The 57,671-nt window shown below is 43.7% G+C and carries 43 protein-coding genes and 1 CRISPR repeat array (2 of these 44 running past the window's edge); of the genes, 35 read left to right on the top strand and 8 right to left on the bottom strand.

Annotation, left to right across the window (positions count from 1 at the left end):
- The 4 genes from ADH67_RS02180 to wecB all read right to left on the bottom strand — a co-directional run.
- Positions 1 to 13: the start of an ABC transporter permease gene (locus ADH67_RS02180; RefSeq protein ID WP_084081410.1), read on the bottom strand. 791 nt of this gene lie to the left of the window's left edge; 13 of the gene's 804 nt are visible here — the first part of the coding sequence; its start codon is at positions 11 to 13; the stop codon falls past the left edge of the window.
- A 205-nt stretch (positions 14 to 218) separates the two neighbouring features.
- Complete coding sequence (locus tag ADH67_RS02175; protein ID WP_066591201.1) at positions 219 to 2,498, bottom strand: glycosyltransferase; 2,280 nt, start codon at positions 2,496 to 2,498, stop codon at positions 219 to 221.
- A 162-nt stretch (positions 2,499 to 2,660) separates the two neighbouring features.
- The gene (locus ADH67_RS02170) at positions 2,661 to 3,953 is read right to left on the bottom strand and encodes a glycosyltransferase (protein WP_066591200.1); all 1,293 of its coding nucleotides are present in this window, start codon (positions 3,951 to 3,953) and stop codon (positions 2,661 to 2,663) included.
- 3 nt (positions 3,954 to 3,956) lie between these two features.
- The gene (gene wecB, locus ADH67_RS02165; protein WP_236578448.1) at positions 3,957 to 5,237 is read right to left on the bottom strand and encodes a non-hydrolyzing UDP-N-acetylglucosamine 2-epimerase; all 1,281 of its coding nucleotides are present in this window, start codon (positions 5,235 to 5,237) and stop codon (positions 3,957 to 3,959) included.
- A 316-nt stretch (positions 5,238 to 5,553) separates the two neighbouring features.
- Between wecB and ADH67_RS02160 the strand changes: the two genes are divergently transcribed.
- Positions 5,554 to 6,600 carry a glycosyltransferase family 2 protein gene (locus ADH67_RS02160; protein WP_066591199.1) on the top strand — a complete coding sequence of 349 codons (1,047 nt, stop codon included), beginning with the start codon at positions 5,554 to 5,556 and terminating at the stop codon, positions 6,598 to 6,600.
- 571 nt (positions 6,601 to 7,171) lie between these two features.
- On the opposite strand, the gene ADH67_RS02155 is transcribed toward ADH67_RS02160, so the two are convergent.
- On the bottom strand, positions 7,172 to 8,962 hold the full coding sequence (locus tag ADH67_RS02155) for an IS1634 family transposase (RefSeq protein ID WP_066591070.1): 1,791 nt from the start codon (positions 8,960 to 8,962) through the stop codon (positions 7,172 to 7,174).
- 232 nt (positions 8,963 to 9,194) lie between these two features.
- On the opposite strand from ADH67_RS02155, the gene ADH67_RS02150 reads away from it, so the two are divergent.
- Entirely contained in the window at positions 9,195 to 11,030 is a 1,836-nt protein-coding gene (locus tag ADH67_RS02150; protein WP_066591198.1) for an IS1634 family transposase, read from the top strand.
- Between the two features lie 256 nt (positions 11,031 to 11,286).
- On the opposite strand, the gene ADH67_RS02145 is transcribed toward ADH67_RS02150, so the two are convergent.
- From ADH67_RS02145 to ADH67_RS02135, 3 genes are all read right to left on the bottom strand, one after another.
- On the bottom strand, positions 11,287 to 13,086 hold the full coding sequence (locus ADH67_RS02145) for a DUF6020 family protein (protein WP_084081409.1): 1,800 nt from the start codon (positions 13,084 to 13,086) through the stop codon (positions 11,287 to 11,289).
- Positions 13,087 to 13,221: 135 nt separating this feature from the next.
- On the bottom strand, positions 13,222 to 13,611 hold the full coding sequence (locus ADH67_RS13720) for a GtrA family protein (RefSeq protein WP_066591196.1): 390 nt from the start codon (positions 13,609 to 13,611) through the stop codon (positions 13,222 to 13,224).
- Positions 13,598 to 14,767, bottom strand: coding sequence for a glycosyltransferase family 2 protein (locus tag ADH67_RS02135; protein ID WP_308329704.1), 1,170 nt, complete (start codon positions 14,765 to 14,767; stop codon positions 13,598 to 13,600). The genes ADH67_RS13720 and ADH67_RS02135 overlap by 14 nt, the downstream gene beginning before the upstream one ends.
- Before the next feature lie 739 nt (positions 14,768 to 15,506).
- Here ADH67_RS02135 and ADH67_RS02125 point away from each other — a divergent pair.
- The 33 genes from ADH67_RS02125 to ADH67_RS01970 all read left to right on the top strand — a co-directional run.
- The gene (locus tag ADH67_RS02125) at positions 15,507 to 16,490 is read left to right on the top strand and encodes a toprim domain-containing protein (RefSeq protein ID WP_066591193.1); all 984 of its coding nucleotides are present in this window, start codon (positions 15,507 to 15,509) and stop codon (positions 16,488 to 16,490) included.
- Positions 16,491 to 16,698: 208 nt separating this feature from the next.
- Positions 16,699 to 17,721: an AAA family ATPase gene (locus tag ADH67_RS02120; protein ID WP_236578447.1), complete on the top strand. Its 1,023-nt coding sequence runs from the start codon at positions 16,699 to 16,701 to the stop codon at positions 17,719 to 17,721.
- Positions 17,722 to 17,873: 152 nt separating this feature from the next.
- Positions 17,874 to 19,022 (top strand): DUF3150 domain-containing protein, encoded by a 1,149-nt coding sequence (locus tag ADH67_RS02115; RefSeq protein ID WP_066591191.1) that lies wholly within the window; start codon positions 17,874 to 17,876, stop codon positions 19,020 to 19,022.
- A 65-nt stretch (positions 19,023 to 19,087) separates the two neighbouring features.
- Positions 19,088 to 20,710 carry a VWA domain-containing protein gene (locus ADH67_RS02110; protein WP_066591185.1) on the top strand — a complete coding sequence of 541 codons (1,623 nt, stop codon included), beginning with the start codon at positions 19,088 to 19,090 and terminating at the stop codon, positions 20,708 to 20,710.
- Positions 20,711 to 20,926: 216 nt separating this feature from the next.
- Positions 20,927 to 22,108: a hypothetical protein gene (locus tag ADH67_RS02105; RefSeq protein ID WP_143597703.1), complete on the top strand. Its 1,182-nt coding sequence runs from the start codon at positions 20,927 to 20,929 to the stop codon at positions 22,106 to 22,108.
- A gap of 6 nt (positions 22,109 to 22,114) precedes the next feature.
- Entirely contained in the window at positions 22,115 to 27,493 is a 5,379-nt protein-coding gene (locus tag ADH67_RS02100; protein ID WP_066591182.1) for a hypothetical protein, read from the top strand.
- 21 nt (positions 27,494 to 27,514) lie between these two features.
- Complete coding sequence (locus ADH67_RS02095; protein ID WP_066591181.1) at positions 27,515 to 28,312, top strand: hypothetical protein; 798 nt, start codon at positions 27,515 to 27,517, stop codon at positions 28,310 to 28,312.
- Positions 28,309 to 30,297 (top strand): conjugative transfer system coupling protein TraD, encoded by a 1,989-nt coding sequence (gene traD / locus ADH67_RS02090; protein ID WP_066591180.1) that lies wholly within the window; start codon positions 28,309 to 28,311, stop codon positions 30,295 to 30,297. Before ADH67_RS02095 ends, traD begins: the two co-directional genes overlap by 4 nt.
- Complete coding sequence (locus ADH67_RS02085; RefSeq protein WP_066591179.1) at positions 30,294 to 30,893, top strand: IncC plasmid conjugative DNA transfer DtrJ family protein; 600 nt, start codon at positions 30,294 to 30,296, stop codon at positions 30,891 to 30,893. Before traD ends, ADH67_RS02085 begins: the two co-directional genes overlap by 4 nt.
- Before the next feature lie 32 nt (positions 30,894 to 30,925).
- Complete coding sequence (locus ADH67_RS02080) at positions 30,926 to 31,402, top strand: lytic transglycosylase domain-containing protein (RefSeq protein WP_158212612.1); 477 nt, start codon at positions 30,926 to 30,928, stop codon at positions 31,400 to 31,402.
- Positions 31,403 to 31,508: 106 nt separating this feature from the next.
- Positions 31,509 to 31,805: a TraA family conjugative transfer protein gene (traA, locus tag ADH67_RS02075; protein ID WP_066591176.1), complete on the top strand. Its 297-nt coding sequence runs from the start codon at positions 31,509 to 31,511 to the stop codon at positions 31,803 to 31,805.
- A gap of 45 nt (positions 31,806 to 31,850) precedes the next feature.
- Entirely contained in the window at positions 31,851 to 32,144 is a 294-nt protein-coding gene (traL, locus tag ADH67_RS02070) for a type IV conjugative transfer system protein TraL (RefSeq protein ID WP_066591174.1), read from the top strand.
- Between the two features lie 6 nt (positions 32,145 to 32,150).
- Positions 32,151 to 32,744 (top strand): type IV conjugative transfer system protein TraE, encoded by a 594-nt coding sequence (gene traE, locus ADH67_RS02065; protein ID WP_066591172.1) that lies wholly within the window; start codon positions 32,151 to 32,153, stop codon positions 32,742 to 32,744.
- Between the two features lie 2 nt (positions 32,745 to 32,746).
- On the top strand, positions 32,747 to 33,502 hold the full coding sequence (locus ADH67_RS02060; RefSeq protein ID WP_066591170.1) for a TraK domain-containing protein: 756 nt from the start codon (positions 32,747 to 32,749) through the stop codon (positions 33,500 to 33,502).
- Positions 33,499 to 34,731, top strand: a complete 1,233-nt coding sequence (locus tag ADH67_RS02055; RefSeq protein ID WP_066591168.1) for a TraB/VirB10 family protein — start codon at positions 33,499 to 33,501, stop codon at positions 34,729 to 34,731. Before ADH67_RS02060 ends, ADH67_RS02055 begins: the two co-directional genes overlap by 4 nt.
- Before the next feature lie 11 nt (positions 34,732 to 34,742).
- The gene (locus tag ADH67_RS02050) at positions 34,743 to 35,597 is read left to right on the top strand and encodes a DsbC family protein (protein WP_066591166.1); all 855 of its coding nucleotides are present in this window, start codon (positions 34,743 to 34,745) and stop codon (positions 35,595 to 35,597) included.
- Positions 35,594 to 36,235: a type IV conjugative transfer system lipoprotein TraV gene (traV, locus tag ADH67_RS02045; RefSeq protein WP_084081408.1), complete on the top strand. Its 642-nt coding sequence runs from the start codon at positions 35,594 to 35,596 to the stop codon at positions 36,233 to 36,235. The genes ADH67_RS02050 and traV overlap by 4 nt, the downstream gene beginning before the upstream one ends.
- The gene (gene traC / locus ADH67_RS02040) at positions 36,232 to 38,952 is read left to right on the top strand and encodes a type IV secretion system protein TraC (protein WP_066591162.1); all 2,721 of its coding nucleotides are present in this window, start codon (positions 36,232 to 36,234) and stop codon (positions 38,950 to 38,952) included. Before traV ends, traC begins: the two co-directional genes overlap by 4 nt.
- Positions 38,949 to 39,440, top strand: coding sequence for a hypothetical protein (locus ADH67_RS02035; protein ID WP_066591161.1), 492 nt, complete (start codon positions 38,949 to 38,951; stop codon positions 39,438 to 39,440). Before traC ends, ADH67_RS02035 begins: the two co-directional genes overlap by 4 nt.
- Positions 39,437 to 39,949, top strand: coding sequence for a signal peptidase I (gene lepB, locus ADH67_RS02030; RefSeq protein WP_066591158.1), 513 nt, complete (start codon positions 39,437 to 39,439; stop codon positions 39,947 to 39,949). The genes ADH67_RS02035 and lepB overlap by 4 nt, the downstream gene beginning before the upstream one ends.
- A gap of 13 nt (positions 39,950 to 39,962) precedes the next feature.
- Positions 39,963 to 40,724 (top strand): conjugal transfer protein TraW, encoded by a 762-nt coding sequence (locus ADH67_RS02025; RefSeq protein WP_236578446.1) that lies wholly within the window; start codon positions 39,963 to 39,965, stop codon positions 40,722 to 40,724.
- An 8-nt stretch (positions 40,725 to 40,732) separates the two neighbouring features.
- Positions 40,733 to 41,749, top strand: coding sequence for a TraU family protein (locus tag ADH67_RS02020; protein WP_066591156.1), 1,017 nt, complete (start codon positions 40,733 to 40,735; stop codon positions 41,747 to 41,749).
- Between the two features lie 3 nt (positions 41,750 to 41,752).
- On the top strand, positions 41,753 to 42,379 hold the full coding sequence (locus ADH67_RS02015; RefSeq protein ID WP_066591154.1) for a TrbC family F-type conjugative pilus assembly protein: 627 nt from the start codon (positions 41,753 to 41,755) through the stop codon (positions 42,377 to 42,379).
- Between the two features lie 2 nt (positions 42,380 to 42,381).
- Positions 42,382 to 43,662, top strand: coding sequence for a hypothetical protein (locus ADH67_RS02010; RefSeq protein ID WP_066591153.1), 1,281 nt, complete (start codon positions 42,382 to 42,384; stop codon positions 43,660 to 43,662).
- The gene (locus ADH67_RS02005; RefSeq protein WP_158212611.1) at positions 43,659 to 45,974 is read left to right on the top strand and encodes a conjugal transfer protein TraN; all 2,316 of its coding nucleotides are present in this window, start codon (positions 43,659 to 43,661) and stop codon (positions 45,972 to 45,974) included. The genes ADH67_RS02010 and ADH67_RS02005 overlap by 4 nt, the downstream gene beginning before the upstream one ends.
- Positions 45,975 to 45,992: 18 nt before the next feature.
- Positions 45,993 to 46,835: a conjugal transfer protein TraF gene (locus tag ADH67_RS02000; protein WP_066591152.1), complete on the top strand. Its 843-nt coding sequence runs from the start codon at positions 45,993 to 45,995 to the stop codon at positions 46,833 to 46,835.
- Positions 46,836 to 46,840: 5 nt separating this feature from the next.
- On the top strand, positions 46,841 to 48,274 hold the full coding sequence (locus tag ADH67_RS01995; protein WP_157108087.1) for a conjugal transfer protein TraH: 1,434 nt from the start codon (positions 46,841 to 46,843) through the stop codon (positions 48,272 to 48,274).
- Positions 48,274 to 51,165, top strand: a complete 2,892-nt coding sequence (locus tag ADH67_RS01990; protein ID WP_066591151.1) for a conjugal transfer protein TraG N-terminal domain-containing protein — start codon at positions 48,274 to 48,276, stop codon at positions 51,163 to 51,165. Before ADH67_RS01995 ends, ADH67_RS01990 begins: the two co-directional genes overlap by 1 nt.
- Before the next feature lie 268 nt (positions 51,166 to 51,433).
- Positions 51,434 to 51,610 carry an mRNA interferase gene (locus ADH67_RS13160; protein WP_099421375.1) on the top strand — a complete coding sequence of 59 codons (177 nt, stop codon included), beginning with the start codon at positions 51,434 to 51,436 and terminating at the stop codon, positions 51,608 to 51,610.
- A 63-nt stretch (positions 51,611 to 51,673) separates the two neighbouring features.
- Positions 51,674 to 52,099, top strand: a complete 426-nt coding sequence (locus ADH67_RS01985) for a type II toxin-antitoxin system HicB family antitoxin (RefSeq protein ID WP_066591150.1) — start codon at positions 51,674 to 51,676, stop codon at positions 52,097 to 52,099.
- Positions 52,100 to 52,129: 30 nt separating this feature from the next.
- Positions 52,130 to 52,667: a CRISPR direct-repeat array (repeat unit 37 nt; unit sequence GTTTCAGTTGAAAGATGTAAGTTTGTGCAATTGAAAC).
- A gap of 847 nt (positions 52,668 to 53,514) precedes the next feature.
- On the top strand, positions 53,515 to 54,903 hold the full coding sequence (dcuC, locus tag ADH67_RS01980) for a C4-dicarboxylate transporter DcuC (protein ID WP_066591148.1): 1,389 nt from the start codon (positions 53,515 to 53,517) through the stop codon (positions 54,901 to 54,903).
- Between the two features lie 9 nt (positions 54,904 to 54,912).
- A complete protein-coding gene (locus ADH67_RS01975; RefSeq protein ID WP_066591146.1) occupies positions 54,913 to 56,709 on the top strand; it encodes a M3 family oligoendopeptidase in 1,797 nt (598 codons plus the stop codon).
- A gap of 12 nt (positions 56,710 to 56,721) precedes the next feature.
- On the top strand, positions 56,722 to 57,671 hold the 5' portion of the coding sequence (locus tag ADH67_RS01970; RefSeq protein WP_066591144.1) for a porin. It continues 196 nt past the right edge of the window; only the first 950 of its 1,146 coding nucleotides appear in the window; it begins with the start codon at positions 56,722 to 56,724; its stop codon lies beyond the right edge, outside the window.

Here is a 57,671-nt window from a genome sequence, read left to right as displayed (position 1 = left end):
TTAATTTGATCATTAGCAGTTATAAAAAAAGATTACCAGTAAAGCGCACATTCTACCTCTCCCAATGAGAGAGGCCTTTAAATCGGATGGGCGTCCTTCGCCATTGCAAAAAAACGCCCAAAAAGCCATCTTAATTGTTTTGAAAACGATGGCTAAATGTTATGAGTTACACAGTTTGGCCGACACATCTCTAAAAATTGAGACTATACCCAATACTCTTATTTTATACGAGCAACCATATTTTCAAAATCTTTAAAATCATAAGAATTTAGGTTATTTCTCTTCCACCAAGATAGAAGATCTTGAGCTTCGCTTTTATCTTCTGTAAGAGAAAACCAGAAATAAGACTGCTCATACAATATGTTATTCAAGTATTTCTTTAGAACTTCGTTGTTTTGCAACGAATAGTATTCTCTTATCTTTTTCAGAATCGTCAAATTCATGTTGGCTCTTTTTTTCGCAACTGTGATATCCACGCTCTGCCCCGGACGTCCAACAAGATAGTCATAAAGAAATATATTCTGATATTGAACTTTTTTTACATTATGTAGAGGATATGTAATAAATTCCTGATCCACATAAAAAGAATTCTCAGAAATTTTTCTACCCATTTTTTTGAGAATTTCTGTTCTATAAGTAATTGAGTGCATATGTGCGTAAGAGGTAAAGCCTAACAATGAAAGCATGCTATTGTAAAAATCAGAACTTTCGTAAGTCTTGCCTTCTTCAAGTCTCTCACTGTAAGAAACACCTAATGTGACGTTTCCAGATTCATCAAACCTCCGATAGTTTGTCACAATTAAATCGGCATCCGATTTATATAGAAAAAGTAAATGCTGAAGTAGAGAGATTGGTGACAAAAAATCATCCGCATCTACGAGTTTGAAAAATTTACCTGTTGATGCTGCAATCCCTGCATTTATACAAGATCCATGGCCACCATTTTCTTTTGTTATAACCTTTAGATTATCGAACCTTTGAAGTTGTCCTTTAAGAATTTCCGGGGTGTAATCCTTAGAACCATCATTAACCGCAATAATTTCTATCAATTTAGCGAAACACGGATGGGCAAGAACATCCAAGCTCCGTGTAATGTACTTATCCATGTTATAAGTAGGAATCACAATCGAAAGAAGTGGTTGCTCTAAAGATAAAGGGAAACTTTCTCTATATCTCTTTTCGAAGAGCTCCATGATTTCGGCGCCCCTGCTCCTCCACGAGTTCGCGGCCGCACACTCCTTTAGTTTATTCTTAAAGTCACTATCTTTTGACAAACTCAATGCCTTCTCAACATCCTTTAAGAATTGTTCATGGCTGTAAGAGACAAAAACAGGTGGATACTTTTCGCACTCAGGTAAGCCAGACGCAACCACAGGAATTCCTTGAGCCATATGCTCAAACATTTTCACAGGTGAAACAGTCTTGGATAATTCATAATCCCTAAAAGGAACGATAGCCACGGCAAAATACTGACTAAAGTATTTCAAATTTGAATACTTTTGAGCAGGGACAATCGTCACATTTTTGATCTCTGAAACTTTGCTTTTTGCGAACGCTCCATGCCCTTGCTCATAATCGTAGCCGATCATCACAACTTGACATTCTGGAAAATTCGTTGCGACTTTACGGATTAACTCATAATCTAACCACGAAGCAAAACCTCCATAAAAACCGACAATGGGTCTTTTTTCTTTGACCAAAGAGGCAATCTCCTGAGGTAATACCTTCAAGGTTTCGTTATTTACCTCCCAATCCTCTATTTTTGCCGCGTTTGGAGATAAAATAACATTACCTTTCCTTCTTTCTTTCACTTTTTCATACAGCAAATCAGCCGTCGTAAGAACTATAACGTCCTCATCCTTGAGAATCTGGCTATGCCTGTCTAAGATAGTCTGATTAATAGAGTGAAAAATTTCTGGAGAAAGTTCATCATGCATCTCGTACATGAACTCAAATCCTAGCTCCTTAATAAAACTAATTTCCTCTAATGTCATTCCTGGCTCTGTTGCAATAATCTGATAGAACTTAAATCCATTAAACTCCTGAGCAACTATTTCCAACAATTCTTTTACGAAAGCTCGAGAATCTACATTAAAGAGAACTAAATTTTTGTTAATGAACTTTAAAGAGGAAGTTGTGTCTCCAGAGAAAGCTTGATTAGCTCCACATAAAACTAGATATCCCTTCTCCATAAAGTATTCTGCTATATGATGGCTTCTTTGTTTTACACAATCAAACCATCCAATGCATTGGGAACCTTGAACATACACCCCTCTGTAGTTGCCGGTATGAAGCATCTGAATAAGGTTTGTCAAATTGAAAAAATCTTTCGGGTGCAGAACATTCTCAGGAAGTTTTGGCAGCTCCTCGATCCTTTGCCCGTCCTCTAAAATTCTCTTAGCGATTTGTTTTTTTATATAATTTTTCCCTTTTCGAGCAAGAAGTGGGAAACCTCCAGTTCGCACTGTACGAATACTTTTAGCAATCAATTGCTTCATCGTTGAACCTTTTTTCTTTATTTGAATAATCTAAATATGACCTTATATCATTGATTTTGGATGCTTTTGTTAGCCTATAAGTTTCCTCGAAGTTTTTAAGAATAATTAAAGATAGCTTCGGAAAGATTACTTATTCTATAAATTTTGCAGCAGTTAAAAAGCTTACACTTTGAATTGCTCTTCTTTCAAAAAAGCAAGAAGTTGCTTGGCTCTTGCGTTCCAACTATTGCATCGAGCTTCTTCATTCAATATTTTGCGATACCACAGTTCATTTTTAAGTTGAAGTGCATATTCAAGCTTTTTTATAAATCCGTCATGAGTTTGAGAAACCAAACACGACCTATATTTCAAAACTTCTGATGTTTCTGTTGAAACTATCGGTTTTCCAAGTGCCATGTATTCAAAGAGTTTTATAGGGGAAACACAATTTGACAACTCAGACTGTTCAAAGGGAATAATAGAAATGTCATAAGCCTGTGCCGCTTGAGGGAGAAAATCGTAATCCACAGGTCCGGCATAGAATACATTCTGAGAAGATAAGAGTCCGCTTTTTTTTAAAGAATCATCATATTGTTGGCCTATTATCAACAAAAAGTAGTCACCGGTTTTTGAGATCTTCTTTAACAAGTCATAATCTATCCATTTTGCCAAGGCGCCATGATATCCAATAACCGGCAAATTATGCGAATTTCTACCTTTTAACTCTTTATAAAAAGCTGAATTTTTATTAGGTTTGTCAGAGCTTTTCCAATGCTCCAAATTCACACCATTTGGTGACAGCAACACATTTGCTCTATTAATACTTACTTCTTTTTTTAGCGCATCAGCAGTACAGCAAACAAAGATACCTTCATCTTGAAGAATCCTTTTATGCCGTTCATAAATCTTTTCTGGAATATCCCCCGAAATATTTTCATGAAACGGATCAATATATTCATATAATATTGAAAAACCCATTTCTTTGAATCTGTTCACATCTTCAATTGAAAAAGTAAAATCGGTGGATTGCAATCTAACTATTACCTTTTTAGTTTGCGCCGAACATAATTTTTCAATATCTTTTACTAATGGTCGAATATATGGGTTAATTAAGATATGGTGAGGTGAAATCTTTCTTACGAATCGCACATTATCTACCTGAGGCAAAGATCCCGATATAACTAAGCCGTCCAATTTAGAAAACTCTGTAGCGATCTGCCGATACCGCTGCACCAGTCTTCCATTCCATTCGAGCTTACCAGCAGAATAATCAACGAATTCATATCTGGAAGAGAATAATGACTCTAAGTCTTCCTTATTAAAAAAAAATGGATAACACAAATTATCCAGAGCAGTCCTTAGTCTTAGCACAAGACGATTAAACGCAACTTGAATTATAGATATCCCATACCTATCGTATCTTCTTTTAACCTGACGATAGGCGTGAGAAATCTTTCTGGCACTAATACTTTTCATTAACTATGATCTAATGTGTTTCTCTAGGAAATTTACGATCTGTTTAGAGGCAGTCCCATCGCCAAAAGGACTTGGAATGGCTGCTATCCTCGCATGCTCTTTTAAGTCAACCAAAAATTTATTGGCCGTACTAAAGATTCTACTGGCATCTGTTCCTACAAGAAGATTGACCCCTGCCTCAACCCCTTCAGGACGTTCGGTAACATCTCGCATAACCAACACAGGCTTTCCAAGAGATGGAGCTTCCTCCTGTATTCCTCCTGAGTCAGTAAGGACAAGATATGATTTATTTACAAGATAAACAAAGGTCTCATAATCCAAAGGATCAATAAGAATAATCCCTTTATGATTATTTAAGTGAGCAAATACCACTTTCCTCACATTTGGATTTAAATGGACCGGATAAACTATTCTATCTTCAGGGAAAGCCGCTGAAAGTTTTTCAATTGCCGCACAAATATGTTCAAAGCCGTCCCCGAAACTCTCCCTTCTGTGGGCAGTCACTAAAATGATTCGTCTATTTTGTGATATAGCGTCTTCAATCTCTAGAGGTAGCTTGGGGGGTTCTTTCTCTAACTTTGCACACATCCATTTCAAAGAATCAATTACCGTATTGCCACTTACAAGGATTTTGTCTTCCGGGATACCCTCCGACAATAGATTATTTTTAGACAACGATGTCGGTGCAAAGTGCCAAGTTGCAACTAATCCAGTTATTTTCCTATTCAGCTCCTCAGGAAAAGGAGAGTAAATATTGTGGCTTCTGAGTCCAGCTTCAACGTGTCCTACAGGAATACGACGATAAAAAGCAACTAAACTAGCTACTTGAACTGTAGTTGTGTCACCCTGAACCAAAATGCAATCCGGCTCTTCCTTCTCAAGAAGACCGTCTATGGCCTCAAAAAGGCGTGCACTCATCCCGCTAAGTGACTGGCCTGACGTCATAACTTTCAAGTCAATATCTGGAGCTAAGTCAAATGAAGTAAGAGCCTGTGCAAGCATTTCTTTATGTTGCCCAGATGACACGAGAATTGGATTAAAACCTTTCCTCAACTTCAATTCTTTGTAAACAGGAGCCATTTTGATAGCTTCTGGTCGCGTGCCAACAAAAACGAGAACCTTCTTCTCCACAATTTCACCTTCTTTTTTCAAAAGAATAAATATTACGCATGTTACTTCTCTACACAATATGCGGATTTTTGTGAAGGTTAACACAACTTTTGCTTTTAAATTCGCCTTTGAAAGTGAGTACCGATGAATTTGAGCATAATCGATGATTGTCAAGCGACTTTCTCGTTAATTTGAACTTATTTACAAATCTTTGCATTAAAACTTTCTCAACTTTCTGCACTATAGCAATCTATTAACCGTTTGAAGCTTTCTCAATGTCAGTTTTCTGTTGATTTGTTTTTTTGGGCCTATCGATTCTTCTCTTAGGAGTTGGGTCCGCGATCGGATGCAGTCTCGGTCTACCTGGCTTTCGTTTGGCAGTTGGATCTGGCGTTTAAAAATTTGCGAAACTATTATTTAATGAATTCTTGCGACAATCTCTTTTAGTTTTAATGGCTAAAGTCCCAACGAAAAAAGAACGAGTTAAAAAATGAATAAATGTGAACACAAGCGAGCAATTACTTTTTCTGTAGTTCTAACCACTTGGAACATGTCAGATTGCATCGAAGAAATGTTGACGAGTTTGAAAGAGCAGAGCTTTCCGCCGGATGAGGTATTAATCTTTGATGATGGCTCTTCGGACGGAACAAAGGAAATCGTGGAAACTTTTTGTAGAAATAATGAAAGTTGGCACTTCTACGGAATGGTGCATCAAGGAGTAAGTTCGCTCAGAAATATTGGTATAGAAAAAATATGGACCGATTATTTTTTTGTTTTAGACGGAGACGATATTTTAAGTAGAGATTATTTTGAATCTTTTTATCCAGTATTGCTTCAAAATCCAGATGTAGGAATTTGCGGATCTTATGAGCTAGACCATAAAAGTGGCTTTATAAACAAAATTGGTTGGAGTAATCGTCCACAGAAAAACCCGGGAGATAAAGACTCTATTTTTTATTCATATATGGGTTGGGCATGGGACAAAGCGTTTAAAACACAATTTATAAAAGACAATAAGTTGCTCTTTCCCCATTTAAGAAATTCTGAAGATTTAGTATTTGTTTATAGCTCCTTGATATTGGCAAGAAAGATCCTTCATACTGGAAAATGCAGCATTTACCATAGGGTAAACCGACTATCTTCCTTAAGCAACTCTCTTACAGAAGAGGAACAAGACTATTACAAAGCTGTCCAACTAATGAAGATTTTTTTGAAAGAAAGATACGTTAATGTTAATCAAGGTTTTGAAGAGTGGGCGGCAGATTTTTTATTGTGGGCTGTGAAGGGAGCAGACTATAGATTTGATGATCTTTTAAAAACATTCTCGGAAGTTCCTTGGGAAGAAATTGCCCAGAGAAAACCAAGATATTACAGTGGACTAAACTGGATTATGAAGGCCAAAAAAAACAATCCTTCCAAAACAGTTTGGAACCTTATTTATCTTTTCTATCGATTAAAGAAATTTGGTATAGGACGAGCAAAAAGAATAATCTCAAGTTATTTTATTGAATTAATTAACAATTTCCCCAAAAATTAAACTATAGCCTAATAAAGACTCTTTCCTGTTTTTACACGAACCCTTATCTGGAGCCGGTTGTGGACGTATCCTTCAACCAGGGCGGACGCATTCATTTATCTAAGAAAATAACAAAAAAAATCTTTAAAATCTTTTTTAAACAAATAGATAAACATAAATATCTGGTTCTTCCCGGATTAGTGGGAAATTTGACATATCCAAGCAAATTCGTTATTTCACCAAGCCCCCTCCCGTCCCCCTTTTAGAAAAGGGGGAAGCGATTCGCCATCTGACGTCGGCCCCTCCGCCATGTATGTCGGAGGGGCCGACTAATAGCGTGAAGGTTGTTGCATTCTTCTGTCAAGGGCATTACGGCTCTTAAACGGCCTGCTCCCCGCAAGCGGGTCCCCTCCATTTCCGCCTGCATCCCTTGACATCAGGCAACAACAAATAACAAAAAAGCGACATGTACATCCGTTAAAGTTGAGTTTTTCGAGCAAACAACCCAAACCTTGCAGAATTATAGAAACACAAAAAATGTAAATTTTGTAAATTAGACTATAATCCACGAATAACCTGAATTCCGGACCTCCTAGGTGATAAATCTAGGAGGTTCTTTGATTCCTATGGCTTCCAAAGTTAATCTTATTTTCTTTGGAATTAAGTCCCAATAAAAGAATTGATTGTTTTCTGATTTCCGGCTTGTGACATCTATCACACTCAGCCCTCTTAAGAAGTCGGGGACATCGTCAGGCAAAAATTTTGCTTTTTCTTCCTGACAGTTTTCTTCTTCTCTTGCCCGGTGGAAACGCATTTTTAAATTCATCAGCAAAATCAAGCTTAGAAATAGAACAAATACTTTTCCTTCTAAAGCGCTTTCCTGGCAACGCATGCGGCGTCCCGAACATCTCTCTTTGAGGTTATTGAAGTTCTTCTCCACGATGTCTCTTTGCCGGTAAATTCTCAAAGCTTCAGCTGCCGAAGATACTGAGCTGGACACCAATACGAATAGCCCTAGTAGTTTTTCATTTTGCTGCCACAGTTCTTTGTCGTAAGCCCATCCTAGAGAGCCCTTGATAAAGAACTGTTTACGCAAGTCTGCTTCCGGTTTATTTAAGGGAGATTTAGCTTTAATTTTTTTCTGCAGTTTTTTCAGCTTTTTCAACAATGTTTCTCTTTCTCCGGCGGCACGGAATGGGTCAAGATAAACATGGATATACAGTGGCTTCCTTTCACGATAACCTGTTGAAGGATCGTAGTAAGACCAAGTAGTTGAAGATGTTTTGGCTTGCAGTCCATATTCTTCTAAGAATGTATCCACGCCTCCTAACTGCAATTCCCTGGCAAAACTGTTAATAACCGATTTGCAGTAATTAAGGTTGGTCTTAGAGCCGCAGATAAATCCAAGATTGTTTTTATAAAGTTGGTCAAGCAAAGAAGGTGAGCTAAAGGCTCTATCCATGACTAAGCTAACGTTGGAGGTATCCAATTGAGCGGTGTCTACCAACAACTGCCTTAAAGCCAGAGGATCAGAAATTGAACCTTCCAGAACTTTGTAATACAGAGGTTCTCCGGAATTTTCGGAAACGATCAGACCCAAGTTTAACTGAGGCAGTTCTGGATTTTCTTTGCTGTAACCATAGGCAGTTTTTCGGATGGTTTCAGAGTAAGAAGAGATAGAGGTGGTGTCAAAGCTCCAATAAAGAGAATTCTGCTCGGAAGATTTAGAGTGTTGAATCCTTTTGTGAAGAAATCGCATGACTTCTGGATTTAAGATGCTTTGAAAAACTTCGGAGACTTCCTGAGAGCTCAAGGGAGAGCAAGGCAGCCAAGTGTGATGGCTGTAGATCTCAAATTCTGAGGCAACGGCGCCCGGATCGGAGGCAAAGAAAATAGCCAAAGACAGAAGAACTGCCGCACGGTTTTTCCCAAATACATCCTCAAGATCAGTCAGCAGATGGTTTTGTTGGGCTATTTGCCACAAGACATAGGAGGCTCCGGCAGAAAGTCGAGTGTTCTGATCGAGTTCATCAAAGAAAGCCTGACGTTGTTGAGCCATGGGCTCAAGAGGTGGAAGCACCGCAATATTTGGACCGGCAAGACGTATTGTTCTTCCAGATAAGGTGGCCTTGCAGTCCTTTAAAGCAGGAAACTGACTTAAGAATTTCTTTCCTAGCTCTACTGAGTCATCATCAAAAATTCTTCCTACCGTTTTCTGGAATTGTTTCTGGCAAGTGGAGCCTTCCCATTTATTTCTGTAGAAAATCGCATATCTAATCCCATGATTGTTCTTAATAAAAATGGGTGAGATAACTCCTGACTCAATGAAATAGTTTTCTTGAGCCGAAGGATCAAAATTTGTTTGAGAAGTATCGGTTTTCATAGGAGATAATTATCACCTATTAAATATATAAAAAAGCTGATTCGTAACTCAAAAAGAGCACTAAATCAGCAAGTTATTAAGAAAAAGCAAGAAATTGTTAAATATGCACCTAGATTAACGGGAATTCAGGGAATAACTACTTGGAAAAATTGAGAAAAGTTAAAAATTTTCCCAAGTTTTTCTTTTTTTGTACTATAATAGACTATATAATACACAGCGGGTCTATTAAATCATGGGACGTACTAAAATTTACCCCGACGGCCACTTTCGATACACGACCTGCCATAACGCCAACGGAACTACTTATGTCGTTCGCTATAGGAATGAATGGAATAAAGAAAAGAAGCGCTCCGAGCCTAAGGAACGTATTTACGTAGGCTCTCTGAACACATCCACAGGCAAGGTCTCTTTCAGCAAGAAGTTCCTTGAAAAATATCCTGAGTTTGCCGGCCAACTCTACTTTTACGAAAGCAATGAATTGGTAACAAAGACTGAAGAGGAAACCGAAGCCTTAGAAGAACAAAGAAGCAGTTCCTGCCTAGATGACATTGTTTCTCCGCTCGGCAGCTGGATCTGCTGGCACACTGCCCTGGAACATCACATCCTTAAAGATTTGAAAGAGGTTTTAGAACCGGAGGATGCAGACAATTTTCTCAAACTGGCGGTTTATGTTTTTCTTTCTTCCAACGGGGCCTTACAGATTTATCAGCAATGGTTGCCGCAACAATGGCTTCCCAGCGCACAACTACTTGATTCTGCCCAGATAAGCAGGCTTCTTGCCAAAATAACCGATGAGACTATTAAAAAATACTTCAAGCTTAGATTCGATCGGGTTCGTAACTTCTATGAGAAATTGGCTGAACAAAAAACTTTAGCTTCCAACGTCCGCCACCTCCTGGCTTTGGATTCCACATGCGTTCACAGTTACTCGGAAACCATTGAAGACGCTGCCTTTGGACATGCAAAACAGCGACCGGATTTAAAACAAATTAATTACACCCTAGGAATTGACTACTTAACCGGAGAGACGGTCTACGCCTTAGAAAGTGAAGGCTCTATTAACGATAAGGCCCTGTACTCTACTGTGATTGCCGATATGCTCAACGCTAACTTTGACCTGACCGATACTGTATTCGTTACCGACAGAGGCTACCATAGCCTCCATAACGTGCAGCAGCTCATTAATTCTGAGCTCGGCTACCTCACGGGAGTGCCTCTTTCTGAGGAAGGGATAAAGGAGAAATTCAGAAAATACAAAGCTTCCTTCTCTAGTTCTGCTTTTTATCTTCCCGACGTTGGACTCTATTGCAGAACTTTTACAGAGTCTTGGCAACAAAAAATGCCGGTGACAGAGCAAACTTTTACCACTACTCAGTATCTTCACTTGTATGTGAATCCGGAACTCCAAACTGCTCAGATGAAACAATTAGAAGCTGTCGTTGCTGAGGTGCTGGAAAAGAAAAATAAAGGACTGACCGTGGAACATAGCTTGTATACGCAGGCATCGCCCTATATTAAAGAAGATGAGAAGCGAAAAGTTTGGATAAAAAAGACTAAAGCGCTCGATAGTGTCAGATGTCTTAAGGGCGCCTGGGCGATAAGAACAAATTGCATAGAAGACCCGAGTGCCGCTGTCAGAATAAGCAGACAGAGAAATGTTATAGAAGAAGCCTTTAGAGGATTTAAGGTAGAAAATTCCGGCGACAGGCTCTACAGCACGAAAGCAACCTATGAGGGCAAACTCTTTTTGCTGTCGCTAGCTCAGCCGCTGCGCAATATCTTTCTGATGAATGTTAGAAACTTCGCGCAGCCTTTGCCGGAGATTGAAAAGTACTGTCAGGAACAGAGAAAGCAGAATAAGGTCGATTTATCAGAGACTGAGAGACGCAAGGTGAAGTTGCCCGGCGATTCACTGCGTATGGCATTTGCTTCTTTAAGCCGGCATAAAGCCGTAAGAGCCCCGTCTGGAACAAACTGGATAATGAAAAAGCCCCTACCTAAAAAAGATAGGGACCTCATCAGTTTGTTGGGCTGTCTTAAACCCCCTCGCCTTTTTAAGCCCGACTGATATAGTCTAGGGCTAACAAAGTTTGGGGATAACGGAAGTTGGAGTCTTCGAGGATTATTGATAATGCGGACGATGCTGGAAATGCTGGAGATGCGGGAACGAGCGAATTGGAACCGCAGACGGCGCCGGCAAAAACTCCACATACTGTCGGTTCCAATTCGCGAAAGAAACTTTCATTCATTAGGGCGTGAAAAAAACTCATATCGTTTATTTAGCATTTTTTCCCCCAATCTGCTAGAGAAAGTATCTTGACTATCTACGCCCTTGTTAACAATATCTTTTTCTGAACCTTTGTACTTCCTTCTTGTCCAAACATTACGAGCCATAAAATCATCATTGGCACCACGGCCAATAAAGGAAGTTGGTACCTAAAGTCACCATTTACTGGCGATAAAATATTCAAAGTAAGTGTTAAAAATATTGGAAGAACCAGGATCATGCCCGCAGCAGATCTTCTAAAAATGATTAAAACACCAAGAAGAATAGCTAAATAGGTGGGTAAATAAGGTCGAGTTACAAATGAGAAAGGCATCTTTTCAACCCATATATAACCGTAATTGGTCACTCTTTCTCTCCACCTGGAGGAAAAAGTATATTGTAGTTTAAATTTACCAATATTTGGTGCTCCAGTTTCTATCCACCAATAAAAAGGTGCCATTACATTATTATTTGCAAAGGGGTAAAAATATAAATAACTATGACTTATCAGACCTTTTATGCAAGATTTGGGAAATTGTTTACATACCTTAAAAGCTAATTGTGCTACGTCTTTTGGAGAAGCTTCCTTCCTGATCTGATGTTTAACTGGATCATAAAGTTGAGGGTTATAGTCCGTTAAAATTTTTTCACTGTCATAAAAAACCTTTTCCATTTCCTTTAGCATACTCGCGTCGAAGGAATGCTTATTTTCCATCCAAGCCTTAGCAATGGGTTGCCCCAGCAACGCAAAAGTTTCTCTTGTTGGAGAGGGCTTAACATGAAGAACATTTTTAAGATAATAATTTGAAGACAGGACAAGAAATAACAACAAACAAAAACTCATTACAAGGGGTTTACAACTTTTTGATTTTTGCAGACCGAGATATCCTATCAAGAACAAAGCAGTAGGGACGACCACAAATATTCCATTGTGCCTTATAAAACAAAGAAAGAACGCACTAATAAAAAACAATACTATCAACCCTACGTTATTATTTTTCTGTCTTTTAGTTACCATGACTAAAGCCAGAAGCGTAGAAGAAAATAAGGCAAATGAAGAAGCATAAAGACCATCTTTCATAATCGCTTGGGCATAAAGTGGAAACTGGGGAACAAGAGCAAAGAAGAGGGGAAAGAGAAAATATACCCATTGTCGCAGTGTAGGGACGGAGATTCTTATTAATAAACAACTGATTGTATAAAGCAGGATCTCGAAGAGAAACAGGATTCCAGATAAACAAGCGAAACTATTTTCATCTCCTATCCAAAACCGAAGTTTAAGAACTAATGCGAAAAAACATGAGAAAAAATAAGGGTGATGATTAGAAGGAGGCCAAAAACCAGCGGCTGAATTGATCATAGTTAAGCCGTCCCAAGTTGGGGTTCCTGGGAAAAAAACTATATAGTAAGGCAACCATGCCAAAAAGATTATTAAGAAAGAGAATACAAAGTATTTCACTAATTCTTTAGAAACTGACGTACCCTGCAGATTCTCCATTTCAAAAAAACTTTTACTAAATCGGAGTGCCGCTTTTACAAAAATAGTACCCCAAAAAGCAAATACTCCAAATTTCAGAAAAAAAATTAAAATCGTGCTGAAAGAAAAAGTTATTCCTCTGAAACTTGAATATTGAGCAAAACTATCTGAAATTAATGCTAAAAAAGTAATAAGAGAAGAGGCTAAAAGACAGGGAAAGTCTTTTTTTGTGATCTTAAGATCAAGGCCAGAGAAAACCACCAGCAAAATAATTGCACAAAGGAAAAGCCCTAAGGCCCCATAGCTGTCAGGAAGCGATTCAATCCTGGGAAATAGTTGAGAGCCATGAGGTCTAGGAACTGCATTTAAAGTTAAGGCCAAAAACGTTCCCAAACTAATAATTAATCTACTAAAAAAAAACAAACTACTCATGATTCATCTAAGAGATATACAAAATTTCAAAAGTTAACCAGCTTTTCAGGCATCCTCTCAGTCTTACCATTTACGGGAACAAGATTAAGAAAAAATCTTCTTGGAAAGAGAAAAATTTATTAGCAATCCAGCCACGCTGCCCAAAGCGAGAGGAATGAATTGATAATTCTCAAAAAATTTGATTTGATACAACAAATATAACGATGTAGCTAAGTTAGCTAAACCTCCTAGAATCATTGAGAAAAAATACTTAATAAATTCTGGTAAGAAGCCAGTTTTTTTCTCTACCAAAAATGTAAAACTCCGATTCAGCAAAAACGTAAAAATCACAGCAACCAAAAAAGCGATTATTCGGGCCAAACCTAGGTTACAAATTTGGGTAAAAAGGTAGAAAACACAAACATCAACACCAAATCCAAAAGTGCCCACAACTGAGAATTTGATAAATTGAAAGTATGTACTACTTCTTTTCATGAGGGACCGGATAGGAAAGATATAAAAGACGTTTAAATTCAATTCTTCCTTTAGTGACCGTTTGCAAAATAATACCAGCCACAAAACTTAGGAAAGCAAAGATCATCAACCCAGTAGAAAGCACTGCGGTAGGTAGGCGTGGAACCATTCCAGTATTTAGGTAAGTGACTAATATGGGAACGGCTAAGATGATCGATAAAAATCCGAAAAAAATTGCCAAAACTGAATAAAAAAACAGAGGCTTTTCAGTTGCATAAATCTTAAAAATAGTCCAGGCAATTCTGACCCCGTCCTTGTAAGTCGATAACTTACTCTCACTTCCGTCAGGTCTCTTGTAATACGGGGTTGGAATTTCTTCACATCTCATTTTTAATTGAAGCGCATGGACATTCAATTGAGTTTCAATTTCAAAACCTTGGGATAGAGAAGGGAATGATTTAACGTAACGTCTTGAAAAAACTCTAAAGCCAGAGAGCATGTCTCGGAAAATTCTTTTCGAAGATTTTTGATCAAAAACGTAGGCAATAGCACTAGTTATAACTTTATTTCCAAACCTATGCCCTTTTCTGTAAACTTTATTCCCCGGATCACTGTCAATTTCAACTCTTCTTCCAACTACCATGTCCAACCTCTTTTGGAGAAGAATGTCAATCATCGACCTCAATGACGCAATATCATATGTTGCATCTCCGTCTACAATAACGTATATATCAGCCTCGATTATGGAAAAAAATTGGGTGACTACGTTGCCTTTTCCTTTAGCTTTGACCTTGAATACCCCCCCCATTAAAAGTCCATATTCTTCAGTTCTTAAAATCTGTTTAGAGGATGAAAAATAATTTTCTGCAACTTGGAAAGTGTCATCAGTAGAGTTGTTGTCAAAAACATAGACTTCACCTTCCGGAAAATACTTAGTGATGTCTTCAAGAACTTTTGGGAGAGCAACAGCTTCGTTGTAACAAGGGACTCCAATTGCTACTTTATTACCTTTATACATATTGTCTTCATTGAGATATTCAAAATAAATAAAAATCCAGAAACCTTGTATGGATCGGTCGGTTGGGGAACGTAATGCTAGTAGAAGGAGCATCAATATTTTTACAAACCCTTTGCTATACCTAAAGAACTTTACATGTAAGATTCTTAGACAGAACAAAGCCTTTTCATAAGAAATAAAGGGAAAAATTCCTTTTTCTATGCCTATTGAATGCGTCTGTTGCGCAAGTTCCCCTCCCAGCCTGAGCTTTTTAATTTTTTCCGAGTCTACGCATTATTTAAAGAAATTTCTATTTTTTTTTTTTTTTTTATTAGGAACTAAGGGTTTTCCCTCTCTCTAACACAGTCACCTTTTCCTTTTCGAGCATTCAACTATTTTCCTAGAAATCTTTCTTAAAAACAAAGGATTAAGATGTTAAGAACAACTAGTTTTAAACGACCTTTTTCTCTCTTAACGGCTCCATTATCTAGTCCGAATGAAAAACTTAAGTCTTCGCTTTAGCTTTGAAAGCTGGGCTTTAAGCTTTAAAATTCCGATAAAAGAAAATGTTCGTAAAACCACCCGCTATTTAATTACCCCTCTGTCAAAATTATTCACCCATCGAAAACAATAACTGCCTCCCAGGGAGTATAAATAGTTAACCGTCTTGAATGAATTTCCATTTTTTTGCAAATATCCGCAAATCACCTCGAGTTGGTCGTCTTTTTTTATTTTTTGGGCTCCTGTACAGTTCGCACCCAATGGTTGTCGACCTTAATCGACCGGCTCCGAGAAAAACCGTTAAGAATTTTCTGTTTTCTCAAAAGCCCATCTTCGGATGGATCATCAATTCACCAATCGGCGGATTCCCTTTCCGCTGTGCGGTAACAGAACGTCGAATTTTTAAGGATTTTTAATCATGCAAAATTCAATCCAACCTTCTGCTGAGTTTCAGCAGCTTGTTAAAGCTCAGCTCAAAGGAAACTGGAAAAGCGTTCTGGAGCAGCATTTAGGCGCAGAAGTATTAGCTAAACCAAATCAGCCTTGTCCGTTCTGCGGAGGCAGCGATCGCTTCTCTTTTACCGACAAGTTCGGCAACGGAGATTGTTATTGCCGCCATTGCGGTCATCGAGACGGCATTAAAGTGATTATGGATTTAACCCATAAGAACTTCTCAGAAGTAATCGTTTCATTGGGAGCTCAACTTGGAATCCCAGCCGAAGTTCCTTCAGAACCGAAACCGAAGAAAGCTAAGTCCCGTAAAACTTTTACCTCGAAAGACTTATGGAATTTAGGCTCTCAAATTGAAAAAGATACATCCCCGGATCGTTATCTTTCTTCAAGAGGATTAAATGGCCGAAACTTCCAATCACTTCGTTTCTTTGATCATTTGCGTTACGCAGAAAAGTCTAAAGATGGATCTTCCTGGGAGGAGAAGTACTATGAAGGTATCCTCTGCCGGATAGATTCCTCTGAAGAAGAATGCTTCAATATCCTTCGGATTTACTTAGACAACGGTCAAAAAGCCAAAGTCAAGGCACCAAAGAAAGTCTTTGGAAAAGAAATCTCCGGCGGCTTCATCAAGCTTGGAGAAATCAACCCTGACGACGGCCGGCTTGGATTAGCGGAAGGAGTTGAGACAGCAATGTCCGCGTGCATTCTTCACGAAATGCCCGTGTGGTCGGTTATCTCGGCCTTCAACTTTAAAAACTTCGTTCCTCCTAAAAAAGTAAAAGAATTGTTTATCTTCGCTGATAACGATTCCAACTTCGTCGGACAGAAAGAAGCGTTCACCGCAGCTTCCGTCCTTGCTCAAAAATACAAGTCTTTGAAGATCTCGGTCGTCATCCCACCTGAAGTCGATTCAGATTGGAATGATGTACTTCTCTCTTCAAAGCGGTAGATCAAACTTCGTTTGAAATACCTCAAGCTCCTCTGAAAGCTTCGTCACATAGACAAAGCTGCGCCTGCAGTATCAGAGAACCCGTGTTCGTAAGAACACAAAAAATTCGTGAAAGACGCTAGACGGCTTTCTTTCCTATCCCTCCGGGGCTTTCGCCCCGGTCACATGGGGTGCCCCTTTTTAATTTTCTTTACTAAGGAGTTATCTTATGTTGAATATGGTTTATGACAAAGAAGTCGCCATGACGGAATTTGGTTTGCGCAAGCCGGGCTCTGTCTTGGGATTTTCGAACGGCAATGCGGACCAGTCCGTCTTGGCCCTCATTCCCGAACGTAATCCGCATTATGTCTTTCAGCCTCAGCAGCTCGGCATCATGACGATTTGGTGGGAAGCAGCACCAGATGAACCTTTGTTCATAAGCGGTCCTCACGGTTCCGGCAAAACTAGTTTTGTAAACCAGTTTTGCGCCCGGGTCGGTGCGCCCGTTGTTTCATTAACGGCTCGCTCCCGGCTCGATAGAACAGATCTCATCGGCCACTACATCATTGATAAAGACAAGAGCATGCGCTTTGTCGACGGTCCTTTAACCAGGGCTTGGAGATACGGCATGGTCTTTTTAATCAATGAAATGTCAGCGGCGCCTGCTGATCTTTGGCTGTCAGTCAATGAACTTCTTGAAGGTTCGCCTCTATTTATAGAAGCAACCGGGGAAGTCATCAAGAAGCACCCTCGGGCGCGGATTGTAATGACAGACAATATCAGAGGTATGACCGACGACAGCAGCGGTCTTTATCTTGGAAGACACCTGCAGGATCCGGCAGTAATGGATCGCTGTTGGAAATTAAGGATGGAGTATATCGATGCTTCTGCAGAGATGAAGCTCATTGAGAGCCAAATCCCTGATATAGAAGTTCACGGTATGACTTTGCAAAGCTGGAAAAAAGAGTTCGCTCTTCGGCTCAGAAAAGCCGCCGCCAAAGTGCGGGAGGCTTACAACGGGACTCCCGGTGTTCAGCCGATTGAAGCAACCATCTCTACGCGAGTTTTACTGCGCCTCAAAGATCTTCTAATTATTTCAGGAAGATCCGGGAGACTCAGCGTCAGAGAGGCCCTTAACTGGGCCCTCCGGATTGCACTGACTGAAGCGGTCGATAGAACCAGTGCTTTAACAATCGAAAAAATTGTTGAAGCAGAACTCGGTGATATCTGCACGCATTTGGCAGCGCCTTAATTTCTTCGGAAGCCTTTTAGGCTTCCGAGAGACTGCATACGAATTTCACTTCCGGTGAAAAACTTACAAAAGATTTTCACCACCTCGTTAACGGGGCTTTATGTCCCGTTAACGAGGGTCGTAAGGCCCCTTTTTTATTTAAGAATGGTCTTATGACAAATACTTTATTTGACGGTCTCCTTCATGAGGAGCCAAAGGATGTTGCTTCAACCGATAAAAAGGAAGCAGCAAATTTCAAACAATCGTTAGTGATGGTTTGTTTCCGGATTTCGGTCTGGACGGGAACCACAACCGAACAATTATCTGTGGAGGACGGCTCTGAGAGCATGCTCCGCAAAAGAATTGTTCCTAGCGAGATTTTGAAACCGTTTACGGATTTGCGTAATAGAGCCAAACGGTTCTGCAAGCAGCACGGCGAAACCTATCTCAACGGATATGTAATGCCTGCTGACTGCGCCCGGATGGCTTTGGATGAGTTAAAGGAAATCAGAGCGTCGTTTATTAAACAACGGGATGAACACTTTGCTCATGCATACGAAAAAATGCGGGAAGCACGGGCTCAAGGAATTATTCCTCGGGGCTGTTCGGATCTGGTATCCGTCCCTTCCCTCAAATATGTCCTTGGGCATATTCGTTTCAACTATGACGCATTTTCTCTGGCAAGTTTTAAACACGGACATTCTTCTTCGTATGAATCTTTCCTAACTGACTTCTGTCAGCGGATGTCAAACGAAGCTCAGGATATTGAGGCTTTGCTGAAGGAATCTCTCGAGATTCCGGATGCCCTGCTCTACCGGTGCTTAGAACTGAGTGAAAAGCTTGATACATGGAGGCGTTCCCACCCTAACATCGGCACTGCCGCTGTCAAATTAAAGGGTGCCTACATCGTAACTGCCCAGAGACCTAAGGCTATGCAAACTTCCGAAAGGATTATTGATGCGCTGGATTCGATTACTCGTCTGGAATCAATTGATTTTTTCGGCAAGGGCCAATGTCCTGCAGAGGACACCGTAAACGGAAGAGTGCAGGTCAATGTTCACGGCACGGATATACCTTCTTTTCAATCGGATTCGACTGAGCCGGCAGGCAATACTGGCCAAGAGAACACCGATGACTGTCCGGCAATAGCCGAGACAGCACTTACCTCAGAAGCAAATTCTGCTTATCAAGGCATCGCTTTGAGAAATGCTTCGGAGGGAAATGACTCTTCATCTTTGGGAAAAGATGAAGAGCCCGTGAAGAAATGGACGTGTTCCGTGGATTCTGTCTTAGCACGAGGCCGAAGCCTCTTTATTGGTTAACAACGCCCTGAAGCGGATTCCGGAGAAGATTTTCTTCTCCGGGTCATCTTCGAAGGAGAATTCTAATGGCTATTGATAAAAACTTTTTAACTCTTGCGGAGATTCAAAACAGCATTGCAAATTTTACCGGTGTGAATGCCAATAAACCGGTCAATCTAAATTTCGGTGCGGAACACGCTTCTACAGACGGCAATACGATTCACCTGCCTAATGTAAATCCGAAAGACGCTGCAGCGACAACCATTCTGTTCGGCCATGCGGTTCATGAAATTGCTCATGTACTTTATTCCGAGTTTGAATGCTTGGAAGACTGTAAAGCGTTTAAACCGCTGGTAAATGTTTTAGAAGATATCCGCATTGATAAAGTCATGGCAGACCGCTGCCCGGGTTCTTATCTCATGCGCCGGGATCTTTACGAAACATTTGCCAAACTCGGCAAACTTCCTCTTGCAAAAGAAGAAGATTCTCCGCTGAGACTGCTGTGTTTAGCGCTTTACTGGCATTTAGTTGACAAGGTGCATTGTTTTCATTTGGAGAATCTTCCGATTCAGCAGACAGAACAAGTGTTCTGCAAAAAGTATGGACGGGCATTATTTACTCGTTTATGCACCATGGCAGAACCTACTGTTAATGCTTCATGCACGGCTGAAATCATTGAGATCGCCCGCAAAATTTTGGCTAAATTTGTTCCTGCCGGATGTCCGAGCGCTCCTAAAGAAATCGCTTCGATGGGAACGAATCCTCGGCTCTCTCCGGTGGAACAGAAATTTGCCGAAAAGAAAGCGGAAAAATTTCTGGAGGCTGCTTTTGCAGATTGCCATGATCTTGATCTGGGCAAGAACTGCGAGCAGTTGTTGGATTCCAAACAATGCGCAGAAGACTTTTCTTCCGAAGAACCTTACGGCTTTGCCGTATGGACCGTAAAGAGGGATGAATTTATGAGTGAGAATCCGGGAAATTTTCTGACGGAAGCCAGAGAACTTTGCGGCCTGCACTCCAATAAGCTCAGAAGATTCTTTCAGGCTAAAACGTTAACTAATTCTTTAAGAGGAAGAACGGGAAGCTGTATTGACTATCCGGTTCTCAGCCGCATTAATGTGGGTGACAGCCGTGTATTCAAGAAAGAAAACTTTGAGATTCAAGAATCTGCTGCCTGTGCTGTTTTATTAGACAGAAGCGGTTCAATGACTCAAGAGATGCTTGAAAAAGCAAAACTCTGTGCTTATTCCGTTGCAGAAATGTTTGAGTCTTTGGAAGGTTGTGTTTCTTCATGTTATGCCTTTCCCGGCTTAACCAGAAAAACACTGCTGGAAGTTAAAAACTTTAACGATACGTGCAGAAGAACCGTGTCCCGTTTTGCTTCTGTCAAAGCATTCGGATTCACGCCCGTCGTTGAGAGTCTCAATACGGCAGCCGTTCAGCTATCCATTCGCCCTGAGGCAAAGAAAATCATTTTTATCATCACCGACGGACTTTGTCCGGAGGCAGACAAGATAGAAAAGACCGCTTCTCTCCTAGAGAAGAAAGGGTTTGAGATTCTTTGCATCAATATCGGCGACGATGTTGAACGCTTGTTTAAGTATCAAGAGACAATCACTGAAGTAAATCAACTTGCTCCTAAAGTCTTTCAGCTCCTAAGTAATTACTGGAGTAAAGAAGACCAAATTAGGCGGCTAAATCTTTCTTAGCTCTTGAATTACCCTAGGGGTAAAGCTAAGCTCTCATAGGTAGGATAAACCCCCAACTTTCGTTGGGGCCCCGGGAGTACCGGTCAAGTTCACCTTCAAGAGGTTGCTATGAAAGAAACAAACATTAGTTCTAAAAAGATTTCCTCGGAAACTTTTTGCCAACAACCATTGCCATTTATTTTTTCAATTAACCGATTCGCAATCACGATGACGTATATGTTTCAAAAAGACATCCTATCTCAGTCAGGTCTGCCCCAGAAAGACCTGACTGAAGCAATGTGCACATTTGCTTACCGTGTACCCTATTCTGTCGTGGCTGCTCCGGACATTAAGAAGCGCAAAACCGGCGTCTCCGCCCGGCTTCCTTCCATTGCATTAATTGAAGAAGCCGTTAACAGCATGCTGGCAATAGATATAGAAAGGATTGCTGCAGCAGAAAAGAAATTACTCAGATATCTTCCGAGTTTCAATAGCAAAGATTGTTGGCAAGCGGTTTTGAAATATGTATTCCTTAACGAATTCCGTAAAGGAGTCATTGCCGATATTCCCTTGAGCAAGAAGCTATTTGCTCTTCCTAAGGGACATTTTCAGAGTTTGCAGGATTATGTCCTCAAAAATGAGGAAGTTCCTTTGCCTTATCAACTCGCCGGAGGTTTAAGAAAAAAAGATGAAAGACTGAACCTTAATGGAACAGTTGACGAACATCTTTGGATGGTAGCGTCTTGCAAGTCTTATCGTATAGCGACTCGGCCCATCGTCGAAAAATTTTTTAAAAAATTGAAAACTAAAGAGAAAGACCCGACCTGGGATCACGACATCTTTAAAGAAGTGTTTTCCGATGCCATTACTGATGCCTATGGGAACAAATTGGCTCTTCCTAAAACAACAGAAAATTGGGAAAAATGCATTTATAAAATTGCTGCCAAGTTAAAACTTTTTCCGTCCTATATAACTGAAGGAGAGTGGATAGGAGAGATCCAAAACGACAAAGAATTCCAAGCAGAAAACACACCTGTGGCATGTAGACAATCCGGACGTAAATGTCACTGCAAAGTGATCCGTTTCTTGTGCGATATCATGACTGTTTTTAAATGGGGGCGCACCAATTTCAGTTTCTGTAAGAGAGACTCGGCCGTTTACACACTTTACTTGACCAAGCAAAGAGTTTGTTCATTCTTAATGCATCTCTCCCCAAAGTATGGTTCCCAGAAATATCTTTATTGGTCGTTTGCCAACTTTGCCCAAAATTATCTGGACGACTCAGAACTTGAGAAATTCTCCGAAATAAAAGCCAAAGGGGAACAGGAAGAAACAAACGATACTAAATACAGCCAATACCAAGGTGCCAGCGGCAAACATTTAACTTCTTTCATTTTGAATACTCCTTACCACTGTTAAATACAAATGCTTTCCCCTTCTACCTCCCAGCACATTCACGCAGCGGATTTTGTCCGCCCGCGTCCTTTTTCTGAATTCGTTCAGAAAAATAAGGACCGCTTGAATGCACTTAAGAGAAATTGGCCTTATGGATCCAAGTTCTCAGAGGTACTTCATGTCGTTCGAGAAGTGCAGGCGCACCATCAGCGTCTGCCCCTTCACGAAGCTTCAGATTACGACCGTGAAGAAGGAGCAATGCACTCCGCTTTGGATTTAGCTAACGAAGCTCTTGTTCTGCTTAAAGGCATTCCCGTTCATATGGACTTGCCATTGGTAAAAAGAGAAGAACAAAAAGAACGAGTTTTCTTTTCCATTGTCCTTTGCGCTTTATTCAGCAACATTGCCGACGGCGATGTCCGCTACCGCATTGACGGCTTTGATGCGGACGATAACCGCACCACTAAGACACCTTGCCTTCCCTTAGCCCGATTCTTCGAAAAAGATCACGTAAGAGTTCGCCTATGGAAAAAAACAGAGCCGGATTTTCATCTTTATCAGTCTTATGCCTCCCGAATTCTTCACGAAGCAGGAAAGAAAGTTCTGGATAAGATTCCTGACCATGAATTTTCCTCTTTGTACGGTTTTGTCTGTGCCTTTGTAGAAAACAGAATGAAGGATGCCCAAAGCCTTGACCCGATTTTATTCGACTGCCTTTTAAGAGCTAAAAAGAAAATCTCGGACAGAAACCATTTATTGAATTCCGGTTATCTGGATGATCGTACAGCTCCGACTCTTAAGAGAGAGCTCTCATTAATTCTTTCGGAACTCTTTAAGAACGAATGGTCTATTGATACGGGCGGAGCCCTGCGCAACAGCATGGTTCTTTTCCATGCAGGCAAAGTTTACCTTCGTTACCCTGAGGCCTTTTCTCACATTGAAGAAAGGCTTGACAGCCGCTGGGCAGATTCTCATATTCCCATCAACCCGAAGAAGATTCTCTCCTATATGACCAAAAGCCGTATGGTTGAACAAGAATCCAATTCTTTGATGATAAAGCTCAAATTTGTTGAAGAGCCAGAACTTCCGGTACAGAAGACTAAAGCGGTTACCGTTCAAGCTGATGCCGTTGCCCTTTCCAACCCATCCCAGTATTTAGCAGAGGGAACCAAAACACGCGAGTATCACGACCAAGACCGTGTTAAAAATAATCTTTCCCGTCTCATAAAAGAAAAGATTGAGTATGGAGAAAATGGTTTAAGCGTACTCGAAGCAGAAACCTGTGTCGCCGAATATGTTATCTCTTCTAATGACTCTTCCGGAAAGCAGACAGAAAGAAGTAAAGGCTTTTCTAAGCTGTTTGATGCTATTTTTCCGGCTCTTAAAAGGGATGCGGATGCGAAGAGCAAAATAAATAAAGACTCCGAGCCGAAATCTCCGGCAGAACTTGCCGTGATTAAGGCCAAACGATCCCGAAAAGATTCCTTAGTTAATCAAAAAACGGAAGAAATCAAAACTCAGCTCTCCGATGAGAATGTTTATCCTTACGCTGACAAAAAGGCCGCTGCCACCAAGCCGGCTCCCGTTGCACAGGCCTCAACAAGATCCGAAGAAACCGATGTAGTGCCGTCTTCCCCGAAGAAGCCTTCTCGAGATGCCGCCATGTTCTCCACCGAGCAAGATTCGATTACCGGTGAATCTTCAAATGCACCGGATAATAGACCGATCGAAATCAACACTTCTGAGGCTGCGGGCATTTCTTTAAGCAACCGCTTAAAAGGTTTTGGAAGGAGCTTTACTTCAAAGCTTCAAGGAGTTATTGCGTCTATTAAGAAGGTCAAGATTTTTGAATTTTCGAAAGAAGCTTCTTTAAGTGTCCCAACAGGCGATAATGTCTCGGCTGAAGATGATGTTTACTATGTTTCCCCCACTGAAGCTGCTTCTAAAGACAAAGTTTCTTCTACAGAAGAAATAAAGGTTGCTTCAGCAGAGCCGACAGTGCACGAAGCTCCTGAGAATTCTTCCGAAACCAAGGCTTCTCCAGTTTCTATGAAAGAAGCGGAACCTCTCAAACAGGAGACCGTTTCAATTGGTGCTTCTTCCATTGCAAACCTTTCTGAGAAAGCGGAGCTTTCTCAGCCCTTAACCGAAACCGAAAAAAACTTCTCTTCCGAAGAAGACTCTGTTCATTCAACTCAGGAGCAGACGGGCTCCTTAGGCTCCCAAAAATCGTTGGAACCAAAATCTCCTGAAACCAGTACTGCTGGCCAAGAAAATTCCGCTTCTGCCGATTCTTTAGAACCAAGTAAAGAATCACTCACCTCCCTGGTAGCTACAGAAGTTTCTTCAGCAGAAAGCAGTGTAGAAGACCATTCAAAATCTTCGAACACACCGGCTTCTACAGTTGAAGAAGCTACTGAGCAAACCGTCCGGAAACAGTCTGACCAGCCCTCACAAAATAAGGCTAAAACAGAAGAAATTAGACCGAAAGCAGAAGTTCTACCTTCTGAATTATCGAAAAGCTCCGCTTCCTCAAAGGATGTAAGTCCGAAAGGAGCAATCTCTTCTGAATTTAAAGAAGAACAAAAAGAAAACGTAAAAGCCGCCAAAGCATCTAAGGATGTGAAGCCTGTTTCCGGCTCATGCTCCTTAGAAGGAAGCGCTAAAACTGCAAATAACAATGGAGTACAGGATTCCTCCGGTTCCTCTCCAAACAACAAGCAGTCAAAGGAACAAACAGCCCAATTAAAGACATCTTCGACTAAAGAAAAGAACTCAAACAAATTATCCTCTGAGGCCAAGAAGTCCTCTAAACAAGAAAATACTAAGCAAGTGCCCACTACTGGCGCAACAACTAAGAATTCTTCTCCCAACAAATCCGCCAAGACAAATAAGGCTGAAAATGCTACCAAGGCTCAAAGCCAGGTTAAATCCGTTTCTGCTAAGTCAGTTTCTAATAAGAAAGCAGATTCTGTCATTGCGTCTGGACAGGCTTCACACAAGCTAAACTCAAACACTAAGAATCAAACCGTAAATGCACACGGAGCTTCTGCTCAGAAGAAATCTGAGACTCAAATGACAGGAGCTAAAGACAGTAAGCCTTCGCAAGATGTTGCAAACAAAAAGAATTCTGAAAAAGCGACCTCCTCAACTGCTAAATCCAAGCCGATTAGCAGCGAAGGAACAAATTCTGAAGGCCAAACAAGAACCGACATTCGTAATGAAGCCGTAAAACAGCACAATAAAGAAAAAGCCGCTGCCGCAAGAAAAGAAAACAAGAGAGTTAACGACATTCTTGCCGTTGCCGGTAAACCTAAAGCAGAACTCCAAGGTTTGACTCCAATTACCGGGGCTAAAAAGTCAAAGAGCGAATCTGTGGCTGCGTCCTCCGCTTCGAATGGAGCTTCCAAACAGAAAAAGACCGAAAGTCAATTATCTTCTTCAACTAAGAAGAATCAGCCAAAGGCATCTTCCAGCAAAACTTCTGTCTCCTCCGAAAAAGGAAAAGTATCTACTTCAACTGTCAAGAAGAAGGCAGGAGAAGAAAAAATCACTTCAGGAGGCAAAGACCTGTCTTCCCAGAAGTTGTCTACCCAGAAGAAGACTATTAAGACGTCGTCTCCTGAGAAGTCGTCTCCTCAGAAGACACCTACTCAAAAACCAACTACTGAAGAGAAGGCCACTGAAAACTCCCCTACTGGAAGTCATTCTCCTCAGAAGTCTTCTTCTGCAAAGAAGACGAACGCAAGCCAGAAAGTTGCTAATCAAGTTTCTCCCTCCTCGCTGTCTCCTGCGGAAAACTTGTCCTCTCAACAGGAATCGTCTCCTGAACAGAAGCCATCTTCTAAGGAACATCTCCTTTCACGAGAAACGGTTTCCGCAGAGTCTGCCTCCCCTTCTCCGGCCTCCTGTACATCTTCTCCGACCATCCCCGCGGGAGATAGGGCTCCTACTCAGAAGAAGGAGTCCCCTACTCAGGAGGGGGCGTCTACCGAGAACATCTCCCCAGGCGAAGAAGTTTCTCCAGAGAAACAATCATCTCCCGCTAAGCGCATACTTACTTCGACAAGCCTCCCTTCCGAGGATGAGCCTGCCTTGGTGGAACCGGTGCCTACAGCTTTTATCAATTCCAATAAAGAGGAAAAGAAGACTTCCGCGGAAGAGAAGACATTAAAGGAGACAACCCTAGGAGAGAAGGATCCAGAGAAGCCGCTCGCAGAGAAGTCGGCAGCGAAGAAGATAGCCGAGGAGAAGACACCTTCTCAAGAAAATTCTTCTCCTGAAGTCTTGCCTACTTCTTTAGAAGGCAACTCTACGGTAGGCGAAGTCCTCCTTCTGCTTTCTCCCCTTTTCAAGGAGAAGCATACTGCCGGCGTAGGTCTTCCTATTTCTTCTGAGGAGGCAAAACTCCTCTCCCCCTCTTACCTCCTCTCCCCTTCTTTAGAAGAATCATCTCGAGCAGGAGAACAGGAAGAAGTTTGCAATACTCAGACTCAAAAGGAAGAAAAGCCCTCTTCTCGTACGGACATCGTATCCGACAAGAACGTAGTAAAGAAAAAATTTATCTGCCCTCAAGTCACCGAACTTCAGTTGCCTTCGAAGCCTTTGCTTCTTTGTGCTCCGGCATCTGTTTCCATTGCAGAACAAAAATGCGCCGTCGACAGTCAAGAAGCTGATGTCGAGTCTGATTCAGACAAGATTTCTCTTGAAGAGGGACTGGCTCAATTGTTTTCCATGGATGTGAAGGATTTCTTTTCTGAAGATTCGGAAGCGAAGGCTAATTTAAGCCGACCTGCTAAAAGGCAATCCAGCTCACCTGCTGTGGCAAAAGCAATCAAAGAATTCATCTCGGATCCGAATAATCCGTTGGTAGCTAAAGGAGCTCAGTTTATTTATTCTGTTTCGGACGATGAGATATCAGATGACGCAGAACTTCGCTCAAACCATTCTGCAAAGGCTACAAGCTCTAAAGTCCAACCAGGCTCAACTTCCGGCTCTAACAAATTACCGGAAGGAGCATGCAAAGTTAAGCACCCTTCTGCAAAAACGTCCGTTGCCCCCACTTTAGGAGATCAATGCGTAATCACGCGTACTCATATGTTTGGGTCTTCTTCCGCCGGAAGAGAATACCAAAGCGGAATACTGACCATCAGAGCCGACGTTGTCAAGCTGACAAATCCGGAGAATAAAGAACCGGATAAACAGCATACCGGCAAGAAAACGCGCGCCCAGAAAATCAATGAAGCTCAATTGGCAACTATTCGAGGGCAAGCCAAAAAAGAGGTCAAAGGAAAAGCACAGAAACCCGGTCGCAAGAACAGTAAGAAATCTGAACCGCCGGCACCGCTCCCCAGCAAAATTTCACACCTGGGTGTGAGCTTGTTCGTAAGCAGATTCGGATTGAAGTAATAACGCCTAAAAGACTAAAACATGACAACAGATAAAGAATTGCCGGTCCTTAACGGGATGCAGAAAAGACAACTATCCAACTTGGCCAGAACTTGCGTTCTCTACGGCCAGGGCATGGTGATTACCGCCGTGGCAAACCGCATACAGCCTATTAAGAGAGACAGAGTTAAAAGCAAAGTAAACGCTTACGGTCAGGTTGTTTATAAAACCGCCAGAAGAATCCTCCGCCCCGAGTATCAGCCGAGCTACGGCGAAGGCGGTTATAGAACCTTGGAAGATTTAGACCAAAAGTATTGGCACTTCTTGGCCGACTGCCGTGCGGCTTACCGCCAATCAAGAGCTTCAAACGAACTGCTTCATGTCGGCAATATGCGTTACTCCCATGAAGAATTCGAACAGCTTTACAAAGCTAACCGTCCTCATAGACGTCAATGGAAAAACGATTACGTATTCGATTTAGTGAAGAGAGAAGTCAAGAAGATGGGCATAAGTGACCGTCAGCTTAAAAAAGAACAAAAGAAATTAATCGAGAGAGCTTTCAGAACTTTTTCTTCATCTGAAATTTTGTTTATGCGCCGCCGCGCCCGCTGGAAAGCTACGGTTGGAGCCAACACGGAAGCCCGAGCTCTGTATTTCAATGAACAAGTTCAAAGATGGAAGGAATATTTTCGAGCCAAAGGATTGCAGTACATCGGCTGTCCGAAGCTTAAACCCTATAAAGGCGTCTACAACGAAACCTACTGGTACAACTTCCGAAACAAATATATCCCGGAAGAAGTATTCGATTTTGCTTACTTTCCTAAGCCGGAGATGAAATGAGAGCTGATTCAACTTACTTCCGCCGGTTTAAGCAGCCCTACCGCAACGCATGGGAATTATGCTCAGCCATAGGCTGGATGCTCTGTGCCGTTTATTTCTTCGGTCTTTTTCAATTGAAAATTATTGACCGAAACTTAGCTGTAATTGTATTCGGCCTTTGCGGAGCCATGTTCTTTTGGCGCCTTTATGAAGGCTGGAGCATTTTGGTTGCACGCAGTTATCTTCACGGTTATGGAACCGCTTTTATGAGTATTCAGACCTTAATCAAGAAAACAAATCCAGATCATTTATGGCTCGGCCTTGGTTTTGAATGGACGCCTGACCATTCTCAGAAGCTTTATGACTTATCAAAGTACAGTGCTAAGCATTGGCGCCTCAATAAGCTCGCTTTGTGGCTGACCGGCAGAAGCAAATCCGTCATGTCCGATGACGATCAAGGTTTAGCTGCCCTTCATGGTCTTAACTGCGGAGAAACCGATATCTATCGTCCCCTTAAAAACTTTGAAGGCGGTTTATGTATCGTCGGCACAACCCAAGCCGGTAAAGGTGTGTTCTTAGGTACAGCTATTGCACAAGCAATTATCCGGGGTGATGTGGTTATTACCATTGACCCGAAAGGCGGCGGACGGATGGAAAACGTTATCCGTAAAACTTGCGCTATCGTCGGCCGTGATGAACCGTTGATTTTTACCACCGACAATGATCCCGGTTCCGTCCGTTTAGATCCGCTTTACACCTACGGCTCCTCCGGAGAAATTGCCACCCGCATTATTTCCGTCATGCCCCCGAGTTCTGACGGCACTTTCCGCGCATTTGCCTGGGCTGCCGTTGATACCGTCGCACAAGCTTTGATAGAGCTTAATATCAGTCCTTCCGTCCGCACGATTGAAACGCATATCAATAACGGCATCAATGAATTACTGGGTTTAATGTTGGATAAGCTTATCGAAAACAAAGCCTGTCCCGAATGGAGACAAAAGGCTTTGGCCTTCATTAAAGGCAGCAAAAAGGAATTAGAAAACGTTGACCCGTTAAAACTCAAAATTTCTTGGTACGAAAACTTTCTCGATAAAACTCATCACATTCGTCCGATTGAGAGTGCTTTAAAGGTCTATCACCATAGCGCAGAACACTATGCCAAGATTACGGCTTCTTTGATTCCGGTCTTTGCATTGCTCAATAACGGCGATATGCAGAAGATTATCTCTCCGGACAGAAATGATCCGAAAGATCTTCGTCCCATCATTTCTTTGCCAGACGTAATTGAACAAAAGCAAGTTCTTTACATTGCTTTAGGCTCCATGCAGAACGCAGACGTAGCAACCGCAGCGGCTTCCATGATGCTTGCGGACTTAGCATCCGTTGCCGGTCATCGCTATAAGCTCAAGAAAGGCGGTGTCAGAATCTGCTTGTTCGTTGATGAAGTCAGTAATGTTGTCAACGCACCGCTTATTGAAATCCTAAATAAAGGCGCAGAAGGAGGCATATACACGACAGTTGCCATGCAGACAATGGCTGACTTAGAAGAACGCCTCGGCAGTGTTGCTGCAGCCCGTAAGGTTATCGGCAACTTGAACAACATGGTAGCTCTGCGTACTAAAGACGGATTAACCAGAGACGTCTTTACCGAAACTATGGGCAAGACCTATATCAAGCATGTCGATACTTCTTTGTCTACTCACGCGGATAACTACAGCGGCATACCGTCTTATAACGCCGGAGCCTCTCACAAGAGCTCTTCTAAACGTGAAGATATTATTCCCGGCGAGTATTACAGCATGCTTCCTAACTGTCAGTTCTTTGCGAACGTCAGCGGCGGCAAGCTCTATAAGCTGCGTTCTCCGATTCTGATCGATGAGAATGATTATAAGGAAACTGCCTCTGAAAAGGACTCGGCCAAACCGGCTAAAACCGCTGACGAGGAAATCCGTGAAGCACTCGAACTGCTTGAGCAGGATGCAGAAGAAAAGAAGGAGCAAGCATGAACTCCAAAGCCGCCCTTCTTTTCATCCTGAGCTTCATCTTCGTGTATATGTGGATGCCACTTCACTTTGATTCAGTTCATTTCGAATCCAAACTTTCTGCAGAAGTCCGCCAGGTCAGTACCGTTCTTCACAAAGATTTGAGGGATTGGGTAACGCACAATGCATTAAAGCTCACGTCACTTAAAGAGACAACGGTTTTTCCGGAAAGCAAAATCAGAGATGAAAGTGAAGCTTTATTTGAAGAAAAACGCGACAACATTTGGAATATTCCATATTTCCAAAGTCTGAGAGCTCTGACTAAATTAGCAGTTTTCCGTTTATTCATTGCCTTGGTTTGGGTTCTGGTTTTGTTGCCGGCTCCATTGGCAGTCCTCGTTGACGGCTTCTTTGAAAGAAAGCTCAAATTTGAAGCCACAGCTGCCCCGCATCCGGTTCTCTACAAAGTTGCGCTTTCGGCTCCGATTTATTTAGGCGGTTTCTTTGCCTTATCGCTGATTTGGCCTTACCCGGCGTACGTCTGGCTGATTCAAGGCGCTTTTGTCGTGTTTCTGATTGCTCTGCATACGGTCACAGCCAATTTCCATAAATTTAACTAACTAACTGAATTTTGTTTGATTTGATGATTCCTTTGACTCACAAAATTGCATCCGCGTTAGTCGGCTTTTTAATCTGTGCATTTCAGCCGGTCTTTGCCGATTGCTTTGACATCCACGGCCGAAACTTCGGCGTAGCACCCGACCTTCTTCGCGCAATTGCTATCACGGAGTCTTCCGGCAATCCGTCTGCACTCGCCGGGCCTAAATGTTCTCAGGATATAGGTTTGATGCAAATTAATTCTCAATGGCTTTCTAAATGGAACCTGTCGAAATCGGAACTGCTGAGTAACGCTTGCTTAAACATTGAAGTCGGCGCCCGAATTTTAAAAGACAACTTGATGCGTTTTGAAAATCCTTGGGAAGCGGTCGGAGCTTATAACGCCGGCTGTTCCAGACTCAAAGGCCAAGACTGTACGGATGCCAGACAAAAGTATGCCTGGAGAGTTTTTAAAAATCTTCAGTCTTTAGACGACAAGACTCGGGAGAAGCTTAAAGCCATCGCTTCTTAAAACCCCATTTACCAGTTTTTCTCTTCTCAGGACGCTTTAACAGGGGCGCCCTTAGGGAAGCTTTTTCTAAAAATCCTGTTAATTCACTATCTAAGGAGTTTTCTTCATGAAAAAACTTAACACAGCAACATTGAAATCCGTCGGCGCCTGCGCCCTCTTCTTCGCCGCTTCCGCTGCTTTTGCAGCTAACGGCGACACTGACTTCCAAGACCTTTACACCAAGCTTCAAAGCTGGTCCCAAGGTACGTTGGGCCGTTCTATATCTTTGATGTTCTTATTGGTTGGCCTTGGCGTCGGTGTTATCCGCGGCTCCATCATGGGCGCTGTTGTCTGCGTTGCCGCAGCCATGGCTTTGTTCATCGGACCTGACATCATCGACAACATCTTCACCGGATTAATCTAATAAACCCGGGAGGCGCCTACGCCTCCTTGGGTCATCCCCACTCATATGCATTACTCAGAAAATAAATCTCACTTGATTCCTAAAAGGCTTGATGCCCCGCCTCGATTTCTCTTATGGGACTTTGACACGGTCGCTGCCGGCTTTGCCGGTATAGGCATCGGCATTATTGCCAACAATATGCCCTTAGGACTTCTCTTTTCCATTGCTTTTGTTTGGGCATGGGTAAGAACAAAAGCGGGAAGACATCCGGCTTACGGATTCCACTTCCTTTATTGGCATCTGCCCATGAATCCGTTTAAACGTATGCCGGCTTCTGCCCGCAGAACATTTATTGGTTAATTTGTTATGAACATCCATGAATACACATCCGAGCTTGCGAGCCGTTTGGCCGTCAGAAAGTTCTTTATCTACGCCTTTGCCGCAAGCCTCGGAGTCAACCTCATCTTGGCCGGAGGCATCGTAGCAATGGAAGATAAAAGCCGGGTCGTCGTGCTTCCGGCCGAACCTTCTAAATCCTTTTGGATGGATGATAAAACCGTTTCTCCCGAATACCTCGAACAAATGAGTTCTTACTTAGTCCAGTTGGCTCTTAACAATTCTCCGGAAACTTTTGAGCACAACATGACTCAGCTTCTTAAATACGCGGACCCCGAAAAACGCGGCGATATTGAACTCATGCTGTTAAAACAGGGACGTCAAATGAAAAGCTCCAACTCATCGACTTCCTTTATTCCGCAGTCGGTTGAAGTTCTTCCCCGCTCCATGAAAGTTGCCGTCTCCGGCAATGTCCGTCAGTTCATCGGCAATGTGCTTACCTCCACCACGCAGAAATGCTGGACGCTTCAGTTCCGTTATGCAGGAACTCGTCTTTGGGTTCAAAGCATGCATGAAACCAACTGCAAAAAGCCTTTTGAGAATTCTTCTAAGAAGGAGGCTTAAACATGACTAAAACTACGTTAAAACTTGCCTTAGCCTTTACTGCAGCATTGTCTTTACAGGTGCTGGCCGCTAAAGAAATTCCGCCGGGCTTTGACTTTGATGAGAGCGTGCCGAGCACGGCACAAGCATCTACCAAGCTCAAGAATCTTGGAGATGCCCGCTATGCTCCGATTTCTATGCGTCAGGCAAACAGAATCTCCGTTAAAAACGGCAGAATCCTCCGCTATGTCTCTGATCCTCAAGTCATTGACATTAAACATGACGAACCGACCGGATCTTTGTTTGCCGTTCCTTTGACCAGAGAAAGCACAAACTTGTTTGTAATGACCGAATCCGGTCAAACACATTCTTTAGTGCTGACGCCCACGGAAAAACTTTCCGGTCAAAACTTAGAAATCGAAGAAGCCCGCAGCTTGACCTCTTCTTCTAACGCGGCAGCCGGAACTTCTCATCCGGCAGAAGAAAGAATCCAAAAGCTTTTTAGAGGACTCACCACCATAGTCAACGAGCCTTCTAAAAAACTCTCTGCATCCAAAATGATTCGTGATTCTTTAACGGCCGTGCCCGTTCGTTATTGGGATACTGCCGGACTCAGACTGGAACTCTGGACGCTGGAGAACATCAACTCTGCCCCGGCTCCGATTGAAGAGTCCAGCTTCTGGCAAAAGAATGTCGCGGCTATTGGCGTAGATAAAGCCTCTCTTTCTTCCAAAGAAAAAACAGATCTTTGGATTGTCCGCATGGGAGATTTCCAATGATTGGCTATACACCTCAAAGCGCAGCAGCTCGCAAAACGCTTTTTAAGCAATGGAAAGTGCTTGCTCTTGCTCTCATCGGCTGTGGGCTCGTCGTCTTTCTTTTTATGCATTTCACCGGAAAAGATTCCGTTCCTAAAGAGCGTAAAGAAACACCGACCAAATTTGAAATCACGCCGAACGAAACAGACGTGGAACGCTACAAGGCACTTTACGATGAAAGACTTCAGAACCTCGAAGGTTCTTTAAAAGAAGCCTCTGCACGAGAAAAGCACTTTACTAAAGAATTAGAGCGCTTAAAGGAAGAACTCCATAAAAAACAAGCGGAAGAAATCCGTGCACCAAAAGCCGTTTCCAATTATTCTCAGGACGGCTGGCCTCCGGCTGAAGCGATTACCGGAGGACAAACCGGTCAAATCCTCGGCAAGAATGCCCCGCACTCAAACAGACAAGGATTTTCTTCCGGGCAAACCTCCCGCCAAAGACAAGCGGCTGAGCAGCAGGCATCCCAGCGTTTGCCTCGCTTGGTTATTACGGATCTTTCGCAAAAGAAAGAATCTTCTTCCGTGCTTGGCAAACTGCCGCAGCAGCAAAGCAAACCTTCTGCCTTGACATACCTTCCGAGCGGAACCTTTGCTAAAGCAAGGCTGCTTAACGGCACCATTGCTCCTACCCGCGGTCAGGGAAGCGGCAACCCTGTTCCAATCTTAATGGAGCTCACTGATGCCGCCGTTATGCCTAACCTTTATCGTTCCGGCATTAAAAGATGTTTTGTGACCGCTAACGCCACCGGTGAACTTGCCAGCGAACGAGTTCTGATCCGCTTAGACCGTCTTTCTTGTATTGACGAAAACGGCGGAGCCGTTGACACCAAACTTCAAGGATACGTTTCCGGCGAAGACGGTAAAACCGGTCTTCGCGCTCGATTGGTAACCAAATCCGGACAGGCAATCGCCAATGCACTCTTTACCGGAACCTTATCGGGCCTTGGCAAAGCCGTCTCTTTAGCCGCCGAAGACTCCACCACATCCATTACCGGAACGGTTTCAAAAAGCGTTAAAAATCCGTGGCGAGCCGGTCTCGGCGAAGGAACGTCCCATGCCATGGACCGCATTACCGATTACTACTTAAAACTTGCCAGCGATATGTTCCCGGTCCTTGAAGTGGATTCCGGCCGTGACGTAGAAATCGTGATTTCTCAAGGCTTATCTATTGAACGTTTAAATAAATAAGAAATTCTCCTATGCAAAAATCTCTTCTCTTTTTATTCATTGCAGCAGCCTTTGCGGCTTCCTCGGTTCATGCCTCCGGAGCTTGCACTAATCCATCTCCGGGCGCCGTTAAGACCGCAGCTGTCGTCAAAGCCGCTTCCGTTAAGTCTGCAAATGCCTCGGATAAAACAGCACCGGTCATTGTGGATCCGTCCGCGAACTTAAAAGAAGCTTCCGAAAGATTTGCCGAGCGTTATCCAAAAACCAAAGTAAATGAATTTTCTTTAACGCCCGTTCCCGGAATCTTTGAAGCCGCCGTCGGTAAAGAAGTCATTTACTTTGATAAAACAGCGAGATTTCTGTTTTCCGGCCGTCTCTTGGATATGGAAAAAGGTCAGGACTTAACCGACCGAAGACTTAAAGATATTCGCCGCATTGACATTAAAAAGCTTCCTTTAGATAAAGCCGTTAAAGAAGTTAAAGGAAACGGCTCCCGAACCTTGATTATCTTTACCGATGTTGATTGTCCTTATTCCAGAAAACTCGCTAAAACTTTAGAGAAAGTTACCGATGTGACTGTCTATACGTTTCTTTTTCCTTTAGTTTCTATCCATCCGGAAGCTAAAGCTAAAAGCGATGCCGTCTGGTGTGCAGCCGACAGTGTTAAAGAGCTGGCTAAAGCTTTAAACGGAGAGACGGTTAAGTCGGTAGCTAACAATCCGATTTGCACTTCTCCGGTCGAATCTACTCTAAAGCTGGCCGCAGAGCTTGGCATCGGAGGCACGCCGACCCTGATTAACGCCGCAGGCGACCGAACGGCCGGAGCCCTTCCTCTTGAAAAGCTCGAAGAATTCATCAATCAAGGCAATAAAAAGACAAAATCATGAGAACCACTGCACTTTTAACTTGTCTGCTTCCGGCAGTTCTTTTAACAGGCTGCGGCTCCTTGACCGGCTTCTCCAATGCTCAGACGGACTTTTCCTGCGGCGATTTAACCGGCAAGCCGTCTTGCAGAAATATTTCGGATGTCTATGCCCAAACACAAAAAGAAGCTGAAGACGCGCAGAACCTTCAGGTGCCTGCGGCCTTCGCAGCCCAAGCGGAGGAGCTGGAATTTGTCCAACCGTATTTTGAGCCGAACCGAGAGCAAGCGGCTAAGGGCTCAGCTTCCGCCCCTTCTCCCGAAGAAGCCCTGCTCAAGGCAGAACGGCAAGCAGCCTCAGCGGTCAGTCCCATCACCAGCCCGAACTTTGCCGTAATTTCTCCGGCGTCGCCTTGGAGAAGCCCCGAAACCATTTTTAGAGTTTGGATGGCGCCTTTTACCGACACTGAAGGGGACCTTCATGACCAGCGTTATATGTACGTCAAAGTGCTGAACGCCGGCTGGTCAGTCCCGACAATTGATGAAATGGCTAAGCCGAGAAGTCCTTATCGCCCAGTCTACCCGCTCTCTCAAGATAAAACACCGGAGCCCTCGACAAAGAAACCTAACCCTTTAGATGTCCTTAAAGGAAGAACTTCGTGACCAGGCAATTAAAAGCTTCTCTTTTGAAGAACCTTAAAACAAAACTTTCTTCCAAGTTCGGAATGTCTTTTGTCTCCAATTTATCCATGAAAGATTCAGAAATGGAGCCGAGAACCGGCTCTCCTATGCTTATCGACAGATTCTCCAACCTTCTTCCTTACGCTCATTTCAGCGAAGAAGATAACTTATGCGCTATTGCCGCTCCTAACTTCAATTCTTTTGAAGGCCTGGGCTACGTAATTGAGATTGTTCCGCAAACCGGATGTACTCCGGTCATGGCTAAAAGCCTCAAGCATCTCTTCGGTCAAGGAATTCCGGAAGGAACCGGCATTCAGTTCTGCTTGTTTGCTTCTCCGTACGTTAAGCCTTTGACGGATTTAATTCTTTCTTCAGCCGTTGAACCCTCATCTAAAGATGATCCTTTACGCGTTGAGCAGCTTGAGCTCATGAAGGGGCTTTCCAAAGCCCGTGCCGACTTCTTATTAAAAGGCTCTTATCAAGATCCTAAACCCGGAATAACCGGAAGACTATGCAATTTCCGCTCATGGATGAGTGTAGTCATTCCGACTTCCGATCCTTTTAATCTTGCCGTTCGCGATAAAGTTAAAAAGATTCGGGAAGGACATATGGCTCTCCTTCGCCAATGGCATTTAAGCCCTTGGTCTTGGAACGAGTCCGTCCTCATCAATACGCTTTCTCAACTGTTAAATCCTCATTTGTTTTTAGAGAATGCTTGGACTCCTACCGTTCACGATCCCGATCGTGAACCGAGAACCCAGTGCGTCCTCGCCGATACCAGAATCAATATTGAACCGAACTTCATTGATTTTCACTCTTTATATCGACAAAAACGAGTAGCTGCCGTTTCCATGAGCGTACGCAATTATCCGGAAGCCTTTTCTTTGGATAACGTAAATAAACTGACAGGTTCTCCTCAAGGCGATAAAGCCCCTTATCCTTGTCCGTATCTCATTACCACCTGTCTTTCTACCAAGAGCTACGAATCGGCCAAGGCACAGACGCAGCTTAAAAGCGCACGAGCCGAGCAAATCGCCTCCACGGAAATCGTCAAGTTTATGCCGGTTATGCGTAAAGAGGCCGAAGACTGGCGCTTAGCCGTTGAAGCTTTTGAAAACGGTGAAGGACTTCTTCATATGTCCAACCAAATCCTGTTGTTTCCGGAAAGCGGCAATCAGCACACTGCCGTAGAAACCGCGCGCTCGATTTACCAAACCGCAGGCTTAGATCTCGTGGTGGACGACTTTATGCAGCTTCAAGGCTTGTTGGCCTCTTTGCCGATGACCGGAGGACCGCTTTTAGCGGCCGACATTAAAGCGGCTCAGCGCTCAACCACTAAAACCACGGGCAACGCCGCTAATATGCTGCCTCTGATTGCCGATTGGAAAGGTTCTCCTCCCTTAGCAGGAAAGCAGCTGCCGACGCCGGTCATTAATCTTGTCAGCAGAAGAGGCCAAATTCTTTCCGTTAATCCTTTTGCTAATCCGAACGGAAACTACAACGGCGCGATTATCGGTGCTTCCGGCTCCGGCAAGAGTGTACTCTTAAATGAAATTGCAACCGGCGTCTTAAGAACCGGCGGAAGAGTTTGGATTATTGACCACGGACGCAGCTTCCAGAAGCTTTGTTCCGTTCTGCAGGGCCAATACATTGAATTCTCCGATCTTCCTCGCGCTGACGGCAGCTTTGACTGTCTTAATCCCTTCTCCCTGATTGAAGATATCGACAAAGATTTAAGTTTCTTTTTGCCGGTCATCGCTCAGATGGTTTCTCCTTCTATGCCCTTGGACGACCTGCGTCTTTCGCACTTGGCCGTCCACTTCAAGAGTACTTGGGTTAAAGCCGTCAAAGAAGGAAGAATTCCGACGGTCACTGACTTAGCTGAGTCCTTGATCCATAACGGAAGAATCGGCGGTACTAAACCTCAAATCGATGATGAACATTGGGCAGCGCATTACCAATCTCTTACTCGAGCAGAGCAGGAACATTTAAACGACCCGAGAATTTCCGACCTCGGCATTCAGTTAAGTCCTTTCTGCAAAGGAGGCGCTTACGAAACCTTTTTTAACGGCGAAGCCAATATCCGTTTTGACAACAAGTTTGTTGTCTTAGAGCTGGAACAGCTCAAAAACAAGAAGTCCCTTCAGTCCGTCATCCTCATGCTGCTGATGTGTCTTATTGACCAAGAAATGAAACAGGGCTCCCGTAAAGAAGCCAAGCTAGTCATTATTGATGAGGCCTGGGACTTAATGGGCGAAGGCCATTCCGGCAAGTTTATTGAGGAAGGCTACCGCCGCGCCAGAAAATACAACGGCTCTTTCTTTACCGCTACACAGTCTCCCTCTGACTATTGGAAAAGCGAAACTGCCCGTTCGGCTTTAGAAAACTCTGACTGTTTATTTATCCTTCGACAAAAACAGGAAGCCTTAGAGCAGCTCAAACGCAAAGGTCATATTGCGATGGATGACCATCAGATTCAAATGCTGGAGTCTTTAACGACTGTTGCAGGAGCTTACTCGGAAGTTTTTATCAGAATCGGAGATCAACCGCCTTCCGTAAACCGCTTGCTTTTGGATCCTTACTCTCAGCTCATGACCAGTACTCATCCAAACGATATCGAAGCCATTAATCATTATCTTCAGCAGGGCTTGTCCATGCATCAGGCAATTGAATTTGTTCTTAAGGATCGAAGCAAATGACGAAGCCTTCCACAAACAACATGAGGAATGAAAACACTCGGCCGCACGTTGCCGTAAGGTCACCTTCTCTGCTTTCTAAAGTCTTAGCCGTCGCAGTCATGGCTCTCGCCGTTCTTGCAAGTGCTGCCTTCTTCATGCTGCAGAGACAAATTAAAGAGGCCCCTGCTTTTGCGGTACTGAACCTCAACAAGGTAGTTCAAGTCAACGAAACCATTCTGGCTTCTAAAGGATTAAAACCTGAAGAGTTAGCCGTTGAAGCCAAAATCTTTGCACACCGCATGAAAACCGAAATAGAAAACCTTCAAAAAGAATGCAATTGCACCTTATTGGTTTCTTCTGCAGTGATCTCACCGACTAAGCTGCCGGATTACACCGAACCTTTGCTGCAAAAGCTCGGCTTTACACCCGACAAAATCGCTAAATCGGAAATCTTAGTCGCCGAGCGTATGAAAGCCCTTCAATCTAATTTCTCCAAGGCCTTCAAATGAATTTAGCTCATAACGCCGTGAGATTCTTTTTGGGCATTTCACGCCATTACTCTCGCTACGGATGGATTTGGATGCTCGCTTTATTGATTGTGGTCATTCTTACCCATCACTGGAAATTGGCTTACAACTACACCAACTCTTTGCCCCAAACGTTGTTTGCGATTCAGCTGGGACAAAAGGATGTTGAGCGAGGAGACTATGTGGCTTTCTATCCTCCCAAAAGCGCAACCGCCGGCAATGAGATGCCCTTTGTTAAGAAAGTGGTCTGTCTGCCCGGAGAAAGAATCCGCACCTATGGCCAGCAAATCTTTTGTGAAGACAAGCCAGTTGCGGTAGCGAAGAAAGTCTCGCTCAAAGGAGAGCCCTTGCAGAAGATTCAAGACCAACTCCTCGGCGAAGACGATTACTTTGTCTTGGGAACCCATCCGGACTCTTTTGATTCTCGATACTCGAACTTCGGACCGATTAACCGCTGCCGTTTTATCGGCAAGGCTTACCCTATTTTTTAATTATCGCCCTTCCATGAAAACCTCTCATCTTCTTTTAGCTTGCTGTCTTTTGGCTTCAGTAGGAGCCTTGGCGGGATTTACCCATGCCGGCTTAGAAATCCGCGGCCTCGGCATTTCTGCGGCTCCTGCCAAATTCGCAAAAGATAGTGCCGGTTCTTCAATTCTTAAAGACCATAAGGCAGTAACCGTAAAAGAAAACCCTGCTGCAAAAGAAAAGCTTCAGGCCCTCGGTCCGATCTATCCAATTGCTGAGCCTGATTTGTTGGAGCTTTTTATGGAAAGAATCAACCAACTTAAATCTTCCGGTCAGTACCAAAAACGTTTTGACCAAGAAAAACAAAAAATCGCTGAACTCATGCGTAATCCTCCGGCTGTTGTTGGTCTTGCTAAGGCACAAGAAATCAGAATTTGGCCTTTAGAAGCTTCCATCCCTGAAACCTTACCCGAAAGCCTTCTTCGTCAGGCTGCCTCCGTTGAGATGCCGAGGATTTCTCGGGAGTTGATTTTTATTGACGGAACCGACAAAGAAGAATTAAACGCAGCCAAAGCCATCGCCGAAAAAAGGCCTGACTCCAGAATCGTTCTCGTCAACGGCAGCATTGGTGAAGCAAGCCGCACCCTTAATAGAAGAATATTTTTTGACCAAGGCGGCTCTTTAACGCGTCTTTTCGGCATCCATGCTACGCCGGCGATCCTCTTTAACGGTACGGACGGCCCGAGCGGAATGGAGTTCCCGCCCCAAGAAGTTCAATCCGTACTGTCTAACTCCCTCTAAGCCTGCTTATGAAAACCTTCCTCTTCATCTTTACGCTTTTTTGCGGTCTGCTGAGCTCTTCTGCAGAAGCCGCTTGCCGCGGCAAGATCATTAATCCCGTGACCGATGTCTGCTGGAGCTGTATTTTCCCGATTAAGTTAGGAGGCATTACTCTGGCTTCCGGCAAGAATCCGGACCCAAATACCGGGGCAAACACCTTTTGTGCCTGCACCTCCGGCGCCAATATCAAAGTCGGCATGAATATGTCCTTCTGGGAGCCGTTAAGAACGGCAGAAATCGTCCGTCAGCCTTACTGCTTCCCGTCACTCGGCGGATTGGATTTAGATGTCGGCATTCGTGCTCCGGCCCACGGCAGAACTCCTTCTAAAACTGCTGCTTCCGGGCGAACTTCCTTTTATCAAGTACATTGGTATTTCACGCCTTGGCTCTTTGTTCTGGAAGTCTTGCTCGATACCGATTGTTTAGAACAATCCGCTTGGGATTTAGCTTACATGACCGAACTCGATCCCCTTTGGGATGACTCGGTGACCACCTTCTTTTTAAATCCGGATGTCAGTTTATTTGCAAACCTGCCCGCTCAAGCCGCATGCGCAGCCGACTGCGTGGCCAGCACCACGAGCTTACCGGTCTCTGAGCTTTATTGGTGCGGGGGATGCAGCGGAAACATTTTTCCTCTCACAGGATGGATTGCTTCTCACGTTCATTTACCGCAGGCCTCTTCCCTATTAGTTTCTCGTTTTCTGATGAAGCTTCACCGTCAAGGTCTTCAATGGGCGGCTTACGGCAAGAAAGGACAATGCGGACCTTATCTTGAACCCATCATGGATAAATCCGTTTATCGCACCCAAATGGTGTATCCGGCCCGTACAACCGACAAAGTTGACGGCCGCTGCTGTTATCCGATTGGAGCTTCAACCGCCCTTTGGTCCTCCGGTAAAACTTGGGCTTCCGGAGGCGAAGACGCTGCCTATCTTATTTACCGTAAACGCGACTGCTGCCAAGGATCCGGAATTACCGGAATTTAAATCATGTTCAAACGTTCTCTCCTAATAGTGGCTATTGCGTTGTCCTTTAGCCTTTCTCATGCTGCCTCTGCAAGTGTCTCGGCCGGTAACTCGGCCTCCGAGCAGTCCTTGCCGTTAACCATTGACGATATCCTTGACAATGCTCAGACCATCCAAACTGAAATGCTCAATCAAAACCGCATGGAGGCCCTGCTTTTGGTCTCCCTCTCCATGCCCGAAGCTTCTCTTAAAAGATTAGCCGCTGACGCAAAAGATGCCGGCGTTCCTTTGGTTTTCAGAGGTGTTCCCGTTGACCCGAAAGCCCCTGCAAATAAGCCTCTTTTAAATCCTCAAAGTCTCCAAGCTTTTAACTTCTTAGTGGAGTTAGGAGCTTCCGTGGAACTCAATCCGGAAATATTTAAAGAATTCGGCGTCACCGAAGTTCCCATGCTGATAATTCGTAAGCATCAACAAAAGTCTCCCGAATCCTCTGGCTCTTGCGGAAATCAAGATGCAGACGCAGCACAAAACGCAGCTCTCGTCTTAGGAGATGTGACTCTGGGATACATGCTCGATACGCTCACGGACAGACAAGATGAAATCGGCAAAGAAGCTCAACGTCTTCGCCAAAAACTCGGAGAGCGCCCGTAGTCATGAAAACTTTCTCCTTTGCCCTTTCCGCCGTACTCCTAACCGCCTTGTCCTTGGCTTTCCAGGCAACAGCAAGCTCATCAGCCGCAGAAACCACGGGCACCTCTTCTCGAACCGACTCTTCATATGTATCTGCTAACAGCAAAATGAACAAAGAAGATGCCATGAATGCAGCTAAAGACGCAGCTGCCGGGGTCTCTATCAAAAACATCCTAACCACTGGGTCTTCCACCCAAACCGTTCCTGGTTACGGTTCAGACGTCTCGGAACTTAAGAACTTGTTTAATAAAGGACAAGGGAATTTACTCGGCCCCGGCCAAATCAAAGCTGACTGCTGTCTTGATAAATCTTCTATGGATTGCCGTGCCGTCCAAGTTATCTATGACACCAACTCTCATCCCTCTTGGCCGGAATCTGACTTTGATCAAATTTTAGGTGACCGAGACCACGTTCTTGCAGGAGCGCAAAAGCCTCACCCGGACATCAGCGACTCGAATGAAATAATTTGCGAGACTATCACCACAACCACGCCGCCTCAGTATGAATACACCGCTTGCGAAGAAACAACCGGGGTAATCACCGAACAATGTTTCTCCGGTTGGACAGAGCAATTGGAAATCACTTCTTTATTCAAGTGTATTAATCGAACCGGAAACGTAAAAAACATTACCTGCACCAACCCCTATGTTTCTTCCGTTCAAAACTACACCTGCTTAGAAGCCCCCAGACAATCTTGTCAGATCGGCATCAATATCGATGTTGAGTCTGAGTACGTCTATCAATGCTCTAAACAGCTTATCCAGGCAAAAACTTACCGATGTAATAAAGTTCTTTCCGTTGTGGCTACCCCGGGCTGCGAAATTGGCAAAATGCAGCAGGCTCAAGCCGAAGACCATTCAGGCTTAGGAACCGACGAGTGCAACGGCGGCGATATCGTCAGTCTTAAATACGCTTGCTCTAAAGACGAAATCCCCTCCATTCGAATCGAAACCAATGTGAAAAACTCGGCTAACTTCGGCTTCGAAGTTAAAGCTCTGGATTTTGATGAAGAAAGAGAATTCTCTAACTGCAAAGGCCGTTGGACCGGTAAAACTCGCTGTGTCGGCAGCTCCTGCACTACCGAAGTCAAAATGGATGTCTACTATAAAAAGAAAAATCAGTTCGTCCGCTCCGGCAGTCTCTCTAAAGTTTTCGGCTATCAGACTTATTCTCATGGAGCCGAAATCGATCAATGGACCATGTCCTGCGTCTTGGAAGAGAGCTCAACTGTGGAGTACCAATGATAAAAACTTTCCTCAGCTTGCTTCTTTCCTCATTGGTCTTTGCTGATATTCATGCAGCGTGTGCGGACGGAGAATACGTCTGCGTTGACGGCCCCGGTTCTAAATACGTTGACGGCGTAGAAGTCTATAGAGAATGCTGGAATTATCAATTCAGACGATCTTGTAATGAAGCCGCTGAAGTCAACTATTGCGCTGCCTTAGAACAAACGCCTGCCTGTAAGCTTGTTAATAAAGTCTGCGTCTCCGCAGATCTTTCCGGAACTTGTCTTAGATGGGAACAAAGATTTTCTTGCTCGGAAGAAATCCCTCCGGAAGAAAATGTGGAACTCTTAGACTACAGCCATACCGTTTCCTCCTCCGAGCAGAACAATCAGTGCCAATCCTTTATTGATAACAAAGAATGTTATGTCGCGGCTCAGCGATGCATTGAACCCGGAGAGACTCGCGTCATTAACGGGGTTGCTGTCTACAAAGACTGTTGGCGCTACGAAAGAGATTACGCTTGCGCCTCTTCCGGTGTTTCTAATTCGTGCCAAACTTTGGAAGCAGCCTCCGGCTGCACGGCAGTCGGTGATCCGGTTTGTATCAAAGAAGACGAGACGGGATGCGCCCAATGGCAGAAAACTTACCGCTGCGTCAACACCGGCCTTATCGAAGGACCTGATATCACGCCGGACGGATCCCCCACGCTGCCGGGCTTTGATACCTTGAGTTGTCAAAACGCCACTGCCGGCATGAGCTGTACTCTTCAGAGTTCTTCTTGTACGGAAGTCGGAGGCATCAAAATCATCGACGGTGTGGAAATTGAGACCGACTGCTGGGAACAAACCCAAGAGTACCGCTGCATAGAAACCGTCAATGAAAACTCTTGCGAAGCCCTAGAAAAGATTGCTGCCTGTAAAGAACAGTCTTCCAAATGCATCGATAAAGTCGGTTTGCGCTGTTATGCGATGGAAAAAGAAATCCTCTGCCAAACCAATGAAGCTATTGACCCGGGGCCGGCGCAAGAAATTACATCCGACATCGTGATTTCGGGATTAACTTGGTCTGAGACTTGTCAGCCTTTGGACAACAATCCCGACTGCAGCGTTTTAAATACCGTCTGTACGGAGCCCGGAGGAACAAAAGAAATCAACGGAGAATTGATCACCAAAGACTGCTGGAAGTACGAAACCACTTACGTCTGCGGTGCTTCAAACGGCCCTTCTTCCAACTGCACTTCCTTAGAACAAAATAAGAAATGCGTCAAAGTAGATTCCGTCTGTCTTTTCGAGGATGATGTCGGTAAGTGTTTGACTTATTCTCATATTTACAAGTGCGAAGAAAAAGAATCTTCTACCGTCACTGAAGTTATTTGCCGGCTGGCAGAATGCCTTGACGGCCTTTGCGGAGAACCTGTCCCTGCCGATAAAGATTTCGCGTGGGTTTTAAGTATTCTGGAAGTGGCCCGCGAAGGCGCCGTTTACGGCGACTTCGACGGCAATCAATTCTTTAAAGGCGAAAGCGATAAATGCTCCAAGAAGGTTCTTGGATTTTCTTGCTGCGACACCAAAGTTAAATCCGGCTCCTCCAACTCGGATGCTTTCGGTAAAGCGTTGACCTTTGCAGGTGACGCCACCGTCGAAGCTATTAAATATGTCGGCAGTCCTTATGTTTACGATGTTCTCTCTGCCTCTGAAGCCACTTCCGGCTTGCTGACGGCTTTGTACGGTAATGCGTCATCAGGAGTTTATAACCCCTCGCTGTCTTTCTATGGATTCGGGATGACGCTGCAGGGAGGCACCATGTACTTCACGTTTGATCCTACTTCGTTTGCCGTTACGGTTGCTTTCCAGATTGCTATGGACTTTCTTCAGTGTGAACCTTCCGAACAGGCTTTAATGCTGAAAAAAGGCCAAAACCTTTGTCATTATGTCGGCACTTACTGCTCCAAAGGAGAAAAGTTCGGCTGCATCGAACGTTCGGAATCTTATTGCTGTTTCAATTCTCGTCTAGCCAGAATCATTCAAGAGGAAGGCCGTAAACAAACCGGCAAATCCTGGGGTTCTGCTAAAAATCCGGATTGTTCCGGCTTTACTTTAGAAGAGTTCGAAACATTGGATTTTGAAGCCATGGATTTATCTGAGTTTGAAGCGGAAATCAAAGCCAAAGCCGAACTCAATAAAGAAGCTGCAGCGGACCGCGGTCAAGCCCACTTCAACCGTCTTGTCAACGAAAACCTCGGCGGATACGTTGCTCCCAATCAAGGAACCTCCGGTGTGGTCAATCCCGACTTTACCGGCAAGCCATCTTTGCCTCCTAAGAAAAAATAATCACTGAATTCCTGAAATATGTCTCTTAAACCGATACTCACCTTCCTCTTGGGCTTCATGACTTCATTGTCTGCAGCCCAAGAGAACAACTTCTGGACAGAAGATGTCTGGAAATCCGATGAACGCGGATTCCTTTACTACCCTTCCGATAAACCTAAAGAAGTAAAACCGGCTCCCTTAGACCTTAAAAGCATTCCGACAATTGAAGGCTTAAGAGAAGAAAGAGAAAGGCGGCTCAATACAGCCGTCATGAATCCAACCGAAGAAAACATGAAGCTCTATTTAGAGGCCAATCACTTCGTTCAAGAAAAATCTGCCCTCTTCGCCGACCAATGGAGAAGAGTCGCTTGGCAGAATCCGGAATACGACTTCTCAGCCAGAAATCCTGCCGCAAACTTTGCCCAGGTTGACTTAAAAAATGAACGCAACAAACAAAAGGCTCTGGAGCTCGGAACACTCTCAAAAGAATGGGGTCTGGTCTATTTCTTCAAAGACAATTGTCGGTTCTGTCATCTTCAAAGCCCGTTAATTAAAAAGCTTTCCACGGACTACGGTTTTGAAGTCATTGCCGTCTCATTAGACGGCTCGGCCAATGAGCATTTTCCGGAATCTTTGCCCGATAACGGCATCGGTTCTTTGTTGACTAAAGGACAAGGCATCCAACAAGTTCCGGCGCTCTTTATGGTCAACCGGGAACAGACCAAGAGCTATCTTGTCTCTTCCGGCGTTGTTGCGCTCGAAGATATTCTCTCCCGCATTGCATTGCTCGGTACTAAAGAGCCGGGAGCTTCTTTATTCGGAGGCGAATCTCTCAAAGACACAGCCTATCCATCCGCCTCTAACCCGTTAAATCAAGAATAACAACGATGAAATTTACAAAAACCCTAACTTCTTTAGCCGTGTGCGCCTGTATTGCTTTACCGGCCCAAGCCAGCTTTATGAAAGACTTCTACGCCTCGGCCGGTTCTTATCAGGGCAACATTACATCTGCAGGCATCTATCAGTCCAACTCAATGAATACCATCACCGGAGGCGGTTTTGTCTACAGAGCTCCCAGAAAAGATTTCAATGCGTTCTATTTCACGCCTCCTTCATTGTCTGCCGGATGCGGAGGCATCGATATTTTCTTAGGAGCTTTCGGCATACCGAGCCGAGAAGAATTCGTAGCGTTCTTAAGAAACATCGGCACCGCACTTCCGGGTCTGGCTTTTCAATTAGCACTTCAGTCCTTGGCTCCTGATCTAAATGAACAAGTCACCAGTTTCCGAGATTTGATTCGCCAGTACACCAATATGTTTTCCGACTCGTGCACTGCAAGCCAAAACCTTCTCAAAATGACAGGCGCACAGCAATTCTTAGAAAAATCAGCCTTCGAAGCAAGAAGCTATCTCCGTTCTACAGGTATCGTCTCCGATGAGTCCGAAGCTAACGCTAAAACCAGAACCGACGGCTCCGCGGTTGTCAGCAACGCTCCGGCACAAAAGGATTCCGGTGGTTCCGTCATTGATGCGCCTGAACTTAATCTCACTTGGGCTTTACTCTCAGGCGGATCATTTTCTACAAAATACAACCAAGAACTTAGAGAGCTGATGATGACCTTGGTAGGCACCGTCATTTACATCAATGAAGGTGCCGGAGAAGATACTGTCACTCGAGCTATTCCGATTGCGGGACAAGACCTGGTCGGCTTTATGTTCGGCAGAACCGATGCGCCGAGCTTAGAGACCGAAGCTTTTCGTCTCCGTTGCCAGAAAGGAGACGAAGAACTTTGCCTTACCGTCACAAAAACCGCTTTAGACGATATTAACCTTCCCTTTATGTTTATGCAGGCAGCTTCCAACTACCGCCTCTCCATCCTCGAAAGAAATCCTTACTTGGTCTCGGAAGATGACCTGATGTTGTTAGCCACTTCCACCACCATCCCGCTAATTCGATTGATCAACACCACGGCATCAAAGCGTTTTCTTGGGTTTTCTCAAGATTTGCTTGCCGTCTATGTGGAAGCGGCGGCTTATGAAGCAATTATTCGAGCCATGGATGCTTTATCCTTAGATATTAAAGCGGCGGCCGCTTCCTCTTCAGCCTCACAAACCGGCCGAATCGCCGAAGAGCACCTCAAACAAATTGAAGCCCGTATTTCTGAGGTCCGCGCAGATCTTTCCCGAAGAAGCGATACCGTTTTTCAGCAGATGAGCCGGGCCCACAGCTTCGTGACGCAAATCGAACATTTGGAAAAGAGCGTCAAAGGAGCATTGGCTGCTGACTTAGCTGCGAATTTATCCTTCGGAGATAAGAACTGATGGTTCTAGACTACTTTGCCTATTGGAACGGCGCTCAATTAAGAGATCTTTTCGAAGCTGTTGTTGCAATTACTTCCGGCCCTTCTTATCAAGGCCTAATTAAAAGTGCGGTTCTTGCCGGCTTTCTTGTGACGCTCACTACAGCACTTTTTAGATGGCAAGGAATGGCTGCAAAAACTTTCTTATTTGCGGTCGTCCTCTTTTATTCCCTCTTATTAATCCCAAAAACTGACCTTTCCATTCACGATGAAAGAGCCGGAACGGTACATGTCGTCCAGAATGTGCCTTTCGGCATCGGCTTTTTTGCTTCTGTCACTTCAAGAATCGGGCATTTTCTAACCACAGGATTTGAAAGTGCTTTTGCTCTTCCTGATGCAGAAAAGTTTTCTAAATTCGGCATGGTCTATCCTCAAAGAGCTGTTTCTGTTTTGCAGGGAATCGGTACGGTAACTCCTCTAGGACGGCGTAAAGTCAACCGCTTTGTGGCCGACTGTTTAACCCCTGAACTGACCGATAATCCTGCAAAAGTTAACGCGCTCGCTCAAAGCTCGGATCTCTGGGCAACCGTCACGGCTAGCGGTTGGCTAAATCCAGCCAGAAGCACCCTAAACGAAAACGGGGAAGTAAAACGCTGTGATGAAGCAGCTGTTGAACTGGAGACTTTCTTAAACGGCTCAGAACTAGACGAAATCAAGAAAAAACTAGGAGCACTTCTAACGCCGGACAGAGCGGATCCTGCTCATGCCATTATGACAAGTCTGCCTCATGCAGAAAGTCTTTTGCTCGGCCTCTCCCGTTCTCTCGATTCATCCCTAAAGCACTCCATTATGCTTCAAGCTATTCCGGAGGGTGTTTCTTCCATTGCTCAACTTTCAGGTTCTCCTCTGAGTCTGGCGGTAAATCTTGCGAAAGCCCAAGGTAATTTGGCAAGCGAAATCAGTTATCGCACCATGAGCGAGATCGCGAAGGTCTCTTTGCCTAAGATTAGAAACTGCATTGAATTTGTCATCATTGCTGCCTTTCCATTGGTTTTCATTCTCATCATTGCCGCCGGAAGTAATGCGGGTCTCATCTTTCGTTCCTTTTTTGTGCTGCTGATTTGGGTTCAGCTTTGGGCACCGTTATATGCCGTTGCAAACTATCTTCTTATCTCGGTTGATTCGAATCCGATGAACAGAATTATTGCCGAGTATGGCGGAAATTCTTTAATGGCAGTCGATTTAATCAGGCAGACAGGAGCAAGCTCTCAGGCAATGGCTGGATATTTAATGCTTGCTATTCCTATGTTGGCTCTTGCCATTGCTAAAGGAAGCGACTATGCCGCCGCTGCCCTGGTAGGAGGTTTAATGGGACCGGCTCAATCAGCTTCCCAAGGCCTTTCAGGACAGCTCTCTTCCGGAAACTTTTCCTCAGGAAACATCTCCATTGGCAATGTTTCTTCTAATTCCATTAACGCCAATAAAAACGATACTTCTTCATCATTTGCAGACCCTTATACGAGCAAAATTTCGACAGCGTACGGTACGGTAACGCGAGATGGCGACAATCACGTCACTGGGATGGTTCGTTCAGGAATTGATCTTGGAATTTCTTCTTTCTCAACAATTCAGCAGTCAAGATCAGTTACGGCATCTTCAATGTCTTCAACTTCGTTGACGACTTCGGATATGACAAACTTATCTCTGTCCAACTCAGCTACTTCTTCGGATTCCGGATCTGTTAGTTTTGCGAAGGCTCTTTCTCATCAGCTGGATCAGTCACACTCGAGCTCTCAGAATCTGTCAGACCAGAGCTCTTATAACAGCTCTAATTCCTACGTGCAGTCTTCCACAGGTTCTTCCGGCCTGACAACAAGTCAAAATCTCAGCTTTAGCACGGGGGCCGGAGTTAAAGTCGGCGCTGCCTCCGGAGAAGCGGAGGGGTCTGCAAACAATCCGGGTGGACAACAACTGCCCCTGAATCCAAACGCATCGGTTCAAAATGCGACTGCCAGCGACCCCTCTGCTGCCAAGAAAAACTCAATATTGAACGCAATCAACTCCGCAGGTTCTGCTGTAGGCGAATTAGCCGGACTAGAAGCCGGGCTGAAAACTACTACGGCTCAAAATCTTATTGATACGGCCACCGGAACTAAATCTAGTGCAACAGCCGAACAAAGAAGTCAGGCATATTCTCAGGTCAGATCTGCTGCCCAGCAAATCGCTGCTTCTACTTCTGAGTCGCGCATTAAGAACGCTGCTGAGAATTTCGTAGCTTCTTTAGACAAAGCTCATCACATTGCTCTTCAAAGAAGCAAACAGTTCAATACTGCGGAAGGAGCATCGGAAGCAAGATCTGCGGCAGAAACGGGTTCTGATTCAACTTCAGTCAACAATGATGTCTTAGTGATGAACCGACTTCTACATAACGGCAAAAGCGCAGAGTCTTCATTGGAAGAGATCTTTCACCAAACAGAAGTCCGAGAGCAAGTTGGTTTTGATCGTGCCGCCCAAGCCAAGATCGCGGCAAAGGGCAAAGAAACCTTTGGCACGGGTCAGATTGACGCACCGCGAAAGTTTGATAAAGCTCTCGGAAAGGCAATGATCAAACAGAACTTCCAAAAGAACGAACAAGAAGTTCTAGAGCAAAATCAACAATTCAGAAATCAAATTCAAGAAGAAAGTCGAAAACAAAATACCGAACCTGAACGCAATAAAGCTTTTATTGATTCCGTTAGAAATCAGGCTCAAACCATCGACAACACTAAAACTAACTTAGAAGATAATGCGAAAGAACAAGAGCGAGGAGTGAACAACGCAGTTGAAAGGTACCATCTAGACCAAAAAGGATTAAGCACAGTCCTAGCAGTGAGCTTAGCTGGTGGGCTTGGCTATAAAAGTCCGATGAATTAGGACTAAAAAGATTTTTTTAATCTCACTTGCGTCTTTGGTGATTCATTTAGAAAAACTCAAGAGAACTCTGATTTGACTGGAGGTCCTCAAAAATCGGAGGAAGATTTCATCATTACCTCTCGTAAAAAACCTTAAGGCCCATTGATCTTTTAAATTTTTGGGCCTTTTTGGTCGTGCCTTTTCGATCAAACGAATAAACGTTTTTGTTTGTTTTTATAAACTTTTTTGTTTAAAATATTCATATCGATAAATTACAGGGTTTGAGGAAATGAAGCACAAAGAATTTATCGATGAGCTAAAAGGCTTAGGAGTCGTTTTAGAGGACGGTAAAAGACACTACAAAGCTTACTTCAACGGTAAGCAGACGGTGGTAAAAAGGCATCCTACTCAAGACTACTCTAAGCAATATATGTCATTGATAAAACGACAACTAGGAATTAACTAATCGATAGGCGGAAGTACTCCCGCCTTAAGTTAAACCATGTTATGCACAAAAAAGGAATCTAAAATGGCACGCTATCAATATCCTATGACCGTCGAGTCAAACGGAGAAGGTGGATTTATCGCCTGTTTTCGTGACGTTCCAGAGGCTGTTACCGAGTCTTGGAGCTTGGACGAATTAAAAGAAGACGCACTCGACGCACTTATTACCGCTATTGATTTTTATATTGAGGACGGAAGAAAATTCCCCGCCCCTTCTGAGTTGCAAACCGGAGATATGGCTGTTGATTTACCTGCGTCTGTAGTTGCTAAGGTTTTGCTGTTGAACACTATGGTTCAAGCCCACATAAGACCCGCTGACCTCGCACGCAAAATGCATATTAAACCGCAAGAAGTTACACGCATCACCGATATTAAGCACTCAACCAAAATAGACACATTGCAAAACGCATTTAAAGCTCTTGGAAAAGAGCTTGTACTTGAACTAAGATAAAACCGATTTATCGATATGAGCCACCTAAGCGTTTCAGTTGAAGGATGTGAGTTTATACAATTGAAACGAAAAATTTCTCAAAGTCTCGAAGGGCCAACTTCGGTTTCGGTTGAAGGATGAAAGTTTGTACAATTGAAACGAAGAGCAAAAGAAGATATGAAACGACAACTCTCGTTTCAGTTGAAAGACGTAAGTTTGTGCAATTGAAACTGGGAAAAATCATTGAAGAAGCGATGCGCCAAAGGTTTCAGTTGAAAGATGTAAGTTTGTGCAATTGAAACTATTAAACGAGTCAGCAGAAACTTGAAAGGTAAAGGTTTCAGTTGAAAGATGTAAGTTTGTGCAATTGAAACTGTTCGATGCACTGCTCATAATCTTTTTCAGAATGTTTCAGTTGAAAGATGTAAGTTTGTGCAATTGAAACTTTAACAAGTTCTTTGATTGATGAATTAATCGCAACGTTTCAGTTGAAAGATGTAAGTTTGTGCAATTGAAACAGCGTACAGCAACAGCAATAGAAGCGAAAGCCACGTTTCAGTTGAAAGATGTAAGTTTGTGCAATTGAAACTCTCAGCTAACCGTATGAAATTTTTAAATTTTATTTATAGTTAGCTGAGGAATTCTTCGAAACAGTTCAAACTGCATGAAAAGTACCGAAATTTTCGAAAAATTATCTCTTTGACTTAATAACACTGAGCTCTTCATAATTTAAATCAGAAACGTAATGATTCATCCGAGCTCCCAAAAGAGATTTTTCCTTTAGCGTCGCATCGTTCAACCCCTTAGAAAATAAAAGCATCAATTTGGCAGGGAAGATACAAGGAAGCGATCTTGTCATCCTTTACAAACCGCCAAAAAATCAATAGGTTGGATAATTCCAAAACTCGAATTCGGCCTCTCATGAACTCAAAGCACAATTTAGCCGGAAAAGTAGGATTGGAAGTTCTGCGGGCCTTCCCGCCGCACCCTTGATAGCATTAACTAGAAATATTCCTACTATCGGTGTTGGAGCCGCCAATCTGCGAGAGCGTCACGCAATTCTACACAGCAAAAGTTGTCGTTTAAATCCAGAATACCGCATTGATCTTCTTATTGATTGTGGCAGCTCATATTTTTCCCAACTGTTGTTCTTAGGGAAATCCTTAGCTCATCCTAGAGTTACTTGTTAAACAACTCTTTTATTCGATTAAAAAGTAGCCAGCTACTCAAACCAATACGGGTTTTCCTTTAATTAGTCCCCGTTAATTACATAGAAACCCTTACAAATTTTATTAACAACATCGACCATATAGACAATTATTCAACCTTCCTACTCAGTTCCAAAGCAAATAAAGGACTAACCCTAGGCTCTACTTCATTGATTTTTAATGAAAAGCAATAATGCAATCAGTGTTTAACTTTTCATCTCTATTTTTATGCTTGGCGTATCCATTGGAATCATCACTCTAATTGTCGTTGGGTGGGCAATCCTAAAAGGAAAATATGCTCCACTCGTGCTGTTTCTTAGCGGCGCAATAATGCTGCTGTGTTCTGTGATGTTTGACACAGGCACATTTATGCCCAAGAAAGCTCTTCCTACGGGCAATGACTATTTGAACATCATCGAATTTATTCGGTACATGTTCTCTACAAGATTGGCGGGATTAGGTCTTTTGATTATGGTCATGGTCGGTTTCGCCTCATACATGACTCATATCGGGGCAAACGATGCGTTTGTTCGAATCGCTATCAAACCGTTAGGTCTTATTAAAAATCCGTACGTCATGGTTTTCATTGCATTCTTACTAGGCAAATTGGTAAGTATGGTGATTACTTCGGCCGTTGGATTAGGTGTCTTGTGTCTCGCTTTGATGGGCCCCGCACTGGCTGCCTTAGGAATGAACAAAAAGTCAATCGGCGCAGTTTTCGTCACAAGTGGCGCCGCATCTCTGGTTTTAATAGGCGGTTCTACAGCAGCTGCTTCCGCTGCCAGCGGTCTCAGCATTCTCGATTATGTCTTCCTTTATAAAATTCCAGCCGGCTTGCCGACTTGCCTGGCAATGGGCATAGCTCACGCGTTTTGGCAAAGATACTTAGACAGAAAAGAAGGCTGGGTCTGCAAGGATCACATCGGAGACAAGCTCATATTTGAAGGCGAAGTCAAAGCGCCCTCCTCTGCAGCTCCGATGATCTACGCTTTATTGCCGTTCCTGCCGATGATCCTTGTCGTTGTGTTCTCTCGATATGTATTGAGCAGCATCAAATTAGATATCTCCGCGCTCATCTTATTGTGTGTTGTCGTAGCCATGATGTTTGAGGCAGTCCGCTGGAAAGGAGACTTCAAAAAACTTTCTGAAGGACTAAAGGTCTTCCTTCAGGCCATGGGTAAGGCAATGAGCGGAGTGGTGGCTCTGGTTATTGCCGCCGGAGTTTTCGCAGAAGGCTTCAAAGCACTAGGAATGCTTGACGCTATTGTAGGTCTGGCTACTGATTTCGGTTTTGGTGCACTCGGCATGTCCATTATGTTCGTCGTTATTACCGTATTGGTAACGATCATCGCTGGATCCAACGGAGCCTCTTTCTACCCAATCGTTGAAATGATTCCAAAAATTGCAAAAGACATGGGTGTAAATCCCGTTTCTTTAGTACTCCCGATGCATCAAGCATCAACCATTGCTCGTCCATTATCTCCTGTGGCAGGCGTCGTCATTGCAATTGCCGGAATGTTAAAGATGAATCCGTTGGAATTAATCAAGAGAAGTTCCGTTCCTTGCATCGTCGGCTTAATTGTCCATCACGTCCTTGTTTTCTGTTTAGCCGTCTAAGAGAAAAATATGTCTGACAATATTAATGAATTTCAAGCTCCAGCCTGGACTCTTGAAGACGCCTACGGCTCTTTTACTGATGAGAGATTCTTAAAGCGCGTTGACGCCTCTCGAGACATCGTTGACTCGCTGCGTATGACGTTGCAAGAAGATTGCAATGAAAAGAATCTTACAGCGCATATAGAAGAATATCAAAAAGCTTTTGAAATTATTTCCTCTTTAGAGTCTTTTTGGCGCTGTTTTTCCAGCATGGACACTTCGAATCCGGATTCCGCTCAGACTCTAAGCAGCATTCAAGCCGTTAAAGTCAAGCTGGAAAACTGTGCCCAGATTCTTTTTAAAGAACTTGCAGCCCTTGATCCTTCTAACACCCTTTGGGAGGACACGAGGTTACGGCCTTGGAAATTTATAACGGAGGAAAGAAGGAATTCCTGGAGAGAAAAAATCCCTCCGAAAGAAAGAGCCCTTCTTCAACAACAGGCTTTACAAGATTTTTATCCTCTGGGAACCGAATTCTCAAAACTGCAAAAAAGAATGCAGCTTACCGTAACGGACTCTGAAGGAAGAAATAAAACTTTCAATACTTCAGCTACTGTTGCCGCTCTAAAAGGAATTCCTGACAAAACTCTGAGAGAAACAACCTTCAACGCTCTTCAAGAGTACATGGCAAAACATGCGGAAGAAAAAGCCGACCTACTCAATAAGCTCCACGGTTTTCGCTTGAAAGAGCAACAAGCTGCCGGAGTAGACATCCTGACTCCGAGCTTTGAACAAAACCGTATTAGCCGTGCGGCCATCGAATCGATGCTCAAGGCAATTGAAAGCCGAGTAGATCAAATTAGAGAAAGCGTGAGCTTACGAGCCGAAATCTTAGGTTCAAGAAAACTTGCTTGCTGCGACTTAATGGCTCCTGCTCCCGGCAGCTTAACGGCGGTGGCAGAAACCTTCTCTTATCCAGAAGGGATCCGGCTTGTTAAAGAAGCTCTTAGTACTGTCGGTGAAGAATATCCTAAATTCATTGACATGATGCTTGAGAAGAATTGGATTGAAGCTCGTTTGCTTCCGTGCAAAGCAGGTGGCGCGTTCTACTCACGCTTTAACGAACTGCATCAAACTCGGGTCTTTTCCTCATATGTGGGAACTATTGCTTCAGTTCTCCAGCAAGCACATGAACTCGGCCACGCATGGCATTACTGGATTTTGAGAGATCTTCCTGTTATAGAAACCGAGTTCCCCATGACTCTGACGGAAACTTCAAGTACTTTTAATGAAACAGTTGTTAAGCAGTATCTAATCCAAAAAGATCCTCAAGCCGCAGTCAGCATGCTTTGGCAGGAGCTAAAAAGTATTGCCAATTTCTTACTCAATGTACCCGTGCGCTATGACTTTGAGTGCGCTTTCCTTAAAGAAAGACTTAATGGAAATGTGGAAGTTAAAACTATAAATGAGTTAATGGAAAAAGCCTGGAGACGTTGGTACGGCGATTCTACAGAAGATATCGATCAATACCTTTGGGCCCACAAGCTGCACTTCTATAAGACTGACCAATACATCTACAACTATCCGTACGCTGTTGGTTACCTTCTTTCCCAAGGATTAATGCGCGAAAAACGCTTGAGAGGAAACTCATTTTTGCCTTTCTACAAATCCATGCTGAGAGATACCGGCCGTATGACCTTCGATGAATTAGTCAGGAAACATCTTGGCTTAGATCCGGCCACGCAGCAATTTTGGGATGGCTGCATAGACGAAGCACTTTCTCATCTAACTAAATTCAAATCAATTGTTCAAACCCCTACCCTATAAAAGGAGAAAACTGTGAAACTACTTAAGATCGCAACTTCATTACCTCTGCTTTTGGCTGCACCTCTTTTGATGGCTGCCTCGCAAGTCGAATTGTACGGAATCGTTGACGGCGGCCTCTACGTTAAGAAAACTAGCGGTAAAGATACAACGATTGGTATTGATTCAGGCCGCAAATCCGGCTCTCGTTGGGGTTTGAGAGGAAGCGAAGATTTGGGAAACGGATATACTGTTTCTTTCAAATTGGAGAATGGCTTCAAGCTTGATAACGGTGAAATGGATCAAGCCTCTGCAGCGGCACCGGAAGGACGCATGTTCGGTCGAGAAGCAACTCTAAATTTCCACACTCCATACGGTACGATTGGAATGGGAAGAATGGGAGGTCTGCTCTCAGGCATGGGAACCTATGGTTTGATGGGAACAAATTCCTCACCGTTTGCGGCTGCCTGGTCCGACGCTAAATATAACTTACTGTTTACTGGCAACAACCGCTACGACAACACAATTGCCTACAAATCTCCGACCTTTAATAATTTAACCCTCTATGCTCAGTATTCATTTAATGCAGATGGCCCAGAGTATGAGACATGGCGCGATAACAGTGAAATGGCCAGTGTAGCAGCTACTTACATTTCCGGTCCTCTTAAGGTTGTTGGAGGTGTCCAGTGGAGAGATACTGGCATCAGTAAAAAACTGACTGATGGAGTTGTAAAGGACAACAGCGCAACACAACGACAGAAAAATGCTCTGATGGCAGCAACCAGCGTTTCATATGACTTTGGAACTTGGAAACTCTATACCGCTGCTCAGCTGCTGCATGGTGCAGAAGCCGCAGGTACCGTAATGACCGCTTCCGGTAAACGAGGAGAAAAAGGACTTGATGGGTATGCTCTTAGCCTTGGTGCTAATGTTAAGTTATACGGCGGAGATCTTAAAGCGGCAGTTGCTTATGCTGACGGCGAGGA

This window comes from Turicimonas muris (assembly GCF_002221595.1).
In the GTDB taxonomy this organism is placed as follows: Bacteria; Pseudomonadota; Gammaproteobacteria; order Burkholderiales; family Burkholderiaceae_F; genus Turicimonas; species Turicimonas muris.
This window is presented reverse-complemented; position numbering and strand designations above follow the sequence as displayed.

Coding starts and splice junctions, on each gene's coding strand:
- ADH67_RS02175 (WP_066591201.1), bottom strand. CDS start 2,498: ATGAAGCAATTGATTGCTAAAAGTATTCGTACAGTGCGAACTGGAGGT.
- ADH67_RS02120 (WP_236578447.1), top strand. CDS start 16,699: ATGTTGAATATGGTTTATGACAAAGAAGTCGCCATGACGGAATTTGGT.
- ADH67_RS01995 (WP_157108087.1), top strand. CDS start 46,841: ATGAAATTTACAAAAACCCTAACTTCTTTAGCCGTGTGCGCCTGTATT.
- ADH67_RS02025 (WP_236578446.1), top strand. CDS start 39,963: ATGAAAACCTCTCATCTTCTTTTAGCTTGCTGTCTTTTGGCTTCAGTA.
- ADH67_RS02000 (WP_066591152.1), top strand. CDS start 45,993: ATGTCTCTTAAACCGATACTCACCTTCCTCTTGGGCTTCATGACTTCA.
- ADH67_RS02060 (WP_066591170.1), top strand. CDS start 32,747: ATGACTAAAACTACGTTAAAACTTGCCTTAGCCTTTACTGCAGCATTG.
- ADH67_RS02055 (WP_066591168.1), top strand. CDS start 33,499: ATGATTGGCTATACACCTCAAAGCGCAGCAGCTCGCAAAACGCTTTTT.
- traV (WP_084081408.1), top strand. CDS start 35,594: ATGAGAACCACTGCACTTTTAACTTGTCTGCTTCCGGCAGTTCTTTTA.
- ADH67_RS01975 (WP_066591146.1), top strand. CDS start 54,913: ATGTCTGACAATATTAATGAATTTCAAGCTCCAGCCTGGACTCTTGAA.
- ADH67_RS13160 (WP_099421375.1), top strand. CDS start 51,434: ATGAAGCACAAAGAATTTATCGATGAGCTAAAAGGCTTAGGAGTCGTT.
- traA (WP_066591176.1), top strand. CDS start 31,509: ATGAAAAAACTTAACACAGCAACATTGAAATCCGTCGGCGCCTGCGCC.
- ADH67_RS02170 (WP_066591200.1), bottom strand. CDS start 3,953: ATGAAAAGTATTAGTGCCAGAAAGATTTCTCACGCCTATCGTCAGGTT.
- ADH67_RS02100 (WP_066591182.1), top strand. CDS start 22,115: ATGCTTTCCCCTTCTACCTCCCAGCACATTCACGCAGCGGATTTTGTC.
- ADH67_RS01990 (WP_066591151.1), top strand. CDS start 48,274: ATGGTTCTAGACTACTTTGCCTATTGGAACGGCGCTCAATTAAGAGAT.
- ADH67_RS02015 (WP_066591154.1), top strand. CDS start 41,753: ATGTTCAAACGTTCTCTCCTAATAGTGGCTATTGCGTTGTCCTTTAGC.
- ADH67_RS02125 (WP_066591193.1), top strand. CDS start 15,507: ATGCAAAATTCAATCCAACCTTCTGCTGAGTTTCAGCAGCTTGTTAAA.
- ADH67_RS02010 (WP_066591153.1), top strand. CDS start 42,382: ATGAAAACTTTCTCCTTTGCCCTTTCCGCCGTACTCCTAACCGCCTTG.
- ADH67_RS02050 (WP_066591166.1), top strand. CDS start 34,743: ATGCAAAAATCTCTTCTCTTTTTATTCATTGCAGCAGCCTTTGCGGCT.
- ADH67_RS02105 (WP_143597703.1), top strand. CDS start 20,927: ATGTTTCAAAAAGACATCCTATCTCAGTCAGGTCTGCCCCAGAAAGAC.
- ADH67_RS02150 (WP_066591198.1), top strand. CDS start 9,195: ATGGGACGTACTAAAATTTACCCCGACGGCCACTTTCGATACACGACC.
- ADH67_RS02005 (WP_158212611.1), top strand. CDS start 43,659: ATGATAAAAACTTTCCTCAGCTTGCTTCTTTCCTCATTGGTCTTTGCT.
- ADH67_RS02085 (WP_066591179.1), top strand. CDS start 30,294: ATGAACTCCAAAGCCGCCCTTCTTTTCATCCTGAGCTTCATCTTCGTG.
- ADH67_RS02115 (WP_066591191.1), top strand. CDS start 17,874: ATGACAAATACTTTATTTGACGGTCTCCTTCATGAGGAGCCAAAGGAT.
- traD (WP_066591180.1), top strand. CDS start 28,309: ATGAGAGCTGATTCAACTTACTTCCGCCGGTTTAAGCAGCCCTACCGC.
- ADH67_RS02035 (WP_066591161.1), top strand. CDS start 38,949: ATGACGAAGCCTTCCACAAACAACATGAGGAATGAAAACACTCGGCCG.
- ADH67_RS02155 (WP_066591070.1), bottom strand. CDS start 8,962: ATGAAAACCGATACTTCTCAAACAAATTTTGATCCTTCGGCTCAAGAA.
- ADH67_RS02020 (WP_066591156.1), top strand. CDS start 40,733: ATGAAAACCTTCCTCTTCATCTTTACGCTTTTTTGCGGTCTGCTGAGC.
- traE (WP_066591172.1), top strand. CDS start 32,151: ATGAACATCCATGAATACACATCCGAGCTTGCGAGCCGTTTGGCCGTC.
- ADH67_RS02095 (WP_066591181.1), top strand. CDS start 27,515: ATGACAACAGATAAAGAATTGCCGGTCCTTAACGGGATGCAGAAAAGA.
- dcuC (WP_066591148.1), top strand. CDS start 53,515: ATGCTTGGCGTATCCATTGGAATCATCACTCTAATTGTCGTTGGGTGG.
- traL (WP_066591174.1), top strand. CDS start 31,851: ATGCATTACTCAGAAAATAAATCTCACTTGATTCCTAAAAGGCTTGAT.
- ADH67_RS02110 (WP_066591185.1), top strand. CDS start 19,088: ATGGCTATTGATAAAAACTTTTTAACTCTTGCGGAGATTCAAAACAGC.
- ADH67_RS01985 (WP_066591150.1), top strand. CDS start 51,674: ATGGCACGCTATCAATATCCTATGACCGTCGAGTCAAACGGAGAAGGT.
- ADH67_RS02160 (WP_066591199.1), top strand. CDS start 5,554: ATGAATAAATGTGAACACAAGCGAGCAATTACTTTTTCTGTAGTTCTA.
- ADH67_RS13720 (WP_066591196.1), bottom strand. CDS start 13,611: ATGAAAAGAAGTAGTACATACTTTCAATTTATCAAATTCTCAGTTGTG.
- lepB (WP_066591158.1), top strand. CDS start 39,437: ATGAATTTAGCTCATAACGCCGTGAGATTCTTTTTGGGCATTTCACGC.